Source organism: Bacillus sp. CCNWLW194 (genome assembly GCF_037120585.1).
In the GTDB taxonomy this organism is placed as follows: Bacteria; Bacillota; Bacilli; order Bacillales; family Bacillaceae_G; genus Bacillus_A; species Bacillus_A basilensis.
On record NZ_JBBBBL010000002.1, the window covers coordinates 518,650 to 576,320 of the forward strand.

61 protein-coding genes, 1 pseudogene and 1 other annotated feature (2 of these 63 only partly in view) are annotated in these 57,671 nt (G+C 36.2%); of the genes and pseudogenes, 23 read left to right on the top strand and 39 right to left on the bottom strand.

Features of this window, described 5'->3' with window-relative positions; all coding sequences use genetic code 11:
* Positions 1–1,001 carry the 5' portion of a peptide ABC transporter substrate-binding protein gene (locus V7S50_RS06115; protein WP_063224614.1) on the bottom strand. The gene continues 631 nt to the left of window position 1, outside the view, so 1,001 of the gene's 1,632 nt are visible here — the first part of the coding sequence; its start codon is at positions 999–1,001; the stop codon falls past the left edge of the window.
* Between the two features lie 319 nt (positions 1,002–1,320).
* On the opposite strand from V7S50_RS06115, the gene V7S50_RS06120 reads away from it, so the two are divergent.
* Complete coding sequence (locus tag V7S50_RS06120) at positions 1,321–1,701, top strand: DUF3899 domain-containing protein (RefSeq protein ID WP_199677683.1); 381 nt, start codon at positions 1,321–1,323, stop codon at positions 1,699–1,701.
* Between the two features lie 105 nt (positions 1,702–1,806).
* Positions 1,807–2,023, top strand: a binding site (T-box leader).
* Positions 2,024–2,098: 75 nt separating this feature from the next.
* A complete protein-coding gene (gene trpS, locus V7S50_RS06125) occupies positions 2,099–3,088 on the top strand; it encodes a tryptophan--tRNA ligase (RefSeq protein ID WP_098557372.1) in 990 nt (329 codons plus the stop codon).
* A gap of 281 nt (positions 3,089–3,369) precedes the next feature.
* On the opposite strand, the gene V7S50_RS06130 is transcribed toward trpS, so the two are convergent.
* The 7 genes from V7S50_RS06130 to V7S50_RS06160 all read right to left on the bottom strand — a co-directional run bounded on the left by V7S50_RS06130 (position 3,370) and on the right by V7S50_RS06160 (position 9,454).
* Positions 3,370–4,116 (bottom strand): YjbA family protein, encoded by a 747-nt coding sequence (locus V7S50_RS06130; RefSeq protein WP_063260232.1) that lies wholly within the window; start codon positions 4,114–4,116, stop codon positions 3,370–3,372.
* A gap of 142 nt (positions 4,117–4,258) precedes the next feature.
* A complete protein-coding gene (locus V7S50_RS06135; RefSeq protein ID WP_199677684.1) occupies positions 4,259–5,047 on the bottom strand; it encodes a DUF2268 domain-containing protein in 789 nt (262 codons plus the stop codon).
* Positions 5,048–5,152: 105 nt separating this feature from the next.
* Positions 5,153–6,391, bottom strand: coding sequence for a beta-ketoacyl-ACP synthase II (fabF, locus tag V7S50_RS06140; protein WP_000412643.1), 1,239 nt, complete (start codon positions 6,389–6,391; stop codon positions 5,153–5,155).
* 31 nt (positions 6,392–6,422) lie between these two features.
* The gene (fabH, locus tag V7S50_RS06145) at positions 6,423–7,355 is read right to left on the bottom strand and encodes a beta-ketoacyl-ACP synthase III (protein ID WP_063224620.1); all 933 of its coding nucleotides are present in this window, start codon (positions 7,353–7,355) and stop codon (positions 6,423–6,425) included.
* A 232-nt stretch (positions 7,356–7,587) separates the two neighbouring features.
* Positions 7,588–7,764, bottom strand: coding sequence for a ComZ family protein (locus V7S50_RS06150; protein WP_009879752.1), 177 nt, complete (start codon positions 7,762–7,764; stop codon positions 7,588–7,590).
* Positions 7,765–7,817: 53 nt separating this feature from the next.
* Positions 7,818–8,690 (bottom strand): NAD-dependent epimerase/dehydratase family protein, encoded by an 873-nt coding sequence (locus tag V7S50_RS06155; protein ID WP_242250967.1) that lies wholly within the window; start codon positions 8,688–8,690, stop codon positions 7,818–7,820.
* A gap of 29 nt (positions 8,691–8,719) precedes the next feature.
* A complete protein-coding gene (locus V7S50_RS06160; protein WP_063224621.1) occupies positions 8,720–9,454 on the bottom strand; it encodes a hydrolase in 735 nt (244 codons plus the stop codon).
* 156 nt (positions 9,455–9,610) lie between these two features.
* Between V7S50_RS06160 and V7S50_RS06165 the strand changes: the two genes are divergently transcribed.
* Complete coding sequence (locus V7S50_RS06165; RefSeq protein ID WP_063224622.1) at positions 9,611–9,793, top strand: YjzD family protein; 183 nt, start codon at positions 9,611–9,613, stop codon at positions 9,791–9,793.
* A 37-nt stretch (positions 9,794–9,830) separates the two neighbouring features.
* Here the strand turns inward: V7S50_RS06165 and clpB are convergent, their stop codons facing one another.
* Together clpB and V7S50_RS06175 are read right to left on the bottom strand one after the other, a co-directional pair.
* Positions 9,831–12,431, bottom strand: coding sequence for an ATP-dependent chaperone ClpB (clpB, locus tag V7S50_RS06170; RefSeq protein WP_336375980.1), 2,601 nt, complete (start codon positions 12,429–12,431; stop codon positions 9,831–9,833).
* A 211-nt stretch (positions 12,432–12,642) separates the two neighbouring features.
* Positions 12,643–12,822: a YjzC family protein gene (locus V7S50_RS06175; RefSeq protein WP_000531418.1), complete on the bottom strand. Its 180-nt coding sequence runs from the start codon at positions 12,820–12,822 to the stop codon at positions 12,643–12,645.
* A 491-nt stretch (positions 12,823–13,313) separates the two neighbouring features.
* On the opposite strand from V7S50_RS06175, the gene V7S50_RS06180 reads away from it, so the two are divergent.
* From V7S50_RS06180 to V7S50_RS06190, 3 genes are all read left to right on the top strand, one after another.
* Positions 13,314–14,123 (top strand): Cof-type HAD-IIB family hydrolase, encoded by an 810-nt coding sequence (locus V7S50_RS06180; protein WP_063224624.1) that lies wholly within the window; start codon positions 13,314–13,316, stop codon positions 14,121–14,123.
* Between the two features lie 105 nt (positions 14,124–14,228).
* Positions 14,229–14,369: a hypothetical protein gene (locus V7S50_RS06185; RefSeq protein ID WP_000516816.1), complete on the top strand. Its 141-nt coding sequence runs from the start codon at positions 14,229–14,231 to the stop codon at positions 14,367–14,369.
* Positions 14,370–14,567 carry a DUF3813 domain-containing protein gene (locus V7S50_RS06190; RefSeq protein ID WP_000527393.1) on the top strand — a complete coding sequence of 66 codons (198 nt, stop codon included), beginning with the start codon at positions 14,370–14,372 and terminating at the stop codon, positions 14,565–14,567.
* Positions 14,568–14,592: 25 nt separating this feature from the next.
* Here the strand turns inward: V7S50_RS06190 and V7S50_RS06195 are convergent, their stop codons facing one another.
* Positions 14,593–15,450, bottom strand: coding sequence for a YitT family protein (locus V7S50_RS06195; RefSeq protein ID WP_242251899.1), 858 nt, complete (start codon positions 15,448–15,450; stop codon positions 14,593–14,595).
* A 100-nt stretch (positions 15,451–15,550) separates the two neighbouring features.
* On the opposite strand from V7S50_RS06195, the gene V7S50_RS06200 reads away from it, so the two are divergent.
* On the top strand, positions 15,551–15,682 hold the full coding sequence (locus tag V7S50_RS06200) for a DUF3941 domain-containing protein (protein ID WP_001120845.1): 132 nt from the start codon (positions 15,551–15,553) through the stop codon (positions 15,680–15,682).
* Positions 15,683–15,811: 129 nt separating this feature from the next.
* Positions 15,812–16,669, top strand: coding sequence for a peptidylprolyl isomerase PrsA (prsA, locus tag V7S50_RS06205; protein WP_063224625.1), 858 nt, complete (start codon positions 15,812–15,814; stop codon positions 16,667–16,669).
* A gap of 51 nt (positions 16,670–16,720) precedes the next feature.
* On the opposite strand, the gene V7S50_RS06210 is transcribed toward prsA, so the two are convergent.
* Entirely contained in the window at positions 16,721–17,575 is an 855-nt protein-coding gene (locus V7S50_RS06210) for a CvfB family protein (protein ID WP_063224626.1), read from the bottom strand.
* Positions 17,576–17,805: 230 nt separating this feature from the next.
* On the opposite strand from V7S50_RS06210, the gene V7S50_RS06215 reads away from it, so the two are divergent.
* The gene (locus tag V7S50_RS06215; RefSeq protein WP_001040146.1) at positions 17,806–18,297 is read left to right on the top strand and encodes a YajQ family cyclic di-GMP-binding protein; all 492 of its coding nucleotides are present in this window, start codon (positions 17,806–17,808) and stop codon (positions 18,295–18,297) included.
* Between the two features lie 795 nt (positions 18,298–19,092).
* On the opposite strand, the gene V7S50_RS06220 is transcribed toward V7S50_RS06215, so the two are convergent.
* From V7S50_RS06220 to V7S50_RS06230, 3 genes are all read right to left on the bottom strand, one after another.
* Positions 19,093–19,977, bottom strand: a complete 885-nt coding sequence (locus tag V7S50_RS06220) for a helix-turn-helix domain-containing protein (protein ID WP_242250965.1) — start codon at positions 19,975–19,977, stop codon at positions 19,093–19,095.
* Between the two features lie 229 nt (positions 19,978–20,206).
* Positions 20,207–20,434: a hypothetical protein gene (locus V7S50_RS06225; RefSeq protein WP_242251897.1), complete on the bottom strand. Its 228-nt coding sequence runs from the start codon at positions 20,432–20,434 to the stop codon at positions 20,207–20,209.
* 51 nt (positions 20,435–20,485) lie between these two features.
* Positions 20,486–21,787, bottom strand: a complete 1,302-nt coding sequence (locus V7S50_RS06230) for an alpha-amylase family glycosyl hydrolase (RefSeq protein WP_242250964.1) — start codon at positions 21,785–21,787, stop codon at positions 20,486–20,488.
* A gap of 213 nt (positions 21,788–22,000) precedes the next feature.
* On the opposite strand from V7S50_RS06230, the gene V7S50_RS06235 reads away from it, so the two are divergent.
* Complete coding sequence (locus tag V7S50_RS06235; protein ID WP_098556340.1) at positions 22,001–23,233, top strand: ammonium transporter; 1,233 nt, start codon at positions 22,001–22,003, stop codon at positions 23,231–23,233.
* A gap of 269 nt (positions 23,234–23,502) precedes the next feature.
* On the opposite strand, the gene katB is transcribed toward V7S50_RS06235, so the two are convergent.
* The 3 genes from katB to asnB form a co-directional block, all read right to left on the bottom strand.
* Positions 23,503–24,969, bottom strand: a complete 1,467-nt coding sequence (katB, locus tag V7S50_RS06240; protein ID WP_063224631.1) for a catalase KatB — start codon at positions 24,967–24,969, stop codon at positions 23,503–23,505.
* Positions 24,970–25,029: 60 nt separating this feature from the next.
* Complete coding sequence (gene hemH / locus V7S50_RS06245) at positions 25,030–25,989, bottom strand: ferrochelatase (protein WP_242250963.1); 960 nt, start codon at positions 25,987–25,989, stop codon at positions 25,030–25,032.
* Between the two features lie 187 nt (positions 25,990–26,176).
* Positions 26,177–28,024, bottom strand: a complete 1,848-nt coding sequence (gene asnB, locus V7S50_RS06250) for an asparagine synthase (glutamine-hydrolyzing) (protein ID WP_242250962.1) — start codon at positions 28,022–28,024, stop codon at positions 26,177–26,179.
* Between the two features lie 239 nt (positions 28,025–28,263).
* Here asnB and V7S50_RS06255 point away from each other — a divergent pair, with 239 nt between their 5' ends.
* Positions 28,264–28,818, top strand: a complete 555-nt coding sequence (locus tag V7S50_RS06255) for a DUF2777 domain-containing protein (RefSeq protein ID WP_242250961.1) — start codon at positions 28,264–28,266, stop codon at positions 28,816–28,818.
* A gap of 54 nt (positions 28,819–28,872) precedes the next feature.
* On the opposite strand, the gene V7S50_RS06260 is transcribed toward V7S50_RS06255, so the two are convergent.
* Entirely contained in the window at positions 28,873–29,241 is a 369-nt protein-coding gene (locus V7S50_RS06260; RefSeq protein WP_242250960.1) for a YisL family protein, read from the bottom strand.
* Positions 29,242–29,391: 150 nt separating this feature from the next.
* Between V7S50_RS06260 and rocD the strand changes: the two genes are divergently transcribed.
* Positions 29,392–30,582, top strand: coding sequence for an ornithine aminotransferase (gene rocD / locus V7S50_RS06265; protein WP_063224635.1), 1,191 nt, complete (start codon positions 29,392–29,394; stop codon positions 30,580–30,582).
* A 113-nt stretch (positions 30,583–30,695) separates the two neighbouring features.
* Positions 30,696–30,980, top strand: a complete 285-nt coding sequence (locus tag V7S50_RS06270) for a hypothetical protein (protein ID WP_063224636.1) — start codon at positions 30,696–30,698, stop codon at positions 30,978–30,980.
* Positions 30,981–31,013: 33 nt separating this feature from the next.
* Here V7S50_RS06270 and V7S50_RS06275 read toward each other — a convergent pair whose 3' ends face one another.
* A complete protein-coding gene (locus V7S50_RS06275) occupies positions 31,014–31,913 on the bottom strand; it encodes a fumarylacetoacetate hydrolase family protein (RefSeq protein ID WP_063224637.1) in 900 nt (299 codons plus the stop codon).
* A gap of 247 nt (positions 31,914–32,160) precedes the next feature.
* On the opposite strand from V7S50_RS06275, the gene V7S50_RS06280 reads away from it, so the two are divergent.
* The 7 genes from V7S50_RS06280 (at position 32,161) to gerPF (ending at position 34,422) form a co-directional block, all read left to right on the top strand.
* A complete protein-coding gene (locus V7S50_RS06280; protein ID WP_063224638.1) occupies positions 32,161–32,340 on the top strand; it encodes an aspartyl-phosphate phosphatase Spo0E family protein in 180 nt (59 codons plus the stop codon).
* A gap of 96 nt (positions 32,341–32,436) precedes the next feature.
* Positions 32,437–32,658: a spore germination protein GerPA gene (gene gerPA, locus V7S50_RS06285; protein ID WP_001111186.1), complete on the top strand. Its 222-nt coding sequence runs from the start codon at positions 32,437–32,439 to the stop codon at positions 32,656–32,658.
* Positions 32,659–32,672: 14 nt separating this feature from the next.
* On the top strand, positions 32,673–32,879 hold the full coding sequence (gerPB, locus tag V7S50_RS06290) for a spore germination protein GerPB (protein WP_063224639.1): 207 nt from the start codon (positions 32,673–32,675) through the stop codon (positions 32,877–32,879).
* A gap of 67 nt (positions 32,880–32,946) precedes the next feature.
* Entirely contained in the window at positions 32,947–33,561 is a 615-nt protein-coding gene (gene gerPC / locus V7S50_RS06295) for a spore germination protein GerPC (protein WP_242250958.1), read from the top strand.
* Between the two features lie 6 nt (positions 33,562–33,567).
* Complete coding sequence (gene gerPD / locus V7S50_RS06300; protein WP_001052807.1) at positions 33,568–33,762, top strand: spore germination protein GerPD; 195 nt, start codon at positions 33,568–33,570, stop codon at positions 33,760–33,762.
* Positions 33,763–33,777: 15 nt separating this feature from the next.
* Positions 33,778–34,164, top strand: coding sequence for a spore germination protein GerPE (locus V7S50_RS06305; RefSeq protein WP_063224641.1), 387 nt, complete (start codon positions 33,778–33,780; stop codon positions 34,162–34,164).
* Between the two features lie 42 nt (positions 34,165–34,206).
* Positions 34,207–34,422, top strand: a complete 216-nt coding sequence (gerPF, locus tag V7S50_RS06310; protein ID WP_001141570.1) for a spore germination protein GerPF — start codon at positions 34,207–34,209, stop codon at positions 34,420–34,422.
* A 54-nt stretch (positions 34,423–34,476) separates the two neighbouring features.
* Here the strand turns inward: gerPF and V7S50_RS06315 are convergent, their stop codons facing one another.
* The 6 genes from V7S50_RS06315 to V7S50_RS06340 form a co-directional block, all read right to left on the bottom strand.
* Positions 34,477–34,764, bottom strand: a complete 288-nt coding sequence (locus tag V7S50_RS06315) for an RNA polymerase alpha subunit C-terminal domain-containing protein (RefSeq protein ID WP_242250956.1) — start codon at positions 34,762–34,764, stop codon at positions 34,477–34,479.
* A 12-nt stretch (positions 34,765–34,776) separates the two neighbouring features.
* On the bottom strand, positions 34,777–38,502 hold the full coding sequence (addA, locus tag V7S50_RS06320; RefSeq protein ID WP_242250954.1) for a helicase-exonuclease AddAB subunit AddA: 3,726 nt from the start codon (positions 38,500–38,502) through the stop codon (positions 34,777–34,779).
* Complete coding sequence (addB, locus tag V7S50_RS06325) at positions 38,499–42,014, bottom strand: helicase-exonuclease AddAB subunit AddB (protein WP_242250952.1); 3,516 nt, start codon at positions 42,012–42,014, stop codon at positions 38,499–38,501. The genes addA and addB overlap by 4 nt, the downstream gene beginning before the upstream one ends.
* Positions 42,015–42,130: 116 nt before the next feature.
* The gene (lepB, locus tag V7S50_RS06330) at positions 42,131–42,694 is read right to left on the bottom strand and encodes a signal peptidase I (protein WP_063224645.1); all 564 of its coding nucleotides are present in this window, start codon (positions 42,692–42,694) and stop codon (positions 42,131–42,133) included.
* A gap of 56 nt (positions 42,695–42,750) precedes the next feature.
* Positions 42,751–43,344 (bottom strand): TVP38/TMEM64 family protein, encoded by a 594-nt coding sequence (locus tag V7S50_RS06335; protein ID WP_000347517.1) that lies wholly within the window; start codon positions 43,342–43,344, stop codon positions 42,751–42,753.
* Positions 43,345–43,618: 274 nt separating this feature from the next.
* Entirely contained in the window at positions 43,619–44,200 is a 582-nt protein-coding gene (locus V7S50_RS06340; RefSeq protein ID WP_242250950.1) for a competence protein ComK, read from the bottom strand.
* A gap of 282 nt (positions 44,201–44,482) precedes the next feature.
* Here V7S50_RS06340 and V7S50_RS06345 point away from each other — a divergent pair, with 282 nt between their 5' ends.
* The gene (locus V7S50_RS06345; protein ID WP_063224648.1) at positions 44,483–44,668 is read left to right on the top strand and encodes a hypothetical protein; all 186 of its coding nucleotides are present in this window, start codon (positions 44,483–44,485) and stop codon (positions 44,666–44,668) included.
* Positions 44,669–44,694: 26 nt separating this feature from the next.
* Here V7S50_RS06345 and V7S50_RS06350 read toward each other — a convergent pair whose 3' ends face one another.
* Both V7S50_RS06350 and cspA read right to left on the bottom strand, forming a co-directional pair.
* Positions 44,695–44,970 (bottom strand): hypothetical protein, encoded by a 276-nt coding sequence (locus V7S50_RS06350; protein WP_063224649.1) that lies wholly within the window; start codon positions 44,968–44,970, stop codon positions 44,695–44,697.
* A 101-nt stretch (positions 44,971–45,071) separates the two neighbouring features.
* Positions 45,072–45,275: an RNA chaperone/antiterminator CspA gene (gene cspA / locus V7S50_RS06355; protein WP_000301522.1), complete on the bottom strand. Its 204-nt coding sequence runs from the start codon at positions 45,273–45,275 to the stop codon at positions 45,072–45,074.
* Positions 45,276–45,559: 284 nt separating this feature from the next.
* On the opposite strand from cspA, the gene V7S50_RS06360 reads away from it, so the two are divergent.
* Together V7S50_RS06360 and V7S50_RS06365 are read left to right on the top strand one after the other, a co-directional pair.
* Positions 45,560–46,054, top strand: coding sequence for a DUF6584 family protein (locus tag V7S50_RS06360; protein ID WP_242250949.1), 495 nt, complete (start codon positions 45,560–45,562; stop codon positions 46,052–46,054).
* 19 nt (positions 46,055–46,073) lie between these two features.
* Positions 46,074–46,865, top strand: coding sequence for a phosphotransferase (locus V7S50_RS06365; RefSeq protein WP_242250948.1), 792 nt, complete (start codon positions 46,074–46,076; stop codon positions 46,863–46,865).
* 120 nt (positions 46,866–46,985) lie between these two features.
* On the opposite strand, the gene aceA is transcribed toward V7S50_RS06365, so the two are convergent.
* The 11 genes and pseudogenes from aceA to V7S50_RS06415 all read right to left on the bottom strand — a co-directional run.
* Positions 46,986–48,263: an isocitrate lyase gene (aceA, locus tag V7S50_RS06370; RefSeq protein WP_242250947.1), complete on the bottom strand. Its 1,278-nt coding sequence runs from the start codon at positions 48,261–48,263 to the stop codon at positions 46,986–46,988.
* A gap of 23 nt (positions 48,264–48,286) precedes the next feature.
* Positions 48,287–49,876 (bottom strand): malate synthase A, encoded by a 1,590-nt coding sequence (gene aceB / locus V7S50_RS06375; protein WP_242250946.1) that lies wholly within the window; start codon positions 49,874–49,876, stop codon positions 48,287–48,289.
* Positions 49,877–50,058: 182 nt separating this feature from the next.
* Positions 50,059–50,715 (bottom strand): S-layer homology domain-containing protein, encoded by a 657-nt coding sequence (locus V7S50_RS06380; protein ID WP_063224654.1) that lies wholly within the window; start codon positions 50,713–50,715, stop codon positions 50,059–50,061.
* A gap of 339 nt (positions 50,716–51,054) precedes the next feature.
* Complete coding sequence (locus tag V7S50_RS06385; protein ID WP_063224655.1) at positions 51,055–51,714, bottom strand: S-layer homology domain-containing protein; 660 nt, start codon at positions 51,712–51,714, stop codon at positions 51,055–51,057.
* A 451-nt stretch (positions 51,715–52,165) separates the two neighbouring features.
* On the bottom strand, positions 52,166–52,837 hold the full coding sequence (locus V7S50_RS06390; protein ID WP_063224656.1) for an S-layer homology domain-containing protein: 672 nt from the start codon (positions 52,835–52,837) through the stop codon (positions 52,166–52,168).
* Between the two features lie 84 nt (positions 52,838–52,921).
* A complete protein-coding gene (locus tag V7S50_RS06395; protein ID WP_242250945.1) occupies positions 52,922–53,824 on the bottom strand; it encodes a DMT family transporter in 903 nt (300 codons plus the stop codon).
* Between the two features lie 220 nt (positions 53,825–54,044).
* Positions 54,045–54,998 (bottom strand): methyl-accepting chemotaxis protein, encoded by a 954-nt coding sequence (locus tag V7S50_RS34025; protein ID WP_442752189.1) that lies wholly within the window; start codon positions 54,996–54,998, stop codon positions 54,045–54,047.
* A pseudogene (locus tag V7S50_RS34030) lies at positions 54,993–55,772 on the bottom strand (MCP four helix bundle domain-containing protein); the annotation flags it as partial. The pseudogene V7S50_RS34030 and the gene V7S50_RS34025, both read right to left, overlap by 6 nt.
* Before the next feature lie 136 nt (positions 55,773–55,908).
* The gene (locus tag V7S50_RS06405) at positions 55,909–57,177 is read right to left on the bottom strand and encodes a M48 family metallopeptidase (RefSeq protein WP_141439113.1); all 1,269 of its coding nucleotides are present in this window, start codon (positions 57,175–57,177) and stop codon (positions 55,909–55,911) included.
* 134 nt (positions 57,178–57,311) lie between these two features.
* Positions 57,312–57,500: a hypothetical protein gene (locus V7S50_RS06410; RefSeq protein WP_242250943.1), complete on the bottom strand. Its 189-nt coding sequence runs from the start codon at positions 57,498–57,500 to the stop codon at positions 57,312–57,314.
* An 11-nt stretch (positions 57,501–57,511) separates the two neighbouring features.
* Positions 57,512–57,671: the 3' portion of a hypothetical protein gene (locus V7S50_RS06415; RefSeq protein WP_064476854.1), read on the bottom strand. Its footprint extends 140 nt past the window's final position; 160 of the gene's 300 nt are visible here — the last part of the coding sequence; the start codon falls outside the window, past its right edge; its stop codon occupies positions 57,512–57,514.

The window sequence follows — 57,671 nt, forward strand, 5'->3', positions numbered from 1 at the left end:
GAACCATCGTTTAAGATAACTTTTCCGATATTTTCACGTTCAAAGGACATTGCAATTGCTTTTCGGATATTTTTATTTGCTAAAAATTTATTCTTTTCATTTAAGCGAATAAATTGTGTAGATGGTCTCTTAATCGTTTTGAAATCAGCATCTGATTTGTATTTATCTACAAACTCTGATGTTAACACTACACGATCAATTGCTTTCGTTTCATATAAATTTATAGCAGTTGAACGATCCTTAACAATATTGAAGTTTATTTCCTCAAGTTTTACTTCTTTATTTTCCCAATACGTTGGATTTTTCTTAAGTTGGAAACTTTGTTCATGCTTCCATTCATTTAATACGAATGGACCATTGTAAAGTGTCGTATTGGATTCTAATCCAAATTTCGCTCCTTGTTCTGTTACAAATTTCTCATTCAAAGGATACAATGTTGGATAGACTGTTAAACTTACAAAATAAGGAACAGGGTTATCTAATTCCACTTCAAGTGTATGATCATCAATTGCCTTTACACCAAGTTCTTCAACTGGCAATTCTTTTTTGTTAACTTTCTCCGCATTTTTAACATCAAATAGTATGTAAGCAAACTTGGCACCCGTGTTGGAATCTACAGCTCTTCTCCAAGAATAAACGAAGTCTTTCGCTGTTACAGGTTCACCATTAGACCATTTCGCATCTTCACGTAACTTAAATACATACTTTTTGCCATCCTCTGATTTCTCATAAGATTTAGCGACACCTGGAACAAGTTTATCGTCTTTCCCCAGACGATATAATCCCTCCATTGTGTTATTCATGATGTTAGAAGATGTTGCATCTGTCGATAACGTCGTATCCATAGTTGGAATTTCAGCTGTCTCAGTTAGATTTAAAACTTGCTTATTTGAGGATTTTTCTTTTGCGCCTGCTTTATTATCCTCTTTTTGGTAACTACAAGCCCCTAACATACTGACTGTCAACGTCGATGCAAGTATTAACGGTATCTTTTTCTTCATGTTGTGTTACCTCCCCTAATTGCACTTCCTGTACCCTCACTTGTAAAAAAGTAGAATTGAAAGAATAATCTCCAAGTTTCTACAATTTTCATTATACATATAATATAACAATTGTGAATATAGTTTTTTGTTTTTTTGTTAAAATTTTTAATAAAATGTTTATTTTTTAATTTTTTTGTAAAGGGATACGTTAACATTGCTACTATCATCTTGAAATCAGACCTTTAATTGCGTATAATTTTCAAAAAATTAATTCTAGTACATATTATAGCTTTTATAGTATAATAATTCTAGTAATATTTTGACGGAGGGGAACATTTTGAATAAAGTTTTTTTTCATACTTGTATACTAATTTTCATAGCGATAATCGCTTCTAGTATTGGCGCATTCCTCGTTTCATCGCAATTTTTGTTGAATTTTGTCAACATCTCGTTTTATATCGCACTATTTTTTATTCTTATAGGCGGTTTTTTATTCATATTTCAAAATGGATTTTTTAACGTAACAATTTACGCTTTCCAAAGAGTATTTGGTACGAACAAAAAAATTGACTCTTTAATTGAAGAAGTAGAGGAACCTACCGATAAGAAAGAACGTATTTATAAAACATATTCATTCAAATGGACGTATCCAATTTGCATTACCGGTATCGTTCTTGGGCTGTTCTCGACTCTCATTAGCTTTACTATTTTGATGTAGTTTGCAAACACTATCCCATATGATATAATAATCAGCAAAACATTTTGTTATAAAACTTTAGTTCTTTCATATTAAAAGAGCTCAGGTAACAATAAATAAATTTATATGTATGCGATGATAAAGAAGAGTACATATTGAGGCAATTTCAGAGAGCTTGTGGCTGGTGTGAACAAGTAATTGTACAATGTGGAATGGGCTTTTGAGCACCAAACCGAACCGAAAGTAGTAGGCTTTGGCGTTATATCCAAACGTTATTATGGATTAGAGAGATTTCACAGTAGTGAAATAATTAGGGTGGTACCGCGGTCCATTCGTCCCTATAGTTTTTGGGATGAATGGGCTTTTTTGTTTGCCTTCTCTTCCCCCATCACGCATTCAAATTTAGGAGGAATTACTTATGTCAGTTATCTTTTCTGGTATTCAGCCGAGTGGAACGATTACACTTGGAAACTATTTAGGAGCTATGAAGCAATTTACAGAGCTTCAAAATGAACACGACTGTTATTTCTGTATTGTAAACCAACATGCGATTACAGTACCTCAAGATCCCGTACAACTTCGTAAAAATATCCGCAGTCTTGCTGCACTTTATGTAGCATGCGGTATCGATCCTGAAAAAGCTACTTTATTTGTACAGTCAGAAGTGCCAGCACACGCTCAACTAGGATGGATTATGCAATCAGTTGCTTACGTTGGAGAATTAGAGCGTATGACGCAATATAAAGATAAAGCATCAGGTAGAGATTCAGTTCCAGCTGGATTACTAACGTATCCACCATTAATGGCTGCTGATATTTTACTTTACAACACTGAAATCGTACCTGTTGGTGATGATCAAAAACAACATATGGAATTAACACGTGACCTAGCAGAGCGTTTCAACAAGCGCTTCCGTGAAGTATTCACAATTCCTGAAATTCGCATTCCAAAAGTAGGGGCTCGCGTTATGTCACTAACAGAACCTACGAAAAAAATGAGTAAATCTGATCCAAATCCAAAATCAATGATCAGCATGCTTGATGAACCAAAAACAATTGAAAAGAAAATTAAGAGTGCCGTAACTGATTCTGAAGGTATCGTGAAATTCGATAAAGAAAACAAACCTGGTATCTCTAACTTATTAACAATCTACTCTTCATTCTCTGGAAAAACAGTTGAAGACATCGAAGCAATGTACGAAGGCAAAGGATACGGAGACTTCAAAGGCGACCTAGCACAAGTAGTCGTAGAAGCAATTCGTCCAATCCAAGACAAATATAACGAACTAATCAGCTCACCAGAACTAGACGAAATTCTAGACAAAGGTGCCGAAAAAGCAAACCGCGTTGCATTCAAGCAACTACGCAAAGTAGAAAACGCAATGGGACTAAGCAGAAAACGTAGGTAACATATAAAGCGGAGGCAGCTCGTTCAGCTCTGACTGGCTAAGGTTCTTTCGCATAGAAGACGCTTTTTGTCTTCTTATGCGGAAGGTTCTTAGACACGAAGAGCTCGCTGCCGGAGCTGGATTTCTATAAAAAGCGGAGGCGACTGCTTAGCCCTGACGGCTAAGGTTCTTTCCCACAGAAGGTGCTTTTTACCTTCTCGTGGGGAAGGTTCTTAGACGCGAAGGGCTAGGAGCCGGAGCTAAGTTGTACCAATTAAAAAAACCGCCAATTGGCGGTTTTTTTAATTTACCTTTTGCTCGTTTTCCATTTCCCATAACTTTTCAAAAAATGGCTGTCCTTTTACGAGACGCTCGCATAATTGTTCGTGCTTCTCAGACCAGCCTGTTTTCGCTTCATCATACAGTTTAGCCCAAATATCTTCAAATTCCATATGTTGTACCATTCCGTATGCTGATGGATCCCACTCTGTGAACCAATAGCGAATTTCTGCTGTGTTTTTCGTTGTATGTAATTGATCTAACGCCATAAATAATAATTGTTTAAGCTGTCTTTCTTTACGAGTTAAGCCATTCATAATGAAAGGTGATGGTGATAAAATATGATGTTCTTTTTCCATTTCTTCTACTTGGAACTCATACTTTTCTGCTTGTACGTTTTCTACCATCTCATATACCATCTGCTCTTGGCGCGGTATAAGTCTGCTCTTTCGAATTGGCACATTGTAACCAATTGTGTCGATCGCAATAATTCCTTTTCCATCTGTAACTACAAAGCAATACTCTTGCTGCAAACGTTCATGATTTTTACGAATATAAGCCTTATGATGTACGTCTTCCAACATTTTTTGCGGAAGCTCTAACAATTCGTCCTCGATGTAATGATATAATGTGGAATCTACTTTTAATAATGGCACTTGATCTAATAGTTCAATCGTATCATCTTTTCGCCATTCGTAAAAATGACAAACGTTATACCCATTCTCTTCACCTTCAAACCAATTTACCCATACATCATGTAGATATAACATTCACTACCCCTCACTTCACTACTGTTTGTATCAATCATTATGTTCAATTTTTCTTAACTTTATTCCACCTAAGGAAATATATTCTAATTATTATTTTTTCTTCTATTAATACGAAAAAAACAGGAAATAGAGCTCCTGTTTTTTATATATGAAATGTATTTGCTTTATTCAATATTTCTTTCGCATCTATAGATAATAAAGAAAGTGTATCTTCTCCTTCAAAAGCTACACAGTCTTTGACAATATGAAATCCAAGTGCATAGCCAAGCATCTTCGGGTAAGAATGAAGTCCATTTAATAAGATGTCGTGCTCCCTTGTTCCTCGTTTTATACTTATTCTTTCATGTACAACATTTTTCCAATAATACATAGCCTCTTCCTTTGAAAGATACGTCGTCCACGGTGCATTGTATTTTTCTGAATATCTTTCCGTTACTGCTTGCTCAGCTAGCCCTTCCATAATCATCGTATCAAGCAATGTATATTCTGTTTCTTTCGTCTCAATTTGATGTAACCTGCATATGTGGTGATATTCATGCGCCAATAAAACTTTTAATTCTTCTACCGAATTCCGTCCACATACGAATAAGAAAATAACGTGACGCATAGATAATCCAGCCCTGCCGTTATACTCTTCTTGTACAGTTCGATTATAAGAATCTGATAATAAAATAAAGACAGGGACATCTGGACCTTTTAACCAACTTTTTAGTTTCTCATACTCCGCACGTAACTCTTTCCAAATTTCCTTTTTCTCTAACTCTTTAATTTCCTGTTCTCCTCGCATAACCGGGCGATACATACCTTTAGAAATTAAAAAGCGATACAACCTTTCTTTTGGCAGCGGGATATACTTCGTAAACTTCTCACAAAGCTTTTCTGGCCGTCCATAATATAGATGTAACCACTCAGCTGTTTCAATAACCCCCATCTTTATCCCTCCTTTTTCTTATGTATATGCAAAAAGAGAAAAAGACGTAAAATAAATAAGGAGTTTTTTCGCAATATATTGCGAAAAAACTCCTTATCCCATCTATTATTTATACGATTTAAATACTAACACTGCGTTATGACCACCGAACCCTAGTGAGTTACTTAATACTGCATTTACTTCTTGTTGTCTCGCTTTATTCGGTACGTAATCTAAGTCACATTCTGGATCTGGCGTTTCATAGTTAATTGTTGGAGGGATTACTCCGTCTGTAATTGATTTAATCGAGAAAATCGCTTCAACAGCACCAGCCGCTCCTAATAAGTGACCTGTCATTGATTTCGTTGAGCTAATCGCTACTTTATACGCATGCTCACCGAACGTTTCTTTAATTGCCATCGTTTCATACTTTTCATTCGCATCCGTACTTGTACCATGCGCATTAATGTAATCGATATCTTCTGGCTGTAGACCTGCATCAGCTAACGCTTGACGCATTGCACGCACGCCTCCTTCACCACCAGGAGCCGGCATTGTAATATGGAATGCATCACCAGTTGCACCATAACCAGCAATTTCCGCGTAAATGTGAGCACCACGAGCTAATGCGTGCTCTAATTCTTCAAGAATTAAAATACCTGAACCTTCACCCATTACGAAACCGCTACGATTTTTATCAAATGGACGGCAAGCTGTTGCTGGATCTTCATTAAATGTTAATGCTTTCGCTGAGCTAAATCCTGCGAATGCCATACTTGTTAACGGCGCCTCTGCTCCGCCTGTAATCATTGCATCTGCATCACCGCGCTGAATTGCTTTAAATGCATCACCAATTGAGTTTGCACCAGATGCACAAGCCGTTACAGAACAAGTGTTAATTCCTTTTGCTCCTGTTGCAATCGATACTTGGCCTGCTGCCATATCTGGAATCATCATCGGTACAAAGAATGGGCTCACGCGGCGCGGGCCTTTCTCAGTAAAAATCTTAAATTGTTCTTCGTATGTTTCCATACCGCCAATACCCGAACCAATCCATACACCAATTCGAGGTCCGTTTTCTTCTGTAATTTCAAGCTTTGCATCTGCAACTGCCATTTTCGCTGCTGCTACTGCATATTGTGTAAAGCGGTCCATACGGCGCGCTTCTTTTTTATCAATATATTTCTCGACTTCAAAGTCGTTAATTTCTGCTGCTACTTTTGCTGGAAACAGTTCTGGATCAATTCTTGTAAGTCGTCCGATTCCAGATACACCCTTTTTAATGTTTTCCCATGCTGTTTCAACATCTGTACCGATCGGTGTAACAGCCCCTAGTCCTGTAATTACGACCCTCTTTTTTTCCATACAAAATACACTCCTTTTTTTCTCTCAGTCCTTATTTACCCCAACGAAGAGCGACTGCTCCCCATGTTAATCCGCCGCCAAAACCAACCAATATAATTAAATCACCATCTTGAATACGTCCATTTTGCAATTCTTCTACCATTGCAATTGGAATTGAAGAAGCTGATGTATTACCGAACTTCTCAATTGTCATACTCATTTTTTCTTGTGGTAGATTTAATCTCTCTCTTGCGGATTCCATAATACGAATGTTCGCTTGATGTGGTACTAAGAAATCCACATCTTCTTTCGTAAGACCAGCTTTATCTAAAACGCGAAGACAAGAATCACCAAGTTGACGAACGGCAAATTTAAAGACTTCTCTGCCATTCATCATAACATACTCGTCTTGATAAAGATGCTTACCGCCACTTCCGTCTGCTCCTAATTCAAAGGATAGAACGCCTTTACCTTCTGAAACAGCTCCCATTACGATAGCACCGGCTCCGTCCCCAAATAGTACTGCTGTATTTCGATCGTTCCAGTCTACAATTTTAGATAGTTTATCACTACCAACTACTAATACATTTTTATAAGTTCCCGTTTGAATAAATTGCTGTGCTGTAATCATTCCGTACATAAAACCAGCACATGCTGCACTTAAATCCATTGCAGCTGCATGCTTTGCGCCAATTGCTTCTTGAATGACACAAGCTACTGCTGGAAAAGCACGATCTGGCGTTACTGTTGCTACTAAAATAAGATCGATATCCTCTCCGCTAATCCCTGCGTTTTCAAGTGCTTTTTTAGAAGCCTCTACGGCCATATATGAAGTATCTATTGTATCATCGGCAATGCGTCTTTCTGCAATTCCCGTTCTCGTACGAATCCATTCATCGGATGTTTCCATTATTTTCTCTAAATCGTGATTTGTGACTACTTTTTCTGGCACATATCTTCCGATCCCTAAAATGCCCACGTTCACACCGCAGCCCTCCGTTTTATATCAATTATTATGACTTGGTACTAATTTTAAAACATAAATGTATTTTTGTCTAGAATATATTTCAGCTAAAACATAAAGCTAGCGCATTATTCACTTTATTGTTCATTAAAAGAAACAGAAAAATACCTTTCCCTGTCTTTTCAAAATATAAAAAGGCCCGAACCGCTTATACTTACGGTTCGGGCCTCTCTCCCCTCAAAAAAGAAGGGTTTTATTCTTGATCTGCTTTCCCAAGCTCATATGCTTCGTTCATAACTTTCATCAATAACTCTAACACCGGCTGCGCTTTCTCCATATCAAGCGCAATTCCATTATCATCTAAAATGGCCTTTGCTTCTGGTAAATGCTTCATTGCGATTTGTAAAAATTGCATGCTTTTCTCATTCATATTACGTTCTTCCTCTCCATTAAAACTTTCACATACATAGTGTAACACGCTCGCTATCCTTCGTATAACTCTTTATATTTTTTCATATGTGCCAATTGTTTATTTAAACCGTATTCTAACGGGGTATTTCTTTTTATCGAAATAACCTCTACAGCTTCATCTCTTTCTTCCTTATTCTCTTTATTTACTTTATCCTCTGCACGTAAAAGGTTCATACCTTTTTTCCATAATGACTTTTTACCACTAAGTAAATTGTATATGCCAAGATACTCCTCGTTCATTCCATTTTCCCATAAGCATTCACATACATCTTCAACGTATAGTAAATCACTTCCGTTTTCCTCACTCGCATAAAGGCACTCTTTCTCACCAAGTTCTGCTAAAATAAGCTGATGATACATCATAAAAGATGGTTGCCATGGTCCATATAATGTAGGAACTCGAAATACACTATATTGTACCTCTCCTTTTTTTAATCCTTCTTCCACTCTTGAAAATAGACGTTTATTTTCGGATTCATCTGCGTTTCCTACTTCAATAGAAGAAATTAGATTTAACTTCACTTTATGCTCTTCACACAGTCTTATAATTCGCTTTAAATACTGCAATATAACTCTTTCATTTCGAAAGCCGCTTTGTTGATTTGGTTCATACAAACAAAAGTAAACTGTATCGAACTTCTCTCCTTCTACTGATTTCCAGCCATCTTCATCTCTTATCGAATAATACGTAAATAACGCATTTCGCCCAATTAACAATAACTTCTCTTCATTAATTTTTTTCATATTCTCGAATTCATCAAAATCAAGACCGTACACTTCTACTTCTTCTGCAATCATTTTATTCACAAGGTGATAACCTACAAATGTAAGTGCACCTATAATTAGTACGCGCTCCATACCACCAACCCTTTCTCCTTGAAACAAATAGCTCCTCATTTATGTATATGGGAGCTTCACAATTCTTCTTCATATTTTTTAAAGAAATCAGTCGTTTGCCTAACCATTTTATATTTCACATCTTGCAGATGGAATAAGACAGAAGTATCGCATTGATTAAATTGCCTCATTTTCTCGTATTTACGTAACAGCTGTTTTCTTCCTCTTTTTTCTTGTGTTGATACGAAAACTTTAACAGGTACACAAGACGGAAGAAGCGTAAATGATTTCTTATTTATTTTTGATTCTAATTCTTCTTCTTTGGAATCATACGCCAAACTTAATTCCTTCACGAGCCTCTTGTAAAAAAACTTATGCTCTTTCTCAAACTCCACATACTCTGGTAAATCTAAACACGGATTTAACATAATGACAGAGCGTATACATTCAGGGTATTTGTTCATCATTTCAAGTGCTACAAGCGCACCCATACCATCTGCCATAATGTGCATTTTCGCATTTAATGTCTCTTTTCTCAATACAACATCATATAAGCGTTTTGCTAGACGAACAGATTGGTCGTTTCCCCAGTGTCTTCCGTATAAATTAGAAGAAAAGACCGTGTAGCCTTTCTCAATAAGGCCATTTAAAAAATAAGATCTACCCGCATGCTGTGTCCATAAACTTGTACCATTCTCAATAAAGTAGTTGTAATCACCAAGAAGCATGACAGAAAATCCATTTGGCTTCTCCGGTAAATAAATGACGCATGGTTCTTTTTCTAAGTAAAAAAAACGTTCCGTAATACTCATTTTTCCCCCGCCTTATTTTCTAAACGTATAAAAGTACTCTTTTATAATGTATGAACGGAATGCAAATTTGCGTTGAAAAATCTACAAATATTTTTCTATATTCTTTTTTCAATTGTGTTACAATAAGGACAGATTGAACGAATAGAGGTGTAAAATATGCGTTTCATTTGGGCATTAATTTGGTCGTTCTTGCTTGTACATATGATGAGCTATGTAATCGGCTCTATGACTGGCGGTACATACGATTTTAACCAAGCGTCTATTTTCTCAGTTGTTCTTGCGGTATTGGTACTAGCAATTGCAGCTGCAATTCCAAACGAGCCAGTAGAACAACACTAAAAAAAGAGTCCGGATTTTATCCGAACTCTTTTTTATTTTACTTCACATAAACGACTAACTCATTATTTGCTACATCAACAACTACATGACTATTGTCAGTAATCGTTCCTGCAATTAATTCTCGTGCTAATTTTGTCTCAACTTGACGCTGTACATATCGTTTTAACGGACGAGCTCCGTACATCGGATCAAAACCAGCTTCTACAACAAACTCTTTCGCAGCATCTGTTAATTCTACCGTAATGTGACGATCATCTAAACGACCTTGTAATTCTTTTACAATTTTATCAACAATACCTTTAATTTCATTCGCTGTAAGAGGCTTGAATAAAATAATTTCATCGACACGATTTAAAAACTCTGGTCGGAAATGCCCTCTTAATTGTCCCATAACAAGTTCTCTTGATTCCTCTTTAATTGAGCCATCTGCTTCTAAACCATCTAATAAATGAGCAGATCCAATGTTTGAAGTCATAATAATAACCGTGTTTTTAAAGTCTACTGTACGACCCTGTGAATCTGTAATGCGTCCATCATCTAACATTTGTAATAAAATGTTGAATACTTCTGGATGTGCTTTTTCAATTTCATCTAACAAAATAACGGAATACGGTTTACGTCTTACTGCTTCTGTTAATTGACCACCCTCTTCATATCCAACATATCCAGGAGGTGCACCAATTAAGCGTGACACAGCGTGTTTCTCCATATACTCAGACATATCAATACGAATCATTTGCTCTTCACTATCGAATAAAGACTGCGCTAATGTTTTTGCAAGTTCTGTTTTACCAACACCAGTCGGTCCTAAGAAGATGAAGGAACCAATTGGACGGTTCGGGTCTTTAATACCAGCACGCGCACGAAGAACTGCATCTGATACTAAGCTTACCGCTTCCTCTTGTCCGATTACACGCTCTGATAGAATTTGCTCTAGGCGTAATAATTTCTCGCGTTCACCTTCAACGAGTTTTGCGACAGGAATACCAGTCCAGCGTGAAACAATATCAGCAATCTCTTCTTCACTTACTTCCTCACGTAATAAACGATTTTCTTGTTTATTATGCGCGCCCATTTCTTCTGCTTCTTTTAACTCTTTTTCGATAGCAGGGATTCTCCCGTGACGAAGTTCCGCTGCTTTATTTAAATCGTAGTTACCTTCTGCTTCTTCTAATTCACGGCGCAGACGCTCCAAATGTTCACGTAAGTCACGAACTTTGTGAATATCTTCTTTTTCTTTCTCCCATTTCGCTCTCATACCACTTGCAATTTCTTTTAAATCCGATAATTCACGTTGCAATATTTTTAGACGTTCTTGACTACCAAAGTCCTTTTCTTTTCCAAGAGCTGCTTCCTCAATTTCTAACTGCATAATGCGGCGCGTTACTTCATCTAATTCTGTTGGCATAGAATCAATTTCCGTACGAATTGTTGCGCATGCTTCATCAACAAGGTCAATCGCTTTATCTGGTAAGAATCGATCTGAAATATATCGATCTGATAAAACAGATGCTGCTACAATCGCGCGGTCATGAATATTTACACCGTGATAAATTTCAAAACGCTCTTTTAAACCACGTAAAATGGAAATTGTATCTTCAACAGTTGGTTCTTCTGCTAATACTTGTTGGAAACGTCTTTCTAGCGCTGGATCTTTCTCAATATATTTGCGATATTCATCTAGTGTTGTCGCCCCGATACAATGCAGTTCACCACGCGCAAGCATTGGTTTTAACATATTCCCTGCGTCCATTGCGCCTTCTGTTTTACCAGCGCCGACGATTGTGTGCAGTTCATCAATGAATAATAAAATGCGGCCTTCACTCTTTTTAATTTCATTTAATACAGCTTGCAGACGCTCTTCAAACTCACCGCGGAATTTCGCGCCAGCTACAAGTGCACTCATATCTAACGCAAAGATTGTTCTATCTTTTAATCCTTCCGGTACGTCCTTTTTCACAATACGCTGCGCTAATCCTTCAACGATTGCTGTTTTACCAACACCTGGCTCACCAATTAAAACCGGGTTATTTTTCGTTTTACGTGAAAGGATACGAATGACGCGGCGAATTTCACTATCACGCCCGATAACAGGGTCAATTTTCCCCGCTCTTACTTCCGCCACCAAATCACGACCATATTTTTCTAACGCTTCATAAGTTGCTTCTGGATTTTGACTAGTCACTCTTTGATTCCCCCGAACTGTCATTAAAGACTGTAATAAGTTATTTTTCGTAATATGAAATCTTGTGAATAATTGGTTTATATCGCCTTTTTCTTCAGAAAAAGCAAGCAATACATGCTCGACTGAAATATAGTCATCTTGTAATTTCTCTGCTTCTTTTCCTGCTCTTACAAGTAGTTGTTGCAGAGCACCTGTTATATATAATTTGCCTGCTTCTGCACCGCTTCCCGTTACAGAAGGCTTTTTCTTAATTAAACTTTCGGCGCCTTGTTTTAACGCTTCTATATCGACATTCATTTTTTGAAAAATACGTACTGCTAACCCATCTTGCTCTTCTAATAATGTAAACAAGAGATGAACAGTATCTACTTCTTGATGATGATGAGATACCGCTAAAGATTGGGCACTCATAATCGCCTCTTGTGTTTTTGTTGTCATTTGATTTAAGTCCATCTTTACAGTCCTCCAAATGTTTGACTTTCTTTGACCTTTGATTTGATTATACGCCAACTGACTTTTTTATACAATAATTTTGATTATGTATTTTCAAACTTATTATTGGAAAAAGAAAAAGGGAGCATGCATGATACGACTGAAAAATATACGGTAAATGAAATTATAATGTGTGATGACAAAAAAGCCGCAATAACGATTGCGGCTTCTGTTACGGTTTTCTTTTATATGTCCACTGACGGTTATGATTCGTATTATCTGGAAACTTGTCACCGGCAGTTAACTTTACCATTTGCGGATCTTTCACCATACTTCCCGTTTCACCAATTTCTACGTAAATGCCATCATTCGGCGCTTTTTGTCCAGAACGAAACCTGCGATTTTGTCCCATTTCCATTCTCCTTCCATGACGTCTTTGCCTCATTAGTATATCCATTTTAAAAGAAAGCTTTTCTGTCATGTTTAGGAAACAAGTACTACATTTCGTTCTTGTACATATACATGAATGACACAAGCTTAAAGCAGGGATTCCCTTCCTATTTGTAGAAAAAAAGAAACCAACCTACTATAGGCCAGTTTCAAAGGAGAGTCAAACATATACGAGAAGATTACATGTTCATTATAAGCATCATCATACGAGCAATGTAACCCTTTTCACAATTTATACATAATGAAAGAAACATTGTTTGAACTTTCTAAAAAGATGTTGACTTTTCTTAATTTCCAGCGAGAAATAGTAGACACCGCAGCACTTTGCGACGTAAGATGGATATATAGTGAACTTTCCATCTTTAGTGATCTCACCCAGTCTAACCTCTTATTTCTGCATATTAAAAACGGAAATACAGATAAAAACAAAAAATTATTATAAGAGGTGAAATTATGAACAAACAACATTTAATCGCATTAGACTTAGACGGCACATTATTAACAGACAACAAAATAATTTCCACTCGAACGAAATATACAATTGCAAAAGCAAAGGAACAAGGACATATTGTCGTTATTTCAACAGGACGTCCCTTCCGCGCTAGTTATGATTACTATAAAGAACTTGGTCTTAATACACCAATCGTAAACTTTAATGGCGCTTACGTACATCACCCTCTTGATTCAAAGTGGGGAACACATCACTCTCCTCTTGAGCTAGCAACAGCCCAAGAAATTGTCCGAGCTTGCTTTGATTTTGGCGTAAAAAATATATACGCTGAAGTAATGGACGATGTGTATGTTCGTGAAATTGATGAAGATAAAAAACATATTTTCGAATTCGGTTCTCCAAAGATTTTTACAGGAGACTTATTAAATATTTTAAACGATCATCCAACTTGCTTATTAATAGACGCACATGACGAGCATTCCAGTGCAATTCGTCAACACTTAACTGATATGCATGCTGAAGTAATTGACCATAGAAAATGGGGCGCACCTTGGCCGATTATTGAAATTGTAAAAAGTGGGTTAAATAAAGCTGTCGGATTACAAAAAATTTCTAGTCATTACAACATTCCACAAGAACGAATTATTGCTTTCGGTGATGAAGATAACGACTTTGAAATGATTGAATTTGCTGGTCACGGCATCGCAATGGGGAATGCAATTCCTGAATTAAAATCACTCGCAAACCATACGACGTTAACGAACGAAGAAGATGGTATTGCACTATATTTAGAAGAGGTTCTTGGGTTGTAATCTAAAAATTCCCTACTTATAGTTTCTCGCCAAACGCTCATACTATGATTAGACGCAAAAGTCAGCGCGTCGATTGTTTTCAGCTAAATAAAGGGGGTTTTTCGAATGGGTAAAAAGAACAAATCAAAACGTTTTATCCAACAAGGAGCCGATGCTGTTATGAAGCATGATGCAAGATTCCCGTACCGTGGTACATTAGCTGAGGCAGAAAAAGCGAGAAGCAACTCTTCTTTTGGAGGGGTCTAAATGGGGAACTTACTATTCCAACAAGCTAGAGATGCTGTTGCAAATGCCGTATCTTGTTCAAGCGGTGCTGAGCAACAAGATCTCGTATACAGAGCCAAAAACGCTTTGCACTCTGCTTACGCAAACTCTTCAACAGCTGAAAAAGTTCAGCTACGCGAAATGCAGGAGCAGTTGCAAAATATTACGAATTTACATTAAAAAAGAGGACCAGCTTTGGTCCTCTTTAATCTTTTCGGAACAGTCCAAACACCCCAACAGTTTGCAGTACGTTTGTAAATGCACCTGGGTCCACTTGCTTAATAACCCTCTCTAATTCATACAGTTCGTAACGCGTAATAACAATCATTAACATTTCCTTATTTTCATTTGTATAAGCACCTGTTGCCGGTATAGTTGTAATCCCCCTCACTAAGCGTGAGTGAATTGCCTTTCTTACATCTACCCCATTCTTCGTAACAATTAATGCTGTAATCTTCACATGCCGCGTATGAATCGCATCGATGATTCGCGTTGACACATACAAAGTCACCAAAGTATATAATGCTTTTTCCCACCCATACACATAGCCAGCAGCAATAATGATCAGTGCATTAAAGAAGAAAAAATACGTACCGACAGGCTTATCTTTTATTTTGGATAAAATCATGGCGATAATATCTAAACCACCTGTAGAAGCCCCCCACTTTAACGCAATCCCTACTCCAATTGCCGAAATAAGCCCTCCAAAAATTGCATTCAAGATGATATCATTCGAAACAGCTCGAACTGGGATAATTTCTAAAAACAACGTCATAAATATAACGCACAAAAAACTAAAAAACGTAAAAGCTTTCCCAACCTTTTTCCACGCTAAAATAACGACAGGAATATTAAATAAGCTAAACAATACTCCTGTAGATATATGAATAGATAAAAAATCTCCTAGTATTTGTGATAATAATTGAGACAATCCAGCAAAACCACTCGCGTACACTTTCGCTGGTGTTAAAAATAAATTCATTCCAATCGCATTTAATAAACCTGCAATGATTACAACGATTAACTTCTTTATAAGTTCGGTATAATTCAACTTCAAATCCATTTCTAATCCACCTTTATTATTCATGAATGCACCACTATACATAGTCTTTACGAAAAAGGAAATGATAAACGTACAACGTTTAGAAATGGAGTTGATACATATGCCACATACGAGTGATAACGACAAAAAAGCACGCGATAATAATGCAAAACGCGCACAAAAAAATGAACAAGAACAAAAGAATATAGAGCAAGGTAAGCGTGCCTATTCCAAAAAGACCGATCACCTTTAATTCCATCGTACACCGACATATTGTCGGTGTACTTTTTTTACATTTTACAGGAAAAAAACATTAAAAATTCACTTCATGTTCACTTCTATATTCTACAATAGCGATAACATATTCGGATGAGGTGTTAGCGTGAGAGGGAAACACATTTTCATTATTACTGCACTAATAAGTATATTAATGCTAGCTGCTTGCGGACAAAAAAATAGTTCAGCTACAGTCGCTACAGCAACAGACTCAACCATTACGAAGAGCGACTTCGAAAAGCAGTTGAAAGATCGTTACGGAAAAGACATGCTATACGAAATGATGGCACAAGACGTTATTACGAAAAAATATAAAGTATCTGATGATGATGTGGATAAAGAAGTACAAAAAGCGAAAAATCAATACGGCGATCAATTCACAGCAGTATTAGAAAACAATCGTTTAAAAGATGAAGCTGATTTCAAAAATCAAATTAAGTTCAAACTTGCTATGAATGAAGCAATTAAGAAAAGTGTTACAGAAAAAGACGTGAAAAATCACTATAAACCAGAAATTAAAGCGAGTCACATTTTAGTAAGTGACGAAAATGAAGCGAAAGAAATAAAGAAAAAACTAGATGCTGGTGCTTCATTCGAAGAATTAGCAAAACAAGAATCACAAGATCTACTATCAAAAGAGAAAGGCGGAGACCTCGGATACTTCAATTCAGGTACAATGACACCTGAATTTGAAACAGCTGCCTACAAACTAAAAATTGGTCAAATTAGCGATTCCGTCAAATCACCAAATGGCTATCACATTATTAAACTAACTGGTAAAAAAGATTTAAAACCTTACGATGAAGTGAAAGACTCCATCCGCAAAAACTTAGAAGCAGAACGTATTGCCGATCCTACATTTGGTCAAAAATTATTACAACAAGAATTAAAAAAGGCAAATATTAAAATAAACGATAGTGAGTTGGAAGATACGTTTACTCTTGCACATGAGCAAGGAAATTAAAAAAGCACCACCTTATATTTTACAAATATAAGGTGGTGCTTTTTATTTACTTTATTTCTTAAAGTACGTCCAACCTTCTTCTTGGTAAACCTTTTCTTCCTTCATCAACTTACCAAGTGCACGCTTAAATGCAGCTTTACTCATATTGAAACGTTCTTTAATATCTTCTGGGTGGCTCTTATCCCAAAACGGCATTGCTCCGCCTCGTTCTTCCATATATGCATAAATTACAGCAGCGTCATCTTCCATTCCTTCTTCTTTACGAGGAAGAAGTGAAATGTTAATTGTACCGTCATCTTTCACGTCAATAATACGGCCCGTTACACGCTCACCGATGCGGACTTGTTCTTTTCTTTCTGTGTGGTGTAAGAAAGCACGGAAATGCTCATCCGTTAGTATGAATGAACCAACTTGAAGCGAACGATACACACGTCCATTTACGTTTTTATTACGCATAGATGGCGTCGCATCTACGATAATTTCTTGCATATCACTGTCTCTTGCCGGAAGAGCGATAAGGCGATCACGATTCGTTAATTTTAACGTACAATATAATTCGTCTCCAACCTCTGGCCATACTGGCATATAAATCGGGAACTCATCAGCTGGGATTAGTATATCTTTTGATACACCAATATCAACAAACACACCTAAACTAGGAATAACTTCTACAACCTTTACCCAGTTCCAATCAAAAGTTGTAATAAGCGGCTCCTTCATTGTTGCTGAAACACGATTTTGGTGATCAAGGTATAAGAATACATCAATCGTATCGCCTTCTGCGATTTCTCCAGCTACTTCGTTTTTATGTAGGAAAATTTCTTCTTCTTCATTCCCAACCATATATCCGATTTCCGTTTCGCGTAAAACAGTTACCTGTTCAATCGATCCTATTTGCAAATACATATTTTTTAATTCCCTTCTATATATATAAAATTATCTTTTTTATCATTCCAAACAAAAGTTAATTATAACACGATTCTTTCTTTATTTGTCCAACTGCCTAAAATTCACTATAATAAAATGAGGTTACATCATTATAAGTATGAAAACACTTAAGTCTAAGCTCGTTTTCAGCTATACTTTAGTATGTACAGTACATAAAAAGATTAGAAATTTATTTGGAGGTGCTAACTATGGCAAAAGACAGTTCTTTTGACATCGTTTCGAAAGTAGAATTACCTGAAGTAACAAACGCAATTAACATCGCATTAAAAGAAATCCAAAACCGATATGACTTTAAAGGAAGTAAAAGTGATATTAAATTAGAAAAAGAAGTACTTGTTTTAACTTCTGATGACGAGTTCAAATTAGACCAAGTAAAAGACGTTCTAATTTCTAAACTTGTAAAGCGTAACGTTCCAATTAAGAACTTAGATTACGGAAAAGTTGAGGCTGCTACTGGTAACACAGTTCGCCAACGCGCAACACTTCAACAAGGTATCGATAAAGATAATGCAAAAAAAATTAACAACATCATTAAAGAAATGAAATTAAAAGTAAAAACACAAGTACAAGATGATCAAGTACGTGTAACAGCGAAAAGCCGTGATGACTTACAAGCAGTTATCGCAGCAGTTCGCAGCGCTGATTTACCGATTGACGTACAATTTATTAACTACCGCTAAAAAGAAAAACTCCTCTAATTAGAGGAGTTTTTCTTTTTGTCATGTAGGAACAATATGACAAGGTCAAGCGGGTATTTGCGGTGAAAATTGCTGAGCGAACAGAGTCTATTCATACGAATATCTTACAGGTGACCGCAAGGAAAAGACTTCTTAGGACGTTTCCCTTCAACTTGAATCACTTTCCTTATCAATTGAATCCTAAACCAAAGTCACCACAACTACCTCCATAAACCAAAATCTCTCTCCCTAATTAAGCGTAACAATTTATGAGTATAAGAATATTTTCCACCCTTCAATGTAATGTAAAATTAATAAGGGATCTTATTTTGTGAAAAAAGTTAATTATAAAAGAGTTAGAAGTGGTTATTTGAAGAAATTAATATTATGTTTTTTATTGGCTATATTCTCTCTAAATATTAAAGGATGTTCTAATAATATGACTACACTAAAGGATAAATCTAATTGCATTCACAAAGCTTGGTACAAAAAACCTATGTTATGTAATAATTTAAAGAAACACTAAATAGTTGATGATAAAGGTCATAAAAAAGACACTTTAAGTTGCCTTCCTCTTACTTGAACCATCTTAATTTTAATATGGAAGGAAAAGAAGTATAAAGTGTTAATAAGGATGCAGATTTCAAAATAGAAAGTACGTTAAGTAAACTTTCATTCAAAAATTCATATTAAGTAATAATATTTTAGAATCAAGTTTATAAAAAATATTAAGAGGTTTATAAGTGTAAAACCTACAGGAACTTTTCCTGTGGGTTTTATTGTACTATAAGTATTTATTTAGCAATTATGTTTTTCGAAATATTCTTCTTTAATTATTTGTAATTTTTTTTCGTTTTTTGTTAATTCAAATATAAATAACGCTTTTTTCATGTTATTGGCAACTTTTTCTTTATTAGATTGTTTAAGCTTTAATAAATTCGAACCTTTTTCATAGTATAGTTCACCCAATAAGTATAAAGTATTTAGATTAATAGCTAATTTGATACCCTTATCAATGTATTTTTTTGCTTCTTCATATTGATATGTGTAACTTAAACATTTTGCTAAATTATAAATGATTTTCAATTTAATTTCTTTATCTCTAGGAAAATCTAACTTATTAAAATTATTTAAACATCTTTTTAATATATTGATACTCTCTTTATATTCTTTATTTTCTGCATGAAATATAGCCATTGTCTGCATAATATCTATTTCTCTCTCTGTTAAAAAATCAATATTCGTTACAGTTATTTTTAATGCATTATTTAAAAGAGTTAAAGCCGTTTTTATTGAGTTATTCACACGATATATAGCAATTGCTTCATGCCATATTAGAAATTGTTTATCTTCTTTTATTCGAAAATTATTTAAGTTTTTTTCTTTTGTTACTATTTCATAAAGCTCTTTATATTGATGTTGTCTTATGCAATCCTTCATTACGCATTTTACATTTTCTATATATTTGAATTTTTTGTTTTGAGTTAGTGCAAATATATTATTTGGATCAATACCAAGTCTTTCTGATAATTGATATAACAATATGCTAGATGGATAAATCACACCTTTTTCGATCTTGCTAATTTGACTTTGTGAACATATTCCATGACATAATTCGGATTGTGATATATTTTTTTTAATTCTGAGTTCTTTAATGGTAATACCCAAATCGTAAAATTCCATCTTTCCTCCTACTATTTAGTACTGTATTAGTATAAGAGTATTCTCTAAATTTTAATGTAATGTAAAATTAATATAGTTGCAACGATTGTTTATTCCAAAGGTCTTTTCCTCCCACTATAAGAAGCCTCCCCTTCTCTTTTCCTATCGGTGTTGACAAAAAAACTGGCTAGGAAGAAGACTTTCTCCCTAACCTGGAAAACTTCTCTCATTAGAGAAGTTTTTAGATTTATTAAGAGCAACACCATATCGCTTTATCAAATGATTTTTCAGGAATGTATACTTTATCATTTTCGATTTTGTATTTAATATTATTTCTCTTCAGAATTGCTGTGTCAACAGAATGAACACTATCGCCCCACCGAACAAATTCCCCATCGTCACCGTTGTCCCAGAAATACAGAATTACGAATACGATAAGAAGACTCAAACATATAGCGAACAACTTCTTTCCCCTCAAACATCTCACCTCATCACGCACTTTTAATTGCACACAAAAGAGAATGTTCCCTTATTTCCGTCTCTCTTTAACCACAATTAAAAAAGCAATAAACAATACGTTCACACCGACGATTAAAGAGATAAATAACCAATTCACACCTGTTTCTTCATTAACTTTATACACATTTGATTCTTCGCGCTTTAAAACGAGATAAAACTTTCCTTTTTCTTCTCTTATAATTTCATCTTCTAACAATCCTTTTAACTCTTGTTTTTCACCAATCACACTTACAGGTAAAGCAACCTTTTGTGTTTCTTTCGTATTATTAATCGCTACTAATGTCACTTCATCTTTATACTTCCGTTTCAGTATACTCATTCCATCTTTATCATATAAAAGTTCAAACGTACCACGCCTTAGAGATGGTCTCGTTTGTCTAAGTTCACCAAGTTTCGTTATGTGCTGCATAAATTTTTCATCTGATTTGAAATCCATTAACCGTCTATTATCTGGAGTATCCCCTCCATCTAATGCGATTTCAGTTCCGTAATAAAAATTCGGAATACCTGGTGATGTTAATACATATGTAAGAGCTAGTTTCAAACGAGATGGTGGATAATTCATATTCTCTTTTGCAATACGAGCAAATCTTTTTGTATCTTGATTATCTAAAAATGTAACGAATTCCTCGTCTTTTTTACTCACATCATATAAAGATTTTACCGATACGTCCACTTTGGAAAACGATTCTACTATTTTTTCGTTGTATTCAATATCTTCTTTTGTCATAACACGAAAATCTTTCTTTATCACTTGCATATCTTTTTGCACGCCATCCCAGAAAGCAGGTGACTTTTTTTCACTATGCATTACATAACTTGCATCTAAATCGGCTTCTTTGATCCACCATTTCATCGAGTCGATTACTTGTTGTTCGTTTTCTCTAAGCGGAAATTGAAATATAACTTTCATTCCCCTTGCATGAGCTTCTTTTACAAGTTCTTTCACATCATTTTCTGTTCCGAAATGTTCATTTACCTTTTGAAAATTGCGCACGTCTAACCCATCGTACTTTCCACTTTCAAAAAGGGGTGAAAGCATAACAGTGGTAAATCCCATTTCTTTTATGTAATCTAGTCTCTTGATAATCCCTCTTATATCTCCACCCTGATATCCTTCTAAATTTCCAACTTCTAACTGTTTGTCATTTTTAGGTTCTCCATTATTAAAGCGATCAATCATAATGGAATATATAACTTCGTCTCTCCACTCTCTTTTTTCGTCTGCAAACGTATGTATTGGTACAAATAAGACGACAGCTAAACAAAAACAAATGAATAGTTTCCTAGTCCGTATTTTTCCCACACGCATCCCCCATATTTTTTAATTGTAAGAATATTATACCAATTATCCGAACAAATCGCATATGTTGATTTCTTTCTCCTCAAAATACTTCATGTTAGATTTTATAACATGAAGTATAAATTTTTCTGAATTTTTAGTTGATTTTTATATTTATTTCGAATATGATATGAAACATAACAAATTGATGTTATTTTTTCTAACATTATAGGAGGAGAGAGAATGAATACGGGAGATACGGTTTTTATGTTTGTAGCGACAGTAATGGTCATGTTAATGACACCAGGATTGGCACTTTTTTACGGGGGCATGGTTCGCAGTAAAAATGTACTCAGTACAACAATGCATAGTTATAGTGCAATGGCTATCGTTTCAATTCAGTGGATTGTAATTGGTTATTCTTTATCATTCGGACCAGATTGGCACGGACTTATCGGTACACTCGATTGGTTCGCTTTAAACGAAGTTACTTACGCACCAAATCCAGACTACTCATCTACTATTCCTCACAATTTATTTATGATGTTTCAACTCATGTTCGCCATTTTAACTCCAGCTTTAATTTCAGGTGCATTCGCCGAGAGAATGCGATTTTCAGCTTTCCTTATTTTCATCCTTCTATGGACAACGATCGTTTACAATCCTGTTGCTCATTGGGTATGGGGTGTTGGCGGATGGCTAAGAGAACTTGGCGCGTTAGACTTCGCTGGTGGTAACGTCGTTCATATCACATCTGGTGTGGCTGGTCTTGTATTAGCTATTTTCCTCGGAAAACGAAAAAATATAAACGGTCCATCTCCTCATCATTTACCATTTACGATGCTTGGTGCTGGCTTACTATGGTTCGGTTGGTTCGGCTTTAACGTCGGAAGCGCATTATCTTTAAACGACGTAGCTTTAACTGCATTTATTAATACAAATATAGCCGCCGCTGCCTCAGCATTAACTTGGATGCTTTCAGAATGGTTCTTCCAATCAAAACCAACTGCGATGGGAGCTGCTTGCGGAGTTGTTTCCGGTCTAGTCGCAATTACACCAGCTTGCGGGTTCGTTACACCTTTCTCCGCCCTTCTTATCGGAGCAATCGGCGGTATATTATGCTTCGGAGCGGTCTTTTTCTTAAAAACAAAATTCGGATACGACGATACACTTGATGCTTTTGGATGCCATGGCATTGGAGGAACTTGGGGCGGTATTGCGACAGGACTATTCGCAACTACTACTGTAAACGGCGATGGTGCTAATGGATTATTTTACGGAAACGCTACTTTACTTTTTAAACAACTTGTAGCAATTGGAGCAACCTATGCATTTACAATCATAATGACGTACGCCATTATTAAAGCAATTAACTTCTTCCTCCCTGTTCGCGTCGATGAGCACGAGGAACATATGGGGCTTGATATTTCGATGCACGGCGAGAAGGCTTATGAGTATACAGAGCGAGTAAACTAAAAAAGAGATGCAATCTATTAGTAGTAGATTGTATCTCTTTTTATTAGACTTGTCGGCGGCATACCCTAGTTGATATATTCGTGAATATATCAGCGATTATTTGGATATATCGACGATTTTTTAAATATATCAGCGATTCTTCCAATATATCGACGTTTCGACACAGGATATCGATTTACCAACAAATTCTGACATGACCTAAACGTAAAATACCCCCGAGTAACTTTACACACAAAAAAGACGACCGAAATCCGGTCGTCTTTCCCTATTTATTTCGGAGCATTTCCTACATATTGCGTAATATCAACATTTAACGCTTGCGCCAAACGCATACCGTACTCTTGATCTGCACGGAAGAAGTTACAAACAGCTAGTAATTTCGTACGTTCATTTACGTCTTTTAAGTCATTTGTTAAGTTTGCAATTAAGTTTGCTTGCTCTTCTTTAGAGAATGAACGGTAACGCTCACCTGCTTGCTTGAAGTCATTTGGTTTGTCAATTTTTTCACGAGATACATAGCCTTCTACTTTCATAGTTGAATCGCGGTAAGTTGGGTCTTCAACTGGATTTTCAGTATGACGACTCGGTTCATAGTTGATTGTAGATGGGTTTTGATTCATTTGCATCGCACCATCACGTTGTTGGTTATGAACAGCTGCGTATGGGCAATTCACAGGAATTTGTAAGTAGTTTGCCCCAAGACGGTAACGCTGTGTATCTGGGTAAGAGAATAAACGACCTTGTAATAATTTATCTTCAGATGGTTCAATGCCATTTACAGTTGCGCTTGGAGAGAACGCGACTTGTTCTACTTCCGCAAAGAAGTTTTTCGGATTACGATTTAACGTCATTGTCCCTACTTCAATTAATGGGAAGCGATCTTCTGGCCATACTTTCGTTGGATCTAATGGATCGAAATCTAAAGAATCCGTTTCTTCTAGTTGCATCACTTGTACGTGTAAATCCCACTTCGGATAATTTCCTTTTTCAATTGCATCGAATAAATCGCGAGTTGCATGGTTGAAGTCTTTTCCTTGTACTTCTTGCACTTCCTTCGCACTTAAATTACGTACATCTTGCTGCGGTTTCCAGTGGTATTTAATATAAACGATTTTGCCTTCTGCATTAATCCATTTGAATGAATGGACACCGAAACCTTCCATTTCACGATAGCTTGCTGGTGTACCATAATCAGAAAACACCCATGTCATCATATGTGTAGATTCTGGACTTAACGTCATGAAATCCCAGTAACGATCTGGCGTTTGAATATTTGTATCAGGTGCCGGTTTTAAAGAATGCACCATATCAGGGAATTTAATTGCATCACGAATGAAGAAAACTGGTAAATGGTTACCTACGATATCGTAATTTCCTTCTTCTGTATAAAATTTAACAGCGAACCCGCGTGGATCACGAGCTGTTTCCGGAGAACCTTGACCATGAATAACCGTCGAGAAACGAACGAATACAGGTGTTTCAGTTCCTTCATTTTGTAAAAATGCTGCCTTTGTATATTGCTTCATGCTATTTTTCGTTACGAATACACCGTGAGCACCTGCACCACGCGCATGCACCACGCGCTCTGGAATACGTTCACGATCAAAGTGAGCCAGTTTTTCTACCAAATGATAGTCTTCTAATAATACCGGTCCACGGCGACCAGCTGTGCGAGAATTTTGGTTATCTCCAACTGGAGCACCTTGGTTTGTTGTTAAGCGATTATTTGGATTCATCTAGGGGGGATCCTCCTCTTTATTTCGTAGTAATTACTATTTATTTATAATTATTATAAACTAATTATTATTCAAAACTAAATCTTTGTCAACTATTTCCTTCATTTTTTTGGAAACAATTTCAGCTAAGCATTCGATAAAAACAGATTGTGCATTCGGCATATTTGGTCTAAAATATTTGGCATTTAGTTCATCCGTTACAACTTTACATTCATAATCGTTGTCATATAAAACCTCTAAATGCTCTGCCACAAAGCCAACTGGACAATATATGAAAGATTCATATCCATGCTCTTTATATAAATCTTTTGTTAAATCTTGCACATCTGGTCCAATCCATGGATCTGGAGTATTTCCGGCACTTTGCCAACCAATTGTATAGTTTTGAATGTTTGCAGCTGCTGCAATCAAATCCGCTGTATGCTGCAATTGCTCCACATAAGGATCACCTGCTGCAATAATTTTTTCTGGTAAACTATGTGCAGAAAAAATTACGACAGTCTTCTCTTTATCTACAATATTAGTAAACGTCTCTTTTATTTGATTTGCCCAATACAAAATAAATTTCGGTTCATCATACCATTGTTCAATTGGTTCAATAACAGGCCCACCGATTTCTTTTGAAAGACGAATAGCACGGTCATTATACGCTTTAATGCTAAAAGTAGAATAATGCGGCGCTAATACGATACTAATTGCCTGCCCAATTCCATCGCGCTTCATCTCTTCTACAGCATCTTCTATAAATGGAGCAACATGTTTTAAGCCTAAGTAACAAGTAAATTCATACTCTGTAAATATGTTATTCATTGCATCTGTTAATTTATGCGCTTGCTCTTTCGTAATTTTTGCAAGTGGTGAAATTCCGCCAATTGCTTTATAGCGACTAATTAAATCTTGGAGTGCTTCTTCAGATGGCTTACGCCCATGGCGAATATGTGTGTAATACGCTTCTACATCATCTAATGATTCTGGCGTCCCATACGCCATTACGAGTAAACCTATTTTTTTCTTTGTCATCTATATAACACCTCAATTTTATAAATGAGAATCTTTTTCAAGAACATTTGTTTCCAATTATAACAACTAATAATAAGTACGTCAAAATAATTATTATAAATAAGTATTATTTCTAATATGATTTTAAATTTTATATGACAATTCATTTAATAAAAAGCGACTTACATAAATGTAAGTCGCTTTTCTCCTATTCTTTAATATTTACCCCGTATTCTTTAAACCAAACATGAATTTGCGCTAAATGAGCTAAAAGTTGCGGCCCAGTCATTAATTGACCAAACCAAGGCGTTTGAAATGCACTGCCGCCTGACTCAATTAATCCACTCAGCTGTTCCTTATCGAATAGTTCGTGTAAAATCGAGCCTTTATCTGTTAATAAATCTTGTAGCCATACTGTTACTGCTTTTGTGTAGTGTGGATTATGTGTTTTCGGATACGGGCTCTTCTTTCTATATAAGATGTCATTTGGAAGTAACCCTTCTAACGCTTTACGCAATAGACCTTTTTCGCGGTTTTTATACATTTTCATTTCCCAAGGAATATTCCACGCATATTCGACAAGTCGGTGATCCGCAAATGGAACGCGTACTTCTAAACTTGCACCCATACTCATACGGTCTTTTCTGTCTAATAATGTTGTCATAAACCATACCATATTTAAATAAAATAATTGTCTTCTTTTTGCTTCAATTGGGCTTTCTCCCTCTAAAATAGGAACTTCTTGAATGGATTCTTCATAGCGCTGTTGTACATATTGTTGTAAATTTAATTTATTTCTCCATTCTTTCTTTAGCAATTGTTCACGCGCTTCTGTAGAACGCATCCACGGAAATACACTCGATTGTAAATCATCTTCTCTATAAAACCACGGATATCCACCAAATATTTCGTCTGCACATTCCCCAGATAAACCGACGACAAAATCTTGTTTAATTTCGCGGCAAAACCATAATAATGACGAATCAATATCTGCCATACCAGGTAAATCACGAACGAGTACTGCTTCTGTTAAATACTGTGCTAATTGTTCATTTGAAATGACGCAGCGATGATGAATTGTTTGAAACGTTTCAGTCATCAAATTAATAAATGGTGCATCTGAATTTGGCTGAAACGTATTTGCTTTAAAGTATTTGTCATTATCTTCGTAATCAACCGAATACGTGTGTAATTGACCTTTTCCTGATCTTGCGTATTCTTTCGCAGCAATTGCTGTAATCGCGCTCGAGTCTACACCACCTGATAGAAAAGTGCACAGTGGTACATCAGAAACGAGCTGCCTTGTAATCGCATCTTGTAATAAAAAGCGTGTTTTCTCTACTGTTTCTTCAAAGGAGTCTTCATGCTTTTTACTTTCCACATTCCAATATCTCCATATACATAAACCGTTCTTTGAAAATGTCATCGCATGACCTGGACGTAATTCTTTTATACCAGCATAAATACCATGACCTGGTGTTCTGGATGGTCCGAGACCGAATACTTCTGATAAACCTTCTAACGTTACTTCTGCCTTTACATCTGGATGTGCTAATATCGCTTTTAACTCTGAACCAAATAGTAATCGTCCACTATCGTATTTATAAAATAGCGGTTTTACACCTAATCGATCTCGTGCAATAAATACTTGTTCTTTCTGTTCATCCCATACCGCAAACGCATATATACCGTTTAAATGATCGACACATTCTTCTTTCCATTCAATATACGATGCTAATAGTACTTCCGTATCAGAATGACCTTTGAACGTATATCCTCTTCTTAAGAGTTCCTTTCGAATATCTTCCGTGTTATACAGTTCGCCATTATAACAAATTGCATAATTCGTTTCGTCTTTTAAACAAGTCATCGGCTGTTTACCACCCTCAGGATCAACAACGATTAACCGTTTATGCCCAAATGCGACATTGCCTTTAATCCAAACTTTATTATCATCTGGGCCACGCTTCGCTAACGTCTCAGCCATCTTCGTAACGGTGGCCCTTTCTCCTTCTAATGAGCGTTTATAATCCACCCATCCTGTAATCCCGCACATATAAATCATCCTTCCATCTTATTACTTTTCCTGAACGTGCAGTAATCCCCACTCTAAAAGTGCGGATCAAAAAAATGACAAACTTGACGATAACCTACTATCCACATATGGAATAGCATTTTCACTCAGTAAAACGTGTTTTATTGTATGCCCACCTATGTCTAGATGTGTCTAGTTATAAAGAATGCACGAACTGTCTATAACAGGAATAACTACTTTTCATAAAGGAGAAATCATGTATGATACAACGTAAACATATTTTATATAACCAGCCCCGCGCTCATACAGTCGGTAATGTAGAATATATAAACAATGAATGGATATTCTTTGATGACGAAAATGAGGAAGCATTTTTATTAGAAGATATTGCCGAAGATGGATTTGAGATTTTATATAACAACAACTGGCTACCAGCTCGTTTCTATGAACAAGATATATTACAAATCGCCAACGAACAGCACCATTTGCAAAATGGTGAAATGATACGTATTCGTAAAAAATTACTTCTTAGCTATACAGAATGGCTTGAAGAATTACCTGACTCTGTCTTTGCCTTATTAACAGAGGCATTGCAATCACTTCACTACTCTTTATATGATTGCATGTATTGTCATAATTATTTATCTTTCTTACCGAAAGAGGAAGCACGTGCAGGAGTAAATATTCTATTGTTCGATAATGAAGAAATGATTTGTACACTGCAGCACCATTTCGTTCGTCACGCTACGTCAAATAAAAATATGTTTCGTTTTACGAAAGTAAACGGAGAAGAGTTGCATATTGATGCGACATAAAAATAAAAACCACCTTATCTCCCAAACATTTGAGATTATAAGGTGGTTTTATTTTTATTTGAATACGTACCAGCCAATCGGTAATTTTAGTCCTAAGTATAATACCGCTACTAGCGCGACAATAAATAAGCCCCAAACCGCCCCTGTTGGTTTGTTTTTGCTCATTTTCACAAGAACCATTTCCATACCACCGATAACTAAAATACCAGCTAACATTTTTAAGCCATACCACATGTGCATGCTACCTGTTGCTGTCTTTACAATACTCATGTACAACATGAAGCCTGTCACAATAATGATAATGTACATTAGGCGAAGCCCCATATGTACACCTTTCCCTTTTCTCCCTGCTGAATAAAGTGAATACGCCACAAAGAATAAAATTAAACCTAACGCCCATGCTGTAATATGCATATGTACCATCGTATCCCTTACCTCCTCTTTTCACACTTTTTCACTCTATATGATAACATGTTCATTTATTTTCAGGAAATGTTTCGCTTTTTTACATTTAAATGATATAATATTTAGAGTATTTACAAACTTCTTGTAATAACAAAAGGGGGAACAATCATGATTCAAACTAAGGATATTATCGAACTTACAGACACATACGGAGCAAATAACTATCACCCACTTCCAATCGTTATTTCTAAAGCAGAAGGCGTTTGGGTAGAAGATCCTGAAGGAAACCGTTATATGGACTTATTAAGTGCATATTCTGCAGTAAACCAAGGTCATCGTCACCCAAAAATCATTAACGCTTTAATTGACCAAGCTAATCGTGTTACGTTAACTTCTCGTGCTTTCCATAGCGATCAATTAGGTCCTTGGTACGAAAAAGTTGCGAAACTAACTAATAAAGAAATGGTACTTCCAATGAATACAGGTGCAGAAGCTGTTGAAACTGCAATTAAAACAGCTCGCCGCTGGGCTTATGACGTGAAGAAAGTAGAAGCAAACCGTGCTGAAATCATCGTTTGTGAAGATAACTTCCACGGACGTACAATGGGTGCTGTTTCTATGTCTTCAAACGAAGAGTACAAGCGTGGATTCGGCCCAATGCTTCCTGGCATTATCGTAATTCCTTACGGTGATTTAGAAGCATTAAAAGCTGCTATTACACCAAACACAGCTGCATTCATTTTAGAACCAATCCAAGGTGAAGCAGGAATTAATATCCCACCAGCCGGTTTCTTAAAAGAAGCTCTTGCAGTATGTAAAAAAGAAAACGTTTTATTCGTAGCAGATGAAATCCAAACAGGCTTAGGCCGTACTGGTAAAGTATTTGCTTGTGACTGGGACGGTATAACTCCTGATATGTACATACTTGGTAAAGCTCTTGGTGGCGGCGTATTCCCAATCTCTTGCGTAGCAGCAAACCGCGACATTTTAGGCGTATTTGAGCCAGGTTCTCACGGTTCTACATTCGGTGGTAACCCACTTGCATGTGCTGTTTCTATCGCAGCTCTTGAAGTGTTAGAAGAAGAAAAATTAACAGAGCGTTCTCTTCAATTAGGTGAAAAATTAGTTGGGCAATTAAAAGAAATTGATAACCCAATGATCACTGAAGTTCGCGGTAAAGGTTTATTCATCGGTATCGAATTAAACGAGCCAGCTCGTCCTTACTGTGAACAACTAAAAGCAGCTGGTCTTTTATGTAAAGAAACACACGAAAACGTAATTCGTATCGCACCACCTCTAGTAATCTCTGAAGAAGATTTAGAGTGGGCATTCCAAAAAATTAAAGCGGTATTATCGTAATAATAAAGAGGTTGTCCTACATGTTAGGACAACCTCTTTATTTTTATATTGATTTATACTAAAATAAAATTGTAATTTTTTGTATTTACATTCTGTAAAGGAGGTACGATATATTGTTATTAAGATATGGCAAACATATTAACTATTTAGCTACGTCTTTTATTTTAGTTACATTCTTTGGCTTCCTACTTTCCACAACTTTGCTTAGTCACTACTTAACTTCTACTACATTCACACTACTGAAAGCATCATTTTGGACTGCTGTTATTCTTACTATTATTGGATTTGGCCGAGAAAAAAGCGCACTTACGGTTATACTATTGGGCATTTGCACGCTTGCATTTATTGGTCTTTACACTTTTTCCGTTATCGATTATCTCTATAACCCAAGACCATAAAAAAAGCTATCTTCGATAAGATAGCTCTTTTTTTCATTTCACTATATTTCGCAAAGTACCAATTCCTTCTACTGTAATGACCACTTCATCACCAGCATGCAAAAACTTCGGTGGTGTGAAACCTTTTCCGACACCAGCCGGCGTTCCTGTTGCGATAATATCTCCTGGTTCTAACGTCATTCCTTTACTTATCGTTGAAATAATTTCTTCTATTGAAAAAATCATTTTATTTGTATTTGAAGTTTGTCTTACTTCCCCATTTACTATCGTTTCAATGTGTAACGCATTCGGCTCACTAACCATTGATTTATGAATTAAATACGGTCCCATCGGACAAAATGTATCGAAACTTTTTCCGAGGAAAAATTGTTTATGCTTCCTTTGAATGTCGCGAGCAGTTATATCATTTATAATGGTATAACCAAAAACATGCTCAAGCGCTTTTTCTTTTTTTATTTGTTTCCCTCGCTTACCAATGATGATAGCTAGTTCGCCTTCATAGTCTAGTTCATTTGTTGCGTGAGGATGACTATTAATTTTTTCATCCATTCCAATAACTGTCGTTGGCGCTTTCGTAAAGATCATTATATTTTCTGGAATTGACTCTACTCCGCCCATTTCTATCGCATGCTCACGATAATTTTTTCCAACACAAAGAATATTCTTCCTTGGCCTTGGAATGGGTGCTAATATTTTCACCTCAGTTAACGGATAATACGCCGTTCCTTCATTTTCCTTCGCCCAATTTACAATATCACATATTTTTTCAAAACATTCGGTTCCTCTTTCAATACACTCTAACATTGTAATAGGGATTGTAACCTTTTCTCCCTTTTGCCTTTGCGCTTCCCTTAAGTGCAATACCTTTTCTCTCTCTTCATCTACAATACCTACAAATACCTTTTCTTCTTTTTTCGCCGTTACCAAACGCAATATTTCCACTCTCCATCCTAAAACTCATACCTTTTAATTGTATTCGCATCTGCAAGAAAAAAACCTTCTCATGCACGCTAATTTTTACAATATTCTTCGCATATTCTATTCGTTACTCCTTTATCATTTGGCATAAAATGTAGAAATTTTACTTTTTTTAGCGAAGACGTTTCTTTTTTATGGGATTTTTGTATAATATGTACTACATATATACTAAAAATTTCATTTAGAGATGGAGCCGATTTCAATGTTTGAGCAAGCGATTGAAAAAAAACGTGAAAAAATGATTTATTTTGCTGAACGCTATGGAATGACTTCTCAAAAAACAGTAGATTGTAGCCAAGAACTGGACAGGCTCTTAAATGCAATTTGGCATGTACATACGGATTTTAACACTAATCAAACACTCGATACACACACGCAATAACGTGTGTGTTTCTTTTATTTCAAAAAAATACACATTTTATTGAAAACGCCCATACAATAGTAGAAAAGAAAATTTTAAAAACGAAGGGTGTTTTGTATGCCAGCTATGGTCGGACATATTCGTATCGTCAATATTGGATCAAGTGGTATTTTTCATATTGGGGATGTATTTGCAATTAGGCCTATTAGTTATTCACGTGCTTTCGCCGGGGCCGGCTCTTTTAACGTTGGAGATAACGTTTCTGTCTACAATTATCAAAGCGCAACGACTGTTAATGATTCAGATATCGTTGATCAAGCGATAATTGGTTCAACTTAAAGGAGGCGATTGTGTTGAACTTTTATGTAAACCAAAGCATTATCATCAATAGCATTAAAATTGATAGTATTACAACCTCTTCCGTATTCCAAATTGGTACTGCTGGAAGTATTAAAGCTCTATCTAAATTCTCAAATACTGGCGGATTTACAGAGCCTCTTCGCCCATTACAGTCGAAAGGACAAATTATTTCTATCAAACCATCAACTAGTTCTTCTTAAGACATCCTTGTCATAAATATATAGCAGGAATATATTTACCCTCCCTATTGAAAAGGAGGTTTCACAAATGAATCAAGATATATATACTTACTTACACCAACTTCAGCAAGCTCTTCAAACACAACAAGCAGCCATCCTGAATTTGGAAGATCAAGTGCGCCAACTCCAAGAAGAGCTTAACGAATTAAAAAATCGCCCCTCCTCTTCTATAGGAAAAGTGGAATACAAATTCGATCAATTAAAAGTAGAAAATTTAAATGGTACTTTAAATATTGGTTTAAACCCGTTTTCAGCCAAAGGACAACAAATTGAGGATTTTCAAGTTGATACAGAAACTTTGAAGGTCAATCCTGAAACTGACACCAATCCAGATTTTTACCAAGGAATCCTTCAAGAAATGCATCGTTACTTAGATGAAGAAGCATATAATCGAATTCTCCATTTCGAACAAGAAGAGAGAACACCGCTCGATGAAATGTACCGACAAATGATGGTTGATGACATAAAAAAACAGATGGAGCATAGACTTCCTTATTATTTATCACAAGCGCAATCATATGAAGGGATTTCAACAGATCCAGATTATTTACGAGATATCATTATTCAAGCAATGAAACATGATATCGATAAAGCCTTCCTCTCTTTTATTCAACACATACCGGGCAATTTCCGAAAGGAGTAAGTATGTATGAACCTTAACGTTGTCAATCGTGAATTAAAAGTCGGACAGATTAAAATGAACGGTGTATCGTCATCCGCACTCTTTTTAATTGGAGATGCGAATCTCCTCATTCTATCCTCTATTCTTGATACACCGTTTGAAACTGTAACAGAGGGTCCGTTTGTACCGTTAGTAACAGACGTCCCTCCTACTCCAGGTTAAGGAGACTGAGAAATTATGTTGCATCATGTGTCTGTTGTCCAAAATGTTTCTATTATTTCTTTAGGGATTACTGCCGTGTTTCAAGTGGGAGACGCAAATCAAATGGAATTAAAAAGTAGGGCTCTTGCCGTCCACAGGGAATTTCCTTGCTATATAAAAGACGAAGGTCGCTTAGATGCATTTGAAATTTTTACAGATGAACACATCACAATCCCAAAACGTTCGACAGATGTAAAACTAAACATTGTAAATGAATGTCCCTTTATTGAAGTGAAGGATGTTGAATTACGAACACTTTTAAATTCCGGTTGCTTTCAAATCGGAAATGTTGATTATGCTTTCAATAACTCTCGTATTATGCAAATCCGCCAATATATTACGGATGAACCTTCCGCTCAATAATTCATATAGTAATTAAAAAGCTGAGTAAAGTAGGTGGATGGTATGCCTTCTGTTGTTGGAAATCTCGTCGTTCAAAACAGTAATGGCTCTTTCAATTTAGGAGATTTTTATAACGTGTCTCCGAAAGAAAACACGAAAGCGTATAATGGATCTGGAGCTTCTAACGTTGGATTTGTCGTAAATACGTTTAGTGGTGTTAGTGCAACAAATACGTTCGATTCTGATGTGGCCGATCAAGATCAGATTGGAACAGCATAAAAAAAGTAGGAGATATCTCCTACTTTTTTCTTCTTTCTACACGAAATTATAATTTTATTTAAATGATAATCCTTTTTCCTCTAGAACCGCTCTCAATTTAGGTAAAGATGCGGGTCCCATACCATGTAGTTTTAAAATTTCTTTCTCGCTATACTTTGAGAGTTCTTCTACAGTATGAATTCCGTGATGCTCTAGCGCCCTTCTTGCTGGCGCTGAAAGAAGAAAAAGAAAACCTTCTTTTGGCGTTTTCTCTTTCTCACAGGTTGGGCAAGTTGGACAATTGCTACTTTTATAGTACTCATGTCCCTTTTCACAAGTTCTTAACGTTTTTTCCGTTGCCATTTGTAAGTCCCTCTATTCCTCAACTTTTATAACGTGATTGCCATCAAAGAAGTATAAACATTTCTCTTTTACAGGATGTTGTAAGCTTTTCTCGAGTGCTTTTGCATATAGCGAAAGCTGCACTTTATATCGCTCTTCTAAAATTGGTTTCGCTTGATCGAATCCACCTGGGAACTTCCCTTCAATCGTATCCGTTTTAAAGTCGATTAACGTGATGCCATCTTCCTCTTCAATCATACAGTCGATAACACCTTGGACAAGAATCGTTTCGTCGCTCTTCCCTTGCCAATCTTGATATGCTTCTTCTGCTGCAAGCATCATCGTAAAGGGTACTTCACGCTCAACACTTTTCGCCGCTAATACCCTTTTACCTAGGTCACTGTCAAAGAATGAAATGACTTTTTCAATCGTAATTTCTTCTGCTTGTTCAAAAGTTAATAATTCCTTATTTACCATTCCAGCAATTTGCTCTTGAAGAACTTCAATCGTAATCGGCTTCTTCAAATCAATATGCTGCATAACGGCATGGACTGCTGTTCCGCGCTCTGCGTACGTTAGCCCTTTCTTCTCCATAAAGCGTGGACGTGTTTTAATTGGCGCACGTAGTTTTTTAATAAAGGCGTTATCGCTACCTTCTTCAGATTGATAATTTCTCTTTATTTCTGTAACAGATTGCTTCGCACGATGAGATGTCGCTTCCTCATATCCGTACTTCCACATTAATCTATCGTACACTTCTTCTTTCCGTTCACTTTCTAACGGAACAGCCTTTTTCTCACGAAGTGCTTCTAACAACTCTTGCTTCTCTTCTTGAACTGGCTCTGGTGCAAGTAACGTGTTACCGTCTACAACTTCTACTTTCCAGCTAGTGTCATACCCATAAACTTCATCTGGAATGCTTCCTTGTCCTAATTCAAGAAGCATTTCACTATCACGATGTCTATATAATGAAGGTGCAATCCAGTCTAAATAACAAGATGCTCCGGCACGTATATGATCTGGTAATAACCATTCACTATGCTCCCTCGCATCAAGCCATTTCTCCATTTCCTTAGTTGCATCTTTCACTGTTCCGATTAAAATTAACTTCTCTTTTGCACGCGTTAATGCTACGTATAATACGCGCATTTCTTCCGCGATTAATTCCATTTTCATTTTACGCTTAATTGCTAGTTGCGATAATGTCGTATATTTAATTCGTTTACGCGGATCAATGAACTGCGAACCGAAACCGAAGTCTTTATGCAGTAAGAAACGTTTCATTAAATCTTGTGTATTAAAACGACGACCAAGTCCAGCTACAAATACAACTGGAAACTCAAGTCCTTTACTTTTATGAATCGTCATAATGCGAACGACGTCTTCTTGTTCACCTAAAGCTCTCGCTGTACCCATATCATCACCGCGTTCTAAAATACGCTCAATAAAGCGTAAGAAGCGGAATAACCCTCTAAATGATGTTGCTTCATATTGTCTCGCGCGGTCATATAGTACACGCAGGTTTGCTTGCCTTTGCTTTCCAGCTGGTAAACCGCCAACGAAATCGTAATAACCTGTCTCACCGTACACTTTCCAAATCAAATCAGAAAGTGACTGTTGGCGCGCGAATTCACGCCATCCTTGCAGTAAGTTATAGAACCACTCTAATTTATCATGTAGTTCTTGCTCTTCTTCAAGTGGTGCCCCTTTTAAGAATGAGCTCATTACTTCATAAAACGAACCTTTCTTTCCGTGAGCACGAAGCGTCGCAAGTTCTTCATCATTTAATCCAACGATCGGTGAACGAAGCACTGCTGCAAGCGGAATATCTTGCATCGGATTATCGATAACGCGGAAGACGTTCATCATAATATTTACTTCTGTCGCTTCAAAGTAACCAGTCGCAAGATCAGCGTATACTGGAATTCCTTGCAGTTTTAATTCTTCCATAATTTGCGGCGCCCACGGCATGGAGCGAAGTAAAATAACGAAGTCGCGGTATTGTACAGGGCGCATACTATCCGTTTTACGATCATACACTTCATAACCTGAATCGACCATCGCTTTAATGCGCTGCGCCATAAGACGAGCTTCAAGCTGTGCCTTTTCTACTTCCGCACCTTCTTCACCGTCTAGTACTTCTTCTTCCGTTTGCTGAATACATAATAGCTCAGCCGCTACATCTTCACCTTCTGGGTAGCTAGCACCTAGCTTTAATTCAGCGTCAGCATCGTAATCGATTTCCCCAACTTCTTCGCCCATAATTTGTTTGAAGATGAAGTTCGTGCCTGCTAGCACTTCATGACGACTACGGAAGTTTTTCGCTAAGTCAATTTTCATTCCGCCGCCCAATCCTTCTTGCGTGAAACGTTTATATTTTCCTAAGAATAGTCCTGGTTCTGCTAATCGGAAACGATAAATCGACTGCTTCACGTCACCTACCATGAACAAGTTTCCTTCACTCTCTGAATCTTTCGTTACGAATTTAATAATCGATTCTTGTACGAAGTTCGTATCTTGATATTCATCGACTAATACTTCAGCAAATTTATTACGATATTGAAGCGCTACTGCTGATGGCTTCATTTCACCATCTTCACTTTGTTCACTTAAAATTTGTAAACAGAAATGCTCTAAATCTGTGAAATCGACCATGCCTTTATCTCGCTTCATCGCTTGGAAACGCTCTGTAAATACTTTTACAAGCTGTACGAGTTTTTCTAATACAGGATGCATATCTTGAAAATCTCGTAAGAAACTTTCAGGTCTGCGGCTAAATAGCTCTTCTTGCAATTTCTTCACTTCATCTTTCGCTTTATTACGAAGAGAGTCTACTTGTTTTACAACATCCTCGTTGTAATCACTTTTCTTAATACGTTTTAACGTTTGCCACGATACACTCTGCATCGCTTCATACACACTTGTCCATGACTCACGAGCAGCTGATGATAACGTTCCAAGTAAAGCTAAGTCTGTTTGCAGGGTTTCAACGCGAGGTGCTGGACCGTCAGGAAGCATTGCAAGTTCAGTCGCTTTACGAATATGCGCTTCCGCCGTTTCAATCTGGAATTTCACATCTTCTAATAAATACGAAGCATATACTAAATCTTCAATTGTCTTTCCTTCCACATCGTATGCCTCTACTAATTTATCAAGCCATTTTTCCGGATTTGGATGTGCTCTTGATTCTGTATGAAGCGCTAAAATCATACGCTGTAAATCATCGTCACTACGGTCACTCGTATAACGATCAACGAGTTCAAAGAATATCGCATTATCTTCAATTCCATACTCTTCTTCTAATATGTCATCTAACACTTCTTCTTTTAATAATTCGTTTTCTGTTTGATTCGCAATGCGGAAACGAGGATCCACATCAAGCATGTAATAGTATCCTCTAATGACTTGTAAACAAAATGAATGGATCGTCGAAATAGAAGCTTTATTTAATAGGCTCAGCTGCTTTCTTACGTGCTGAGATCCTGGTTCATCAATTAATACTTTTTCTAACGCTTCTCCGATTCTATTTTTCATCTCTTGCGCCGCTGCATTTGTAAATGTTACAACGAGCAGGCGGTCGACATCGACTGGGTTTTCTTCGTTTATAATCTTTTTAATAATACGTTCAACTAATACTGCTGTTTTACCTGATCCGGCTGCTGCTGCTACTAAAATATCACGTCCGTTCGCTACAACGGCTTTCCACTGGTCATCTGTCCATTGACTTCCTTCTGGTTTTTTAGGCCAATTTTCTATCATTCTCCGCCAACCTCCTCTCTAATTTTCTCCATCGCTTCACTATCTTTCATATCTTTTAACGTACGGAATTGATTATCTTCAAGTGATTCATCGAACTGACAAACCGATTTGAAGTTACAGAACGTACACGCCGCTTTATTCCCCTTTTTGTAAGGAGCAATATCGATTACACCTTCTGTAATATCTTTTCCGATATTTTCAAACGTATGGTGTACGTATTTTTGGAGTACGTTAAACTCTTGTTCACTTGCAATGCTAGAACGCGCACTAAAGCTACCGTCTTTTTTCAAACCAGCAGAAATAATATCTGAGCTTCCTGTTGAAAGTTTGTTATCCATTAAACGAACAACGTCAGCATCTCCTAGTACGAGCCCTTTCATTTTGAATTTCTTTAAAATTTCCTTTTCAATTTCTGCTTCAGATGCGTCACCTTTCACCTCAACGATTGGGTTATGAATGTGGAAATACAATACACCAGCTGGTGATGCTGTGCCGCCTTTTTTCATCCACGTCTGTGCATTTGAAGTAACAACATCTAAATACGTTAACATTTGAAGAGCTAATCCGTAATACACTTCCGTTAAGTCTAACGCTTTTGAACTTGATTTATAGTCAATAATACGTAGGAATGTCCCGTTTTCGTCTTCTGCCTTATCAACACGGTCAATACGACCAACTACTTCCATCTTCACACCATTTGGTAATGAGAATTCCATCGGCGGAAGTGATCCTGTACCGCCCATACCGAATGGCACTTCTAAATCAACTGGTACGAAACCGCTCGACTTCGCATGTTCACGCAGAATAATTGACGTACGGAAAATAATTTGTTGTAGTTTTTGTTTTAAATAGAAATGACGATTTGAGCTTAATAAAATTTGTCTTTGTAATAACGGTGCAATTTCTTCTATTACTACAGCAGAAAGATGTTCACACTCTTTTATTGATAAATCCGCCCAAGTACGGTTCTCACGTAATAGCCTGTCTGCAATTCTCTTCAGCGCTGCATGGAATAATTCCCCGATATCCGGCGCATCTAATTTGAAAATATCACGCTCTCTTAATGATAAACCGTGCTGCGCGAAATGAGCGTACGCACAACGGTTAAATAGTTCCATACGAGAGACGCTTCCCTTAATTGTATCTCCGTATAAATCTCTACTTACAACTGTGCTTAATTTCTGCGCACGATTTCGGTAGAATAAACTTGATAGCACGCGGCTACTTTTTTGCTTCCATTCATCTGAAGTGACGTAGAAATTATATACATCCCACCAAAAGTCTAAATTCCCTTCAAATCCATATCGTTTCCACGTTTGAAGTTGCTGCATAACATATGACAACGTTACTTCTGGCGTTGCTACGTATGAAATTTGTTCCGAACGTGATAAATCATTTACGTCATTCGTAATAAACGATTCTTTCACATCAGGGAACATTCTTTTTATTTTCTTAATAAAGCTAGACGCAAGTAACGTCTTTCCTTCTTCGTCTGCGAGCGGACAGGAAATATATAATTTCTCAGTTGCTCTGGTTACCATTTGGTACATAACGAACTGTTCTTCTAATAAAGTTTGTCTCGTCGTTGGTGCTAATTCAATTCCTGCCGCACCAAGAACATCTCTTTCCTCATCAGAAAGCATACCTTCATCCATAGGTGCTGCTGGAATGACACCTTCATTTACCCCAATGACGAATGTTGCTTTCACATTTGATAACCTAGAACGATCAATGTTAGCAATTAACACTTGGTCTAATGACGGCGGAATGTTTGCGAATTGAAGCGCCTCAAGACCTGTCGACATAATGTCTGTGAACATAGAAAGTGACATTTTCTCTTCGCCAAGCATCTCAACGAACGTATCAAGAAGACTCATTACTTCTTCCCATACTTGCTCATGATCTGTCGCAAATAAGAAATCGCCGCTCTCTTCTGCACGAATACGTAATGCTTCTAGTTTTTTCGGAACATCCAGCTCTTCTAAAAATAAGTAAACAGCTTCACACATTTGCATAACTGTTCCCGCACGCTTCAGTCTTTTTTGCATACGAATAACAGGCGTTCTTACAACGTCGCGCAATCGATTTATTTTCTCTTCCATTTCACGTTCACTGTCTGTAATCATCCCGTTCGTATCGTCAAGAGAACGATAGCGTCGATACATCCACGGATCCTCAGAAATCCATCTCTTCCCTTGTACACCGTACGCTAAACAGTAGTTTTCAAACTCATCCATCTCTTCGCGCATTGCTTCTTTTCTTACGTCTAATGGATATAAAAGCTCTGTTTTCACGCAGCGAAACACTGCATCATAACGCCAATTCCCGCTAATAATCTCGAGTGCTGACCGAATGCATTCTACTAGCGGATGATGTGACATCGGTCGTTTTTCATCGATGAAGTGCGGGATATTATAATCTGTAAATAACGTTCGCATCACATCGTAATAACTTTCCCCGTTACGAAGAAGAACTGCAATATCGCGGTAACGATAATCTTCGTCCGCCACAAGTCTACGAATTTCACGAGCAACACCTTCTACTTCAGCTCGCAAATTAGCTGCTGTACTAATCGTTACACTCGCTTCACCGTGAAACTTTTCATTTGGACGTGCTTCGTAATGCGTTTCTAAATGCGCTAATGCTTGCGAATGAAAACGTGGCTGTTCCATAAGCGGAATCGTTTTTTCAATTTCTATCTTCTCTTCACGTGCTACTTGTTTTATTTTTTCATACGTTAACGTCGTTTCATAAAATAGATCTAGTTCATTTACTGGCTGTGCTAACGTCTTTTCATCTATCGTTAACGTAATCGTAACTCTCGCTCCGCAAATCATAAGCTGTCTTACAATTTCTAGCTCTTGCGGTGAAAACGAATGAAATCCATCTATATAAATTTCAGCCTGATTTACATATTCAGACTGCGGAAGCTTTTCGACTAGCAATTGCAGGTAGTCTTCTGAATCTAAATATTTTCCGATTAAAGCACGCTCAAAATCATCATATAGTAATTGTAAATCATACACTTTATTCGCTAATAGCTTTTGTTCGGCACTGCTACTATGCGCATCTAATTGTTGCCACATTTCATATACGTTAGATGGCGTCACGTTATATCGTTTAAACTCCGCAATCATGCTGCCAAGATGTTCAAAAAAACCGTTTTGCTCCGCTGCCTTTTGGAACACCGATAATCCATCTTTACGAGACTCTACAATTTTACGAAGTAACATATGTACGCCCGCTTCATCAATGTGAAGACGACTCGCTCCACCAACTTCTTGCAATACCTTCCACGCTAACCGTGAAAAACTAAAAACTTGTGCCCGAATAGAACCTCTAACATCCTCACTACCAATTAACGCCTGCTGCGTTTGGAATGTCATCTGTTCTGGCACAAGATATAGTATTGTTTTCCCTCTTGGACGCTGCTTTAACTCTTCTTGCACTTCGTGTAAACAAAGTGTACTTTTTCCACTTCCCGCTCTACCAATCACAAATCGAAGTGACATGTAACCCCACCTTTCACTTACATAACGAACGTTAGTTTGCTACTATAATTGTATTATAGGACACGAAAAAAGACAAACGGAGTAGTTTGTCTTTTTCTATACTTCTACCTATTATATCAACCTTTTGAAAAATTCGTTTGCACCTCTTGAAGTGGCCAATATCGTAAATCAACTTTACCGACAACTGTATCAGCTTTTACAAACCCAAAGTGTCTACTATCCCAACTCCCGAGGCGATTATCACCTACCACAAAAATATATCCCGGTGGCACCGATTTTTCTTTCGTTAACTCTTCTAGTTTAAAATCACCTGTTAGTTGTCGTCCATCTATCTCTTTCTTATACGTTTCTAAATAAGGTTCATCCACGAATTGTCCGTTTATATATAGTTTATCATGCTTATATTCAATTTGATCCCCAGGTAAACCGATAATTCGTTTTACGTAGTCCTCTTTTTTATTCGCATGAAACACAACAACATCAAACCTATTCAAGTCCCCCACTTGATAACTCACCTTATTTACAACGAGCATATTGCCATCTTGTAATGTCGGCATCATTGACTTCCCCTCTACAACGTACGTTGAAAAGAAAAACGTTCGAAAAAATACAGCTAATAATACACCAATTAAAATTGTTCGTATCCACTCTATGCCTTCTTTTTTCAAAGTTTTCTTCATCCGCTTCTCCCCTTATCCTTTAATCATGAAGCTTTCCTTTACAAAGAAGACTATTCTTAATGTAGTTCTAACTTTACTTCAATTTTCTTACCGACATACCATAAAATAAAAATACCAATTGCTACAATGACTGATTTCACTGGATTATGAATAAATGACATTAAATCATGACCGATATACGTTAAAATAAAAATCATCACAAGCTTTCCGAACGCAAGCGCGAGGCCAAACTGCTTTACACTTATGCGAGATAAACCAGCGACAACGTTTATAAGCGCAGACGGTGTAAACGGAAAACAAAATATGACGAAAATCGGTGCGAACCCTTTCCTTTCAATCCATCCCATTGCCTTTCGTACTCTCTCATGCTTATTTACAAAAGAAAAGAAACGACTTCGGCCAAAATGACGAATAATGAAAAAGACAAGTAAGGCACCCATTACTGATCCAAGCCATGAATAAAGAAAACCGAGCCAAAATCCAAATGCAACAGCATTCGCCAATACAAATACGATGAGTGGCAATGCCGGAATTAGCGCCTCTATCATCGGTAAACCAATACCAAGAAGTGGTCCGAACGCTTTATAACTTTCAACAATATGATCCATATTTTCTGGTGAAAAATACTCTTTGATTGTCTGAAAATCCATTCTACACTTTACCCCTTTACTCTAAGTACTACCTCTACTGTATCATTGCTTATATAAAAGAGGAAATGGTAGATACGACATATGGAGATGTAATTATTAAGTTTCCATATCTTTCATTAGAATTCCTTCATTATTATGCTATGATAATCTATCAATATTCGACAGGACGTGTCGTACGTTTTGTTATTTAGGGAATGGCAGTTTTTTTGCATGTGCGATTTCTCCAATATATCGACTTACCAACAAATAAAAAGGATGGGAGTTCCCCATCCTCTCACACCTCGTCTTCTTTCACAAAATACACTTTCTCATATGCTGGTCTTAATCTAGATTCTTCATTTTTATCAATCTCTTTAAAGCAAGGATTCCCTTGTTTTTTCCTACGATCTTCATATTCAGTACGCAATTTCGCTGTACGATTTTGTTGATTTTCAAAACTAGTTTTAGATATCTCTAACTTCACCGCAAAGCCATTTATAAATCTAATAATAAGGTTTCCATCTTTTAATTCTTTATTACTTTCAATATAAAAGTGCGACAACCACGAGCACTCTTTTCTAGAATAAGAATAGGTAGGGAAAAAATAAATTTGATCGGTCGGACTAATGGCAATCGGCGCTTTATGTGTAATATGAGTTAACTCTTTCGTTCCTTCTTTTCTGCCTAAAAAACTAGAACCATGCTTGCGGCAACTTCTTTCTATAATATCTAGAGGCTTTTGAAATACGAAAAAAGAGTCTTGCACTTCAACAACTCGCGTAACAATTTTCTTTTCACTGAGAATTACAGGAAGTAAGGCCATTGTATTTTTATTAACAACGTAGTTTTCGACATAGCGTTCCACTTTACTTTCCATATTCCACTATCTCCTTTTTCCATTTATTTTAGCAGCTGCATATATAATTTTAGCATCTATGAAAAGGAAATGGCTTACAGATTCCGCTTTTTTACAATACTTTATCATTTATCAAACTTCTTTTAAATTACAAAAAACAAATATAGTGATTAAATAATAAAAATCCACATAAAATGTATTTATACTATTAATAAATATTTACAATTTCTTCCTCATTTCGTATCATTACGACAATTAACTTTGCTATAATTAAAAGAAAAATCCAATATATGGAGGTCCACTATGGAAGAAAAAGAAATTCAACCCACGATTCAAATGAAAAATAGTAGCATAGTGATTGTGAAAAACTCAGCTAGTATTATTTTCGGCTTATTTTTCATACTACTATTCTTTGCAAAACCTTTTCGTAAATCGAAATGCTCTGAATGTAAAAAACGCGAGAAGAAAAAAGTTGAAAAAGAAGAGTAAAAGGCCTTCCATTTTTGGAAGACCTTTTACTCTTCTTCATCCTCAAAAAAACCGACGATTTTTTCTTCTTCATATTCATATTTTCTTCCAAGATTCTCTGTATCTCTTTTAATTTGTAAGAGAACTATATATCGCTCCTCATCCAAAACAGAAGAATGCGATTTCTTCAAATCAATTAAGGTCACTTTATCATGTTCATACGTTTTCGCATATGCTTTTATCTCTTCAATCGTATTGTGTAAGTCTTCTTTATTTCCCCTGCGAACATCGAGTATTACTTCATTTGTATACCTCTCGATCATATATATCCCCCGTTTTCTCCTAATATAATCATTATGCTCGTATATGACAACAAAAAAAAGGATGGCAGCAGCCATCCTTTTTTCCATAATAAACTATAAAATTATAGTTTGATTACGTTTTTAGCTTGAGGTCCACGGTTACCTTCTTCGATTTCGAAGCTAACTTTTTGACCTTCTTCTAGAGATTTGAAACCTTCAGTTTCGATTGCAGAGAAATGTACGAATACGTCGTTTTCGCCTGGAACTTCGATGAAACCGAAGCCTTTTTCGTTGTTAAACCATTTTACTTGTCCTGTTACTGCCATGATTATTTCCTCCTAAGAAAATACATTTTTAATTTTTTTTAGTTTTCCTATCTAAAAAAAGAATCCACACATTATCAAATACGAAACATAAACTAGTTCTCACATACTTTTTCTCGTTCGTTTTCAGCACTTGATAATATATGGATTGCTTAATTTAACTATTCAACTGACATTATCATAGCATATTTAAAATGAAATGTACAATCTTTTTTAAAAATAGAATTTCTAATTTTTAGTATTTCTTTTAAAATATAATCATCTCTATTCCAAATAAGGAGGAATTCATGACAGCCAAAATCCCTAAAAAAACATTAAAGAAAATTGAAGAGGATATTGAAAATAATAATCTTGGTAAGGCAAGAGATAGACTACATGGCCTCATCTCTACATACCCGAATGAATTATATCTTCGAAAACAACTCGGAGACATTTATTATAAATTGCAATATCCAGAAATGGCTGGACGTTACTGGTATTTAGAGGAACATAAAACAGACATTATGCATGAATCATGTTTATTATTTGAAAAATCAATGGGAAATGATCCTTATCATATTTTACGTGCTTTAAAATTCAAAGGAGATTCTATCCATATAAAGAGGTTAGATAAAGATCAAAATTTATCTTTAGTACAGAAAACAGTAGTAGAAGAATTAGTTTATGAGTATCAGGAAACATGGCAAGATAAGTTAGTCCCACTTAGCTGTCTAGTATTTCTTGCTTTCCTTCTTTTTTCTGCCATTGTTGGTATACTCACTATATGGAATTGGATTTTTTAATTATAGGAGGAACTTTCACATGTCAAACTACGCTAACGAAGAAAAACTAACTGGCGGAAACGTCTCAAACGTATATCGTTCTGAAAATACTGTGCGGCGAGAATTGAAGCCAGACAGTGCAAAAATTCATAAGTTATTACAGCATCTAGAAAACAAAGGTTTTCATCATGCTCCAAAGTTTTTAGGTATAGATGAGAAAAATAGAGAGATTTTATCTTTTATTGAAGGAGAAGCTGGGAATTATCCTTTAAAAGAATACATGCGGTCTAATGATACGTTAAAAGAAATAGCAAAGATACTTCGCCTTTATCATGATGCTGTAAGTGACTTCCCGTTATCCGATGATTGGAAAACGATGGATCATACCCCAAATAACATTGAGGTTTTATGCCATAACGATTTTGCCATATATAATATTATTTTTAATCAAGAAAAACCAGTAGGCATTATTGATTTCGATGTTGCTGCTCCTGGACCAAGAATTTGGGATATCGCTTATACGCTGTATACTTGTGTACCTTTAAGTAGAGTGTATTATACAGAATCGGGTGAGGCAGTTCATTATGAATCGGCACAACATGCTGACTCTATAAAAGAAAGAGTGAAATTATTTGTCCAGTCCTACGGTAAAAGTATGGACGAAGATTACTTAGGAATGGTGTTACTACGTCTAGAAGCGTTATGTACATATATGAACGGAAAAGCACAAGAAGGCGACTTAAATTTTAAAAGAATGATTGATGAAGGACATCTGGAGCATTATGAAAAAGATATGCAGTTTATTCGTGAGCATAGAGCTGAGTGGATTTGATACTATTGTCTTTTTTGTCGGTAAGTCGATATATTAGAAAAATCGTTGATATCATTTCATTTACTCTCGCATCTCAAACAAAATAACAAGAGGCACCCATTCAAAAGGTGCCCCTTCCTTTTATTTCGTAAACTGTGCTTCTTCGGTAGATCCTTTTAATGCTGTCGTTGATGAAGTACCGCCTGTAATAACTTGTGCTACTTCATCAAAGTAACCTGTTCCTACTTCTCGTTGATGACGAGTTGCAGAGTAGCCATGTTTTTCTGCTGCGAATTCTGCTTGCTGTAGTTCAGAGTACGCTGTCATACCGCGCTCTTTATAGCCTCGTGCTAATTCGAACATGCCGTAGTTTAATGAGTGGAATCCAGCAAGTGTTACGAACTGGAACTTATAACCGTAAGATGCGATTTCTTTTTGGAAGCTCGCAATTGTTTTCTCATCTAGTTTTTGTTTCCAGTTAAATGAAGGTGAACAGTTATATGCAAGCAATTTCCCTGGATGCTCTTTATGAATTGCGTCCGCAAATCGTTTTGCATCTTCTAAATTTGGTTCAGATGTTTCACACCAAACGAGGTCTGCATAAGGAGCGTATGCTAAACCACGTGCAATCGCTTGATCAAGACCTGCTTTCGTACGGTAAAATCCTTCTGGTGTTCTTTCTCCTGTAATAAATGCTTTATCAACAGGATCTATATCGCTCGTAATTAAATCTGCCGCATCCGCATCTGTTCTTGCAACGATAATTGTCGGCACTCCCATTACATCTGCAGCAAGGCGTGCAGAAATTAAATTACGCACCGCTGTTTGCGTTGGTAGTAATACTTTTCCGCCTAAATGACCGCATTTCTTCTCTGAAGATAATTGATCTTCAAAATGCACGCCAGATGCACCTGCTTCAATCATACCTTTCATCAGTTCAAATACATTTAATTGTCCGCCAAATCCAGCTTCTGCATCTGCTACAATCGGCACGAAATAATCTGTATCACCACTTCCTTCCATATGCTGAATTTGATCCGCACGTTGAAGCGTTTGATTAATTCGTTTTACTACAGCAGGTACACTGTTCGCTGGATATAAACTTTGGTCTGGATACATATGGCCAGAAAGATTCGCATCAGCCGCTACTTGCCAGCCACTTAAATAAATTGCTTTTAACCCAGCTTTTACTTGTTGCATTGCTTGGTTTCCTGTTAATGCACCAAGTGCGTTAATGTAATCTTCCGTATGAAGCGACGCCCAAAGCTTTTCAGCACCGCGGCGCGCTAACGTATGTTCAATATCAATTGACCCGCGCAGGCGAATTACATCTTCTGCCGAATATGGACGTGTGATCCCTTTCCAGCGATTATCTAGTTCCCAGCTCTCTTGTAATTTCTCGATTCTTTCGTTTTTCATTTGTTCCATCCCCTTTTCACTTTTTATAAAATTTCATAACCCGGTAATGTTAAAAATGGTACGAATTCATCATTCCGAACGAGATTTGTAAACAACGTTGTCGCCTCTTGGAATCTCCCTTTCTTAAAGGCTTCTTTACCAATCTCTCTTTCTATTTTTGCTAATTCTTCTTCTTTTAGCTCTTCCACTAGTTCAAGCGTAATATTACGGCCATCATTTAGTTTTCCACCTTCATGACGAATCCATTGCCATACTTGTGCCCTAGAAATTTCGGCTGTTGCCGCATCTTCCATTAAGTTATAAATTGGTGCTGCTCCCCGTCCGCTTAACCAAGATGCAATATATTGAATGCCTACACTAATATTCATACGAAGGCCTTCTTCTGTAATCGTTCCCACTGGCACTTCTAGTAAATCTTTTTCTGTTACATGTATTTCTTCTCGTTTTCTAAAAATTTGATTCGGTGTTTTCATAATGTGATTAAATACTTCCATCGCGACTGGTACAAGTCCCGGGTGGGCAACCCAAGTCCCGTCATGACCGTCTAAAGCTTCACGCTCCTTATCAGCACGCACTTTTTCAAAAGCAGCTTCATTTGCTTCCGGATTATTTTTAATCGGAATTTGCGCTGCCATTCCTCCAATAGCTGGTGCATTACGACGATGACATGTTTGAATTACTTTCAAAGAATACGCGCGCATAAACGGCGCCGTCATCGTGACTTGTGCTCTATCTGGAAGTAAAAAGTCGTTATGATTACGGAATCCCTTTAGAAAGCTAAAAATATAATCCCATCTTCCGCAATTTAATCCAGCAGAATGATCTTTAAGCTCATACAAAATTTCATCCATTTCAAACGAAGCGTGAATCGTTTCCAGTAATACCGTTGCTTTAATCGTTCCATTTGGAATACCGATATATTTTTGAGCAAATACGAAAACATCATTCCATAACCTTGCTTCTAAATAGCTTTCCATTTTCGGTAAGTAAAAGTATGGCCCGCTTCCTTTTGCTAAAAGAGCTTTCGCATTATGGAAAAAATAAAGTCCGAAATCTACTAAGCTACCAGACATATTCTTCCCATCAACTTGCATATGTTTTTCTTCTAAATGCCATCCTCTTGGGCGCACAATTAATACTGCTGTTTTACTATTCAAACGATATTCTTTTCCGTTTTCATTTTTATGTGAAATCGTTCCCTTTACTGCATCTCGTAAGTTTATTTGACCTTCAATCGCATTTTCCCAAGTTGGTGAATTCGAATCTTCAAAATCCGCCATAAAAAGATGTGCTCCTGAATTTAAAGCGTTAATAACCATCTTTCTATCTACTGGTCCAGTAATCTCTACGCGGCGATCCTCTAAATCTTTTGGCAATTTAGCAATTGTCCAATCCGCTTCACGTATGCGCTTTGTTTCTTCTAAAAACTTCGGAAACTCTCCTGCATCAATTCTCTTTTGTTTCTCCGCACGCTTTTGTAAAAGTTCTATGCGGCGCTCATTGAAATTTTCATGTAGTTCCTTTAAAAAACTAAGCGCCTCAGGTGTCAATATTTCGTTGTACGCTGATAACATTTCTCCGACGAGTGTAACCCGTGAAGTTTGCGTCGACATATTAGCATCCCCTTCTTAAACTGTTTTATAACAGATTTGATTTTATGTTTTATATTATATAACAAATCTTCAGAAAAGGAAGTTTTTTTCGAAAATTTAATTGATTTTTTATAAAACTGTATTCTGCCACCGGCATTACACATAAAAAAAGGCCAGTGTTATACAACACTGACCCCTGTTTATTAAAGCGCTCTAAATAAGAACTGCGCATATTGTTCACGTGTTACTTTCATGTTCGGAGCGAAGTTACCATTCCCATCTCCTACTGAAATACCATTTGAACCTACTGCATTAATTGCATTTTCTGCCCAATGTCCCTTTGGTACATCTTTAAATCCTGCTGGTCCTTGTACCTTTAATCCAAATGCTCTCGTAAGAACTTGCGCCATTTCTGCACGTGTTAACGTATCTTTTGGTCTGAAGTTTCCTTTCTCGTCACCTGTAAAGATACCTAATTCTGTTACTGCTAACACTTCGAAAGGAAACATCGTTGAGTTATCATCAACAATATCATTATACGGGCTTTCTAATTCCTCATCTTCACCAAATTCTTCATCAAGATCCAGTGCACGATAAATTAAAGCGGCTACCTGTTCACGAGTTACGTTATGTCCAAAACCGAACACACCATTTCCATAACCAAGCATAATTTCTTGTTCTGCTAAAGTTTGAATTGCTTCATAAGACCAATGTCCTGCTGGTACATCTTTAAAGATTGCTTGACTTGCTTGTTGTGGCTTTGCAGCTAATTCAGCTTTTGCTGTAGTCCCTTCAGCACTAAATGCTATTCCACCCATAATTGTTAAAGCTGTTGCTACTTTTAAAATTTTTTTCTTCAAAGTACTCTCTCCCTAAAAACATATTTTTTTCTAATATAAAGAATTAACGAAAGCGTAACAATACAATTCCCATGTGATTTTTGTCTAATTTATGAACTATATTTCATATACTTTTATTTACACTCTATTAATAATAAAGTTACTAAATCTCATATTTAAACAAGAAAAAGTTACTTTATTCAATCTCTTCTTATCCACTAAATTCCAACAAATAAACTATGAACAGAAAATTGATATACTTATAAATAATATAAAACAAGAAAAAAGCGTGGGATTTCCGCGCTTTTTTCTTGTTTTATATTATATCGATATAATTTAAATGTCCTTATATTTTAACTTTCATTCATAATCTTCATCTTTTACAGGAAAATAAAAAACAGCTCTATTTAAAAACGTTGCATATTGCTCACGCGTTACAACTTTACTCGGTTCAAAATTCCCATTTCCTGTCCCTACTATGACATGATTAGACTGCAGTGCACTAATCGCATTTTTTGCCCAATGATTATTTGGTACATCTTTAAATGTATGGTTCTTCTTCATCTCAAATGTAAATGCGTTTGTAAGAATTTGCGCCATTTCTGCGCGTGTCACTGGTGCGGCTGGTCTAAAGTTTCCTTTTTCATCACCTTTAAAAATACCATGCTTTGTCAATACTAAAATTTCATCTAAAAACATTGTTGCCCTCTCAGAAATATCTTTGTATGGATTTTTTAAAGGTCCTTCTTTTTTCAAATTCAATGTACGATACAGTACTGCTGCTACTTGTTCTCTTGTTACATTATCACCTACACCAAACTTACCATTTCCATAGCCTAACATTACTTTATTGTATACTACGTCCATTATATCGTCATATGCCCAGTGGTTTACTGGAACATCATCAAAAACAATCATTTCTGGATATTCTTCTGCTTTTACGTTTGGAACATTTGTACTTACAAACAAGCCGCCCATAATAGTTACCGTGGCCATTATACGTAACATGTTCTTCTTCATTGCCCTCTCCCCTTTATCTCCATTTGAAAAAACGGAAAATAATAGACTGAAATCCTTCCCAATATTACATATGTTGCCTTTGCACCATTTATGCAATATATTACATTTAAAAAATCTATTATTGTGAAAATCACTACTAAAGGAGAGCCAATTCGCTCTCAATTTCAATTTTTATACCGAATTGTACGCAAATCATTTCTCTTTCCTATGGTCATTTAAAGGTGTTTCTATACATTAAATATTCTACTTTTTTCAAAAGAAATCCTTCACATTTTAAAAGTTCATTTTCTAGACAAAAAACGCAAATATATGTTGTTACTCCCTATATATCGACGTTTCGATAAAGGATATCAACTTAGCTGCAAAATAAGAAAATAATAACCTATCTACTAATAAAAGCTCATAATAAGCGGAAGATATCTCTTCTACACATTATGAGCTTTCTCTTTATCTATTCCATTTTCCCTGTAGCATTATCAATTGATCGTTGTAAAAACTTCGCAAATTGCCCACGTGTAACGAGCATTTCAGGCTGGAACTTGCCATCTCCCGTTCCTACCGCTACTTTATTAGACTGTAATGCGCTAATTGCATCCCTTGCCCAATGGTTTTCTGGTATATCTGTAAATGTATGCGGACTCTTCGCTTTCAACTCATATGCTTTCGTTAAAATTTGTGCCAATTCTGCACGAGTCAGTGTATCTTTCGGACGGAAGTTTCCATTTTCGTCGCCTTTAAAAATACCGATATTTGTTAAATGTAAAATTTCGTAAGGAAACATTGTTGACTTCCCGCTAATATCCCCATATGGATTCGCATCAAATACACTTCTTTTTAAACCAAGTGCACGATGTAGTACTGCCGCTGCCTGTTCGCGTGTTATATTATCTTCTGTCCCAAACTTACCATTCCCATAGCCATACATAATGCGATGATATACTAAATTCGTAATTTCATCATATGCCCAATGATCTGTTGTTACATCATCAAATTCTATCATAATATTAGGACCAGATTTTTCGATAACATCTGTATTTGCAGACACACCATTTGCACCTACAAATATTCCTCCCATTAAAGTTAACGATGTCGCTACCTTTACTAGCTTTTTCATCTCTCTCATCTACCTTTTCCTTTATTTTCCTATCTTTTATATTGTACAAAAAATAAGAAAATTATCAATAGAATATGATCTAATTATTTACAATTATGAATACATTTTTTCTTTCACCGCTATTTTTTCATCCTTCGTTTTCCGAAAAGTAAAGGCCATTCCTACAAATATAAGGATAATCCCTACTACTTGCATACTAGTCGGTCTAAATCCGGTAAAGACTGTATCTAATAGTATCGCAACAGCAGGATCCAAAAATACTAATACAGAGATCATTCTAGTCGATAAATCTCTTAAACTGTCAAAAAATAAGTAATATACAAATCCAGTATGTATAAGACCTGTCGCTGTAATCATCATCCAGTTCATCTCTGTTAATCCTTGAAACTTGCCAAAATCTACGAATGGTAGCAATAAAAATATACCTAAAAATGTTTGTAAAAATGTCATCGCATATGCGCTCGTATGCCGAATTCCTTTTCCTAATAAAGTGGTAAAAGCATAAAATAGTGCTGCAAGAAGTGCCCATACCATGCCAGATGACATAAGTTTCTCAAACGATACATTTCCATCTACCCCAGCTACTAAAACTGTACCGATAAAACAAATAGCAATAGACAAAACAGCAAACATTGTAAGTCTCTCTTTAAATACGATACTACCAATCATTAATACGATGATTGGTGCAAGATGATAAACTGAAATCGCAATTGTAATCGACATAACTTCAAACGCTTTAAATAGAAATACCCAGTTGAAAACGAGAAATACACCGCATGCTAATATTTGTACAACTTCTTTTTTATTCCATTGCTCACTTTTATACTGCCCTGTTACGAGCCAACATAATGCTAAAAATATAGTCGCACAAATGCAACGAACGAATACTAATTCAAAAGACGGTAAACCCGTTTGAACAGAAAAGAATCCAATTGACCCGAAAATAGACATTGAAAGGATCATTTTTATAGCCGGCATTGATTTTTTATTGTACAACCTTTCTCTCCTCCTACAATTACTCTCTTATAAACTAAAAATTGTAAAAACATTACATATTATTATATATTACAATCGAAAAATTGTAAAAAATTAGAATATAAAGAGCGACATCACACAAAATTTTCATAATAAAAAAATCATCCTTTTGTATTCCACAGGATGATTTTTTATATTTATTGAGAGGACTCTCTCTATATAAAGACTTACATATACTCTACTATTTTTGAAGAGTAAATTGGGAAACTATCTGTTTTAGTCCTCCTGCTACGTTGTGCAGATGTTCAATTGAAGCCGAGATCTCTTGAACAGATTTTTCTTGCTGTTGAATAGACTCTTTTACCCTATCAGTTCGATCAGATGACCTTTGAGAAATTTGCGCCATGTCTTCTGTAGAAGCAGAAATCTCCTCACTACTCGCTGCAATTTCATCTGTAGACATAGATACCGTTTGAATTTGCTCAGATACTTGCTGCACTTTTTCTGTAATTGTTCCAAATACTTTTTCTGTATGCATTACTACTTGAGTACCTGCCTGTACCTCATTATCTACTTTCCCCATCATATGTACCGTATGGTTCGTTGTTCCCATAACTTGAGTAATAAGCTTCTCAATTTGTTTTGCAGAATCACTAGATTGTTCTGCTAATTTTCGTACTTCATCTGCCACAATTGCAAATCCTCTACCACTTTCCCCAGCACGTGCAGCCTCAATTGCGGCGTTTAATGCTAATAAGTTAATCTGAGAGGTAATACCTTGCATAACATCAATGATTTTAACAATTTCTTCTGATTGTTCTTTCATAGTCTCTACTTGTTTCACACCGCTATGTACTGAATTTTGGATTGTATCCATCTGTTGAATCATTTGTTTCATTAATTTGTTACCACTCTCTGCATCTAATGCTGATTGAGCAGACAATTCATTTACAGAGGATGATGTATTCACTATGCTCTGCATTCCTTGTGTCAACTCTTCCATCGCACCCGCGGTCTGTTCCATTGCTTGCATTTGACTCTCTGCACCATTGGCAACTTCTTCAATATCCATAGTGATTTTCTTTGCTGCACCGCTAGATACCTCCGATGCAGATACTACTCCGTCTGCATGTTGGAATAAAAGCTGAATATTATTCTCTACTTCTTGCATATTTGTTCTTAGCCCTGCAATCATCTCGTTAAAATCACTTACTAGTATACCTAATTCATCTTTAGCATTATAATCGCCATGTACAGTTAAATCTCCCTCTTTCGCCCTTTCCATCATACGACTAACCGTTTGTAAAGGAGCAACTATAAGCTTGCTAATAATATAACTTACTATACATATAATGATTGTAGTAACTACTGCAAGAATGATAAAGGTAATAACGGACCGATCTATCATTTTTTGAGAATCTTTAAATACTTGATCAGCTAAGTTTGAAACATAAGTTTCTAAATCTATAGCATAACCAGCTAACTCTACTCCCTTCGGTTTTAAGTCCTTTTGAAATTCATTTACCATTTGAGATTCATTTGTTCCCTTTGCTTTGTCAAACAACTTCTTATATGTCTCCATATAACTTGGCAAAGATTTCTTCATCTTCTGAAACAGCTCATCCTCTTGCTTACTTAAATTAACGCCATCATCATATTCTTTTAATAAAGAATCATATTTTTTAAGATCTTTTTCAACATTACTAATAATTCCCTCTTTATTTGCCCCCTCATTTTGTGACGTTGTAATTAATTCTAGCAAGTTATATTCTATTGAATTTTGTGTACGAAGCATTCCTTCTAATAAAACTGCAGAATTTTGATAATCATCTACTACAATTTCTGTATCGTGCTTGATCTTATTAATAGAATTAATTGCTACACAGCTCATAATTGCCATGCCTAAAACTGCTAATGAGATAAGTGACAATAATTTATATTTCACTTTTAAATTTTTTAAAAAATACATTTTTCCACCTTTATTCCTTTATATATAGATTTTTAGAATTTTATAGCTTATTATTTACAAAATCACAATAAAAAGCAATGATAAATATTCCCAATATCAAACTTATATCTCTATAAAAAAAGAAGTAGCATAATAGCTACTTCTTTTTGCTTTGTTTCTCATATTGTTCAAACGTATGAATTCTTTCGAAAATTGGTGGATGTGTGTATAAGAAAAACTTCACTAACGCAGGCGGATTTACTTGACTTAAGCTCGTTTTTGATAAATATTGAAAAGTTTTCACACCAGATTTCCCGTCCTTCGTCATATTTAAAGCGTATTGATCTGCCGCTCGTTCTTCTATACGAGATACATAGTTTGTTGCTGGTTGTGATGCAAAAGAGAGAACAGAAGAAATTAAGAAAAATAAAGGTAAAATTGAGAAACATGCTACTTTTGAAATTTGCAGCGTATCTCCCCATTTTCGAATACACATATTTATAATACGACTAATGAGATACATCCCTATAAACGATAACAACACATAACTCGCCACGCCCCAATATATATGTTTCATAACATAATGCCCCATTTCATGAGCCATTATAAATAAAATCTCTTTATCTTTTAATTGCTTAAGCGTTGTATCCCACATTACAATACGCGAGTTAAGCCCTATTCCTGTTACATATGCATTTAACGCATTCGTTTTTTCCGACATATTTACTTCATATACATGTTTAGCTGGAATATCGGCTTTGTCTGCCATCTCTAAAATTTTCGTTTCTAATTCTTTATTTTTCAGCGTCGAGAAGTCATTATAAAGTGGATCAATAACGACAGGCTGTATAAATGTTAAAAAGATTGTAAATGGAACAGAGAGTGCCCACCCTGCTAGCCACCATCTCTTCGGGAATTTACGGATAAGCCATAACAGAACGGTAACTACGATTAACATAGTCGCATAACTCTCCCAAAAACCGATAACGTGATCTTTTATCCAGCTTTGTGTACTTTGCGTTGAAATGCCGTAATCAACGGATACTTTTCGGCTAATCCATTGCATTGGCAGGGCAAGAACTGTTGTAAGTAATGATAAATAAAAGAAATAAATCGCAACTTGCAGGACACTTATTTTCGTCGTTTCCTTCGACCATTTCTCAAACTTCTTTGAAATACCGAGCACAAGCACAAATAATAAAATAATCCATTCAAGAGGCGTCGCTAAAAAATACAGTAAATTTTTCACGCGCGAATAATCTTGGCTTAGCGTAAGCTCTCTTGCATTCATAAACGTTTCTGGATCTGCACTCGTTCCTTTATACATGTCCGGAATAAGTTCATGATTCCATCCAAATAAATACCAGTATATAAGCAATGCAAACCCAACGTACAAAAAAAGCGACCACCCAATAACCTTCCTCACGCTATTCCCTCCTCTATGCTGCCTGTCTATTATTATTGTAAGTTCGTACATGCTAAATTAGAACAAGCTTATTACGCGAATTGCTCGAGAGCCTTCTATTTACATAAAAAAACTCTTCTACAAAAAGAAGAGTTTTACCTACCTTTAGACACTTTCTTCCGTTCATAATTTGGGATAAGAAACGCACTTACAAACCAACATATGAAACCAGCGCCTTTTATATAGCGTATATATTCATAGTCTTGAAAAAATAAAGTCGTTACAATAAGCGTAAAAAATCCAATTAAAACTAGTACGTATCCTATTTGCTTCTTAGAAAACATAACGTGCCTCCTTAAGGAAGTACATCCATTAACAAACTAAAATCTTGTAAAGAAAAAGAACTATATTTCATAATACCTTGTACAGCTAATAGTAAAATAAGACCGGTCACACACATATAATTAATACTTTCTTCACTCTTTTTTTCAGCAACTATTCCGCCACTTATACAT

What these genes read in the sequence shown, in the direction of transcription:
- V7S50_RS06305 (WP_063224641.1), top strand. Translation starts at nt 33,778, where the DNA reads ATGTTGCATCATGTGTCTGTTGTCCAAAATGTTTCTATTATTTCTTTA.
- V7S50_RS06280 (WP_063224638.1), top strand. Translation starts at nt 32,161, where the DNA reads ATGTTTGAGCAAGCGATTGAAAAAAAACGTGAAAAAATGATTTATTTT.
- V7S50_RS06150 (WP_009879752.1), bottom strand. Translation starts at nt 7,764, where the DNA reads ATGAATGAGAAAAGCATGCAATTTTTACAAATCGCAATGAAGCATTTA.
- V7S50_RS06190 (WP_000527393.1), top strand. Translation starts at nt 14,370, where the DNA reads ATGGGGAACTTACTATTCCAACAAGCTAGAGATGCTGTTGCAAATGCC.
- gerPD (WP_001052807.1), top strand. Translation starts at nt 33,568, where the DNA reads ATGAACCTTAACGTTGTCAATCGTGAATTAAAAGTCGGACAGATTAAA.
- clpB (WP_336375980.1), bottom strand. Translation starts at nt 12,431, where the DNA reads ATGGACTTAAATCAAATGACAACAAAAACACAAGAGGCGATTATGAGT.
- V7S50_RS06390 (WP_063224656.1), bottom strand. Translation starts at nt 52,837, where the DNA reads ATGAGAGAGATGAAAAAGCTAGTAAAGGTAGCGACATCGTTAACTTTA.
- asnB (WP_242250962.1), bottom strand. Translation starts at nt 28,024, where the DNA reads ATGTGCGGGATTACAGGATGGGTGGATTATAAACGCTCATTAGAAGGA.
- V7S50_RS06260 (WP_242250960.1), bottom strand. Translation starts at nt 29,241, where the DNA reads ATGGTACATATGCATATTACAGCATGGGCGTTAGGTTTAATTTTATTC.
- V7S50_RS06130 (WP_063260232.1), bottom strand. Translation starts at nt 4,116, where the DNA reads ATGTTATATCTACATGATGTATGGGTAAATTGGTTTGAAGGTGAAGAG.
- trpS (WP_098557372.1), top strand. Translation starts at nt 2,099, where the DNA reads ATGTCAGTTATCTTTTCTGGTATTCAGCCGAGTGGAACGATTACACTT.
- V7S50_RS06165 (WP_063224622.1), top strand. Translation starts at nt 9,611, where the DNA reads ATGCGTTTCATTTGGGCATTAATTTGGTCGTTCTTGCTTGTACATATG.
- V7S50_RS06180 (WP_063224624.1), top strand. Translation starts at nt 13,314, where the DNA reads ATGAACAAACAACATTTAATCGCATTAGACTTAGACGGCACATTATTA.
- V7S50_RS06340 (WP_242250950.1), bottom strand. Translation starts at nt 44,200, where the DNA reads ATGGAAAGTAAAGTGGAACGCTATGTCGAAAACTACGTTGTTAATAAA.
- V7S50_RS06315 (WP_242250956.1), bottom strand. Translation starts at nt 34,764, where the DNA reads ATGGCAACGGAAAAAACGTTAAGAACTTGTGAAAAGGGACATGAGTAC.
- V7S50_RS06185 (WP_000516816.1), top strand. Translation starts at nt 14,229, where the DNA reads ATGGGTAAAAAGAACAAATCAAAACGTTTTATCCAACAAGGAGCCGAT.
- V7S50_RS06195 (WP_242251899.1), bottom strand. Translation starts at nt 15,450, where the DNA reads ATGGATTTGAAGTTGAATTATACCGAACTTATAAAGAAGTTAATCGTT.
- V7S50_RS06335 (WP_000347517.1), bottom strand. Translation starts at nt 43,344, where the DNA reads ATGGATTTTCAGACAATCAAAGAGTATTTTTCACCAGAAAATATGGAT.
- V7S50_RS06350 (WP_063224649.1), bottom strand. Translation starts at nt 44,970, where the DNA reads ATGATCGAGAGGTATACAAATGAAGTAATACTCGATGTTCGCAGGGGA.
- addA (WP_242250954.1), bottom strand. Translation starts at nt 38,502, where the DNA reads ATGATAGAAAATTGGCCTAAAAAACCAGAAGGAAGTCAATGGACAGAT.
- V7S50_RS06210 (WP_063224626.1), bottom strand. Translation starts at nt 17,575, where the DNA reads ATGTATTTGCAAATAGGATCGATTGAACAGGTAACTGTTTTACGCGAA.
- aceB (WP_242250946.1), bottom strand. Translation starts at nt 49,876, where the DNA reads ATGTCGACGCAAACTTCACGGGTTACACTCGTCGGAGAAATGTTATCA.
- gerPA (WP_001111186.1), top strand. Translation starts at nt 32,437, where the DNA reads ATGCCAGCTATGGTCGGACATATTCGTATCGTCAATATTGGATCAAGT.
- V7S50_RS06345 (WP_063224648.1), top strand. Translation starts at nt 44,483, where the DNA reads ATGGAAGAAAAAGAAATTCAACCCACGATTCAAATGAAAAATAGTAGC.
- V7S50_RS06220 (WP_242250965.1), bottom strand. Translation starts at nt 19,977, where the DNA reads ATGGAATTTTACGATTTGGGTATTACCATTAAAGAACTCAGAATTAAA.
- addB (WP_242250952.1), bottom strand. Translation starts at nt 42,014, where the DNA reads ATGTCACTTCGATTTGTGATTGGTAGAGCGGGAAGTGGAAAAAGTACA.
- gerPF (WP_001141570.1), top strand. Translation starts at nt 34,207, where the DNA reads ATGCCTTCTGTTGTTGGAAATCTCGTCGTTCAAAACAGTAATGGCTCT.
- V7S50_RS06410 (WP_242250943.1), bottom strand. Translation starts at nt 57,500, where the DNA reads ATGTTTTCTAAGAAGCAAATAGGATACGTACTAGTTTTAATTGGATTT.
- V7S50_RS06200 (WP_001120845.1), top strand. Translation starts at nt 15,551, where the DNA reads ATGCCACATACGAGTGATAACGACAAAAAAGCACGCGATAATAATGCA.
- V7S50_RS06135 (WP_199677684.1), bottom strand. Translation starts at nt 5,047, where the DNA reads ATGGGGGTTATTGAAACAGCTGAGTGGTTACATCTATATTATGGACGG.
- V7S50_RS06230 (WP_242250964.1), bottom strand. Translation starts at nt 21,787, where the DNA reads ATGCGTGTGGGAAAAATACGGACTAGGAAACTATTCATTTGTTTTTGT.
- cspA (WP_000301522.1), bottom strand. Translation starts at nt 45,275, where the DNA reads ATGGCAGTAACAGGACAAGTAAAATGGTTTAACAACGAAAAAGGCTTC.
- V7S50_RS34025 (WP_442752189.1), bottom strand. Translation starts at nt 54,998, where the DNA reads ATGATTGCAGGGCTAAGAACAAATATGCAAGAAGTAGAGAATAATATT.
- V7S50_RS06385 (WP_063224655.1), bottom strand. Translation starts at nt 51,714, where the DNA reads ATGAAGAAGAACATGTTACGTATAATGGCCACGGTAACTATTATGGGC.
- gerPC (WP_242250958.1), top strand. Translation starts at nt 32,947, where the DNA reads ATGAATCAAGATATATATACTTACTTACACCAACTTCAGCAAGCTCTT.
- V7S50_RS06365 (WP_242250948.1), top strand. Translation starts at nt 46,074, where the DNA reads ATGTCAAACTACGCTAACGAAGAAAAACTAACTGGCGGAAACGTCTCA.
- aceA (WP_242250947.1), bottom strand. Translation starts at nt 48,263, where the DNA reads ATGAAAAACGAAAGAATCGAGAAATTACAAGAGAGCTGGGAACTAGAT.
- V7S50_RS06235 (WP_098556340.1), top strand. Translation starts at nt 22,001, where the DNA reads ATGAATACGGGAGATACGGTTTTTATGTTTGTAGCGACAGTAATGGTC.
- hemH (WP_242250963.1), bottom strand. Translation starts at nt 25,989, where the DNA reads ATGACAAAGAAAAAAATAGGTTTACTCGTAATGGCGTATGGGACGCCA.
- V7S50_RS06255 (WP_242250961.1), top strand. Translation starts at nt 28,264, where the DNA reads ATGATACAACGTAAACATATTTTATATAACCAGCCCCGCGCTCATACA.
- V7S50_RS06160 (WP_063224621.1), bottom strand. Translation starts at nt 9,454, where the DNA reads ATGAGTATTACGGAACGTTTTTTTTACTTAGAAAAAGAACCATGCGTC.
- V7S50_RS06175 (WP_000531418.1), bottom strand. Translation starts at nt 12,822, where the DNA reads ATGGGACAAAATCGCAGGTTTCGTTCTGGACAAAAAGCGCCGAATGAT.
- fabF (WP_000412643.1), bottom strand. Translation starts at nt 6,391, where the DNA reads ATGGAAAAAAAGAGGGTCGTAATTACAGGACTAGGGGCTGTTACACCG.
- V7S50_RS06360 (WP_242250949.1), top strand. Translation starts at nt 45,560, where the DNA reads ATGACAGCCAAAATCCCTAAAAAAACATTAAAGAAAATTGAAGAGGAT.
- rocD (WP_063224635.1), top strand. Translation starts at nt 29,392, where the DNA reads ATGATTCAAACTAAGGATATTATCGAACTTACAGACACATACGGAGCA.
- lepB (WP_063224645.1), bottom strand. Translation starts at nt 42,694, where the DNA reads ATGAAGAAAACTTTGAAAAAAGAAGGCATAGAGTGGATACGAACAATT.
- V7S50_RS06215 (WP_001040146.1), top strand. Translation starts at nt 17,806, where the DNA reads ATGGCAAAAGACAGTTCTTTTGACATCGTTTCGAAAGTAGAATTACCT.
- katB (WP_063224631.1), bottom strand. Translation starts at nt 24,969, where the DNA reads ATGAATCCAAATAATCGCTTAACAACAAACCAAGGTGCTCCAGTTGGA.